Here is a 57,671-nt window from a genome sequence, read left to right on the forward strand (position 1 = left end):
CGCGACGATCTCGACGACCCCGAGTTCCAGGACAGCTACACCGAGGCCATAGCGAAGGTCATCGAGGCCAAGCGCGAGCACAAGCCCATGCCGCAGGCCCCCGAACCGGAGCAGCCCGGCCGCGTCCTCGACCTGATGGCGGCCCTCACGGAGTCGGTGGAGAAGGCGAAAGCCTCCCGCGGCGAACCGACCGCGAAGAAGCAGCCGGCCAAGAAGGCCGCGGCCAAGAAGACCTCAGGACGGCGCGCACGCAGCGCCTGACTCATGCCTCGCGGAAGCCGAGTGCCGTATCCGGCGTGCAGACCGGGCAGGCCTCGGTGCCGTCGGCCAGCGCGCGCAGCGCCTCCTCCCGGCTGATGCCTTCCGAACGCTTTCCCGCAGCCCAGCACTCGCCGGCGTGGACGTAGGTGGTCCGTCCGGACGGAAGCCGCTCGATCAGCCAGTCCGGCGCCGGTGGCCGGGCATCGACGGCGCGTTGGTTCTGTGCTGCCCGCCGTTGCTGCTGGGCGATCTCCGCCCGAACCCGCTTCAGCGCAAGGACGAGAAACGTCTCCACGGTGCGCAGGCGTCCCAGATCGGGTGGGAGATCGGGCAGTGAATCGTTCACACGTTCGATATTACGGGGAGGCCTCCCGTCCGTCATGACGAGGGGCCACTGTCGCTGCATCGGGAGGGTCGGCGCCCCGGTAGCCGGAGCATGGGGCCTGCTTGAGCAGGGAGCACGATATGCGTCCCTGGGCCGCGACGGCGTCACCGGCGGCCGAAGCGGCAGCGAGGACATCCATGTCTTCCGCGTCGGCCGGTGGGCGGACCACCTCCAGCGCCGGTGCGGTTGCCCCCAGGACAGCCCCGGCGCCAACTCGGCGGCGGCCGGGCGCAGATGGCCGGCGACCCGCACTGCACGCCATGCGCCGCTGTCGCTGTCCAGTCCATCACCCGGCCTCCGCACTCGCGGATCCGGGTCCGAGGCGTAGGGGACGAAGGCGTCGGCTCGCTCGTGCCTCAGGGCGGAGCTGTCCGCGTAGGCCGTCGACTCGAGTGCGGCCGACCCGGATGCGTGGCCCGTCGACGACCAGTCGATGCTGTCCAGATCGCCGATCAGGCGCGGCACTATGCCGAAGGGCGCTGACATCGCAGAGCGTCCCGTATTCCCGCCGTCGCGTGCCCGCGCCGCCCTGACGGCTCATCGGACCCGGAAGTCAGTGGCGCAAAGGGGAGTCGCTGAGCCGGTGGGCGCAGGGAGAGCTGCCGAGTCGGTGGGTGCAAAGGAGGACCCGCTGCCGTCCCGCTGCCGTTGGGGCGCTCTGGCTCCCGTAGCAGCCTGGGCCGCCCGGCCGCCCGGCCGCCCGGCCGCCCGGCTGCCCCTTGTGCAAGCGCTTCGACTTTGTCCCCGTCATGGAAGAAGTGTCGAGATCAAGTGCGAAAGGGGTTACGGACTTCAACAAAGCTCGCTAACTTCCTTGTAATGAACCGGTCATGAGCTGCGGCCGGTGATGACGGCGCGACGGCGCGCGCCTGTGCACCGCTTGGCAGTCCGGCGAGGACTGTTGTCATCCCACCCCACTTTGGGAGACCTCTGTGCGCAAGAAATCGCTCAGACACAGACGTATCCGTTGTCTGCTCACCGCCGTGGCCTTCGCCTTCGGCTGTGCGCTGCCCATGTCCCCGGCAGTGGCCCGCCCCGCGGATCCGGACGGCCGACCCGCGGCAGCCGCCGTCGAGTTCCAACAGGTCACGCTGGCCAAGGGCGTGGCCGAGACCGGCGAGCCCATGACCCTGGCGGTGCTGCCGGACCGATCGGTCCTGCACACCGCTCGTGACGGCACGCTCCGGCTGACGAACGCCGCCGGGACCACCACCGTCGCGGGCAAGCTCGACGTCTACAGCCACGACGAGGAAGGTCTGCAAGGCGTCGCCGTGGACCCCGGCTTCGCGTCCAACCGCCACATCTACCTCTACTACGCGCCCAAGCTCAGCACTCCGGCCGGTGACGCCCCGTCCGACGGCACGGCCGCCGACTTCGCCCCCTTCGACGGGGCCAACCGGCTGTCCCGGTTCGTCCTGAAGACCGACGGCACGCTGGACCTCGCCAGCGAGAAGAAGATCCTGGACGTGCCGGCCTCCCGCGGCACCTGCTGTCACGTGGGCGGCGACATCGACTTCGACGCGGCCGGAAACCTGTACCTGTCCACCGGCGACGACACCAACCCGTTCGCCTCGGACAGCTACACCCCGATCGACGAGCGCTCCACCCGCAACCCCGCCTTCGACGCCCAGCGTTCCTCGGCCAACACCAACGACCTGCGCGGCAAGATCCTGCGAATCAAGGTCAACGCCGACGGGTCGTACACGATCCCCAGCGGCAACCTCTTCGCGCCCGGCACCGCCAGGACCCGTCCCGAGATCTACGCGATGGGCTTCCGCAACCCCTTCCGCATGAGCGTCGACAAGGCCACGGGCATCGTCTACCTCGGCGACTACGGCCCCGACGCCGGCACCGCCAGCGCCACGCGAGGCCCCGGCGGACAGGTGGAGTTCAACCGGATCACCAAGCCCGGGAACTACGGCTGGCCCTACTGCACCGGCGACAACGACGCCTACATCGACTACAACTTCGCCACCGGAGCCTCGGGCTCGGCCTTCAACTGCGCCGCACCCACCAACACGTCACCCCGCAACACCGGCCTGACCAACCTGCCTGCCGCCCAGCCCGCGTGGATCCCCTACGACGGCGGATCCGTTCCGGAGTTCGGCAACGGCTCGGAGTCTCCGATGGGCGGCCCCGTCTACCGGTACAACGCGGCCTCCACCTCCGAGGTGAAGTTCCCGCAGGAGTTCGACGGCGACTTCTTCGCCGGCGAGTTCGGCCGCCGCTGGATCAAGCGCATCGAGTCCGGCGCCGACGGCACCGTGCAGTCCATCAACTCCTTCCCCTGGAGCGGTACCCAGGTGATGGACATGGCCTTCGGACCCGACGGCGCCCTGTACGTCCTCGACTACGGCACCGGCTACTTCAGCGGCGACGCCAACTCCGCGCTGTACCGCATCGAGCACGTCGTCGACGGGCTCGCCCCGACCGCGCAGGCGAAGGCCGACGTCACCTCGGGCAAGGCGCCCCTGACCGTCTCGTTCTCCTCGGCCGGCAGCAGCGACCCGGACGGCGACGCCCTCAGCCATGCCTGGACCTTCGGCGACGGCGCCACCTCCACGGCCGCCAACCCCTCCCACACCTACGCGGCCAACGGCCAGTACACCGCCACGCTGAAGGTCACGGACACCACCGGGAAGTCCGCGACGGCCTCCGTGCGGATCACGGTGGGCAACACCGCCCCCACGGTCCGGCTCGACCTGCCCGTGGACGGCAGCATCCACGACTTCGGGGACGCCATCCCCTTCAAGGTGACGGTGACCGACCCCGAGGACGGCACGATCGACTGCACCAAGGTGAAGGTCACCTTCATCGTCGGACACGACAGCCACGGCCATCCGCAGACCTCGACCACCGGATGCAGCGGCACCCTGCAGACGCTGGCGGACGGCGAGCACGACCCCAACGCCAACATCTTCGGCGTGATCGACGCCGAGTACACCGACCAGGGCGCCGCCGGTCAGCCGGCGTTGACCGCCCATGACCAGCATGTCGTCCAGCCCAGCCACCGCCAGGGCGAGCACTACGGCGCCTCGGCGGGCGTGGACGTCATCAGCCACGGCCCGGCCCACGGCGGGAAGACCGTCGGCAACATCGAGAACGGTGACTGGATCTCCTTCACGCCCTACGCCCTGTCCAACGCGACACGGTTCACCGCCCGGGTCTCCTCCGCCGGCGCGGGCGGCACCATCGAGGTCCGCGCCGGATCGACGACCGGCACCCTGCTGGGCACGGCGACCGTCCCGGTGACGGGCGGGTGGGAGACCTTCCAGGACGTGACGGCCGGCCTGAGCAACCAGCCCGCCGGCTCCACCTCCCTCCACCTCGTCTTCAAGGGCGGCAGCGGCGCCCTCTTCGACGTCGACGAGTTCTCCTTCACCACCACCGGTCCCACCACCCGCAGCGGCGAGGTGAAGGGCGTCAACGGCAAGTGCCTGGACGTGGACAACGCCCAGACCGCCGACGGCACCAAGGTGCAGATCTGGACGTGCAACGGGACGGCTGCGCAGAGGTGGACGGTCTCCGGCGACGGCACGCTGCGGGCGCTGGGCAAGTGCCTGGACGTGTCCGGCGGAGGCAGTGCGGACGGCACGAAGATCCAGTTGTGGACGTGCAACGGCACGGGTGCGCAGGTGTGGGCGGCCCAGTCCGACGGTACGGTCCGCAACCCGCAGTCAGGGAAGTGCCTGGACGCCTCCGGTGGCACCTGGAACGACGGGACCGCGGTCCACCTGTGGACCTGCCACGCCAACACCAACCAGAAATGGACCCTGCCGTAGGAAGGAGGAACCGACCATGCGCACCTGTCTGAAAGCGGCCCTCGGTCTGTTCGCCGCCGCCACGCTCTGCCTGACTCCGCAGGCCGCGGCGGCCCCCGGAGCGGTCAGCCAGTCCGCCACCCAGCCCCTCGGCGCCCCGACGCGCGCGGCGGCGGACCCGGCGTACAAGATCCTCGTCTTCTCCAGGACGGCGGGCTTCCGCCACTCCTCGATCGACGACGGAATCGCCGCCCTGCGCGGCCTGGGCGCCGCCAACAACTTCACCGTGGACGCCACCGAGGACGCGGGCGCCTTCACGGCCGGCAACCTCGCCCAGTACAAGACCGTCGTGTTCCTGTCCACGACGGGCGACGTGCTCAACGCCGCCCAGCAGACCGCCTTCGAGCAGTACATCCAAGGCGGCGGCGGATACGTCGGCATCCACGCGGCCGCCGACACCGAGTACGACTGGCCCTTCTACGAGGGCCTGGCGGGCGCGCTGTTCCACTCGCACCCCGCCATCCAACCCGCCACCGTCGAGGTGGAGGACCGGGCGCACGATGCCACCGCCCACCTGGGCAGCACCTGGCAGCGCACCGACGAGTGGTACAACTACCGCACCAACCCGCGCACCACCGCCCACGTCCTGGCCTCCCTGGACGAATCCAGCTACTCGGGCGGGAACATGTCCGGCGACCACCCGATCGCCTGGTGCAAGGACTACCAGGGCGGCCGCGCCTTCTACACGGGCGGCGGGCACACCGACGAGTCGTACACCGAGCCCGCCTTCCGCCGCCACCTGCTGGGCGGGATCCGCTGGGCGGCGGGGATGACCGAGGCCGACTGCCGCCCGGAGACCGGCTACACGCCCCTGTTCGACGGCTCTTCCACGAGTGGCTGGAAGCAGGCCGGCCCAGGTCGGTTCACCCTCGCGGACGGCACCCTCACCTCCGTGGGCGGCATGGGTCTGCTGTGGCACTCCGCGAAGGAGTTCACCGGGGACTACTCGCTCAAGCTCGACTGGAAGATGGCCGGCGACGACAACTCCGGTGTCTTCATCGGCTTCCCAGCCTCCGACGACCCGTGGACGGCGGTGAACAACGGCTACGAGATCCAGATCGACGCCACCGACGCCGCCGACCGCACCACGGGTTCCGTCTACGGCTTCAAGTCCGCCGACATCGCCGCGCGGGACGCCGCGCTGAACCCGCCGGGGGAGTGGAACACCTACGAGATCCGCGTCACCGGCGAACGGTTGGAGATCTTCCTCAACGGCCGCAAGATCAACGACTTCACCAACACCGACCCCGCGCGGAGCCTGCGACAGGGCCACATAGGCATCCAGAACCACGGGGACGGCGACGACGTGTCCTTCCGCAACATCCGCATCAAGCAGGACGGCGGACAGCAGCCCGGCCCGCGCAGCGGCGAGGTGAAGGGCGTCAACGGCAAGTGCCTGGACGTGGACAACGCCCAGACCGCTGACGGCACCAAGGTGCAGATCTGGACGTGCAACGGCACGGCTGCGCAGAGGTGGACGGTCTCCGGCGACGGCACGCTGCGGGCGCTGGGCAAGTGCCTGGACGTGTCCGGCGGAGGCAGTGCGGACGGCACGAAGATCCAGTTGTGGACGTGCAACGGCACGGGTGCGCAGGTGTGGGCGGCCCAGTCCGACGGTACGGTCCGCAACCCGCAGTCAGGGAAGTGCCTGGACGCCTCCGGTGGCACCTGGAACGACGGGACCGCGGTCCACCTGTGGACCTGCCACGCCAACACCAACCAGAGGTGGACCCTGCCCTGACCGGCCGAACCCCGGGCAGGCGGAAGTGAACCAGCCCCGCCGGTCCTGACGTCGCCCCGCTCACCGGCGTGAGCGGGGCGATGGCGTCGGCGCACGTACCCGCGGGTCACGGTCCGCCTGTACCGGCGGGTCACGGTCCGTCGGTGCGCCGCCGTGATCGCCGGCCGTCCGCTGCGGTCCAGCCCGCGCGCCGGGCTGTTCGGCCGCGTCCGCTTCTTCGGCGGGTCCGCCCATGTGCGCGTAGGACCCGGTTGTCGGCATGGCCGCGATTGAACGTTTCAACTCTCAACCTCAACTTTAGGAAGAGGTTGATGACTTCTGTCGACAAGTGGGCGCACACAACTTAACTCTCGAGTCCATGGACACGCTCCACTTCCACAGTTAGCTCCTGCTACCGAACTGCTTTGAATCGATGCCATGTGCTGGAGAACGCCGTCACCGAGGAAGTCTGCGCGCTCACCGTGGTGACCGGGGTGCACATCAACCGTGGCCCGGCAGTCGGTCGCGCTGCCGTCGGAGCAACTGGCGGTCGCCCGCGGCAGGACCACCGCCTTCGACCCCGGGCTGTGACGCCGTGACGAACCACCGTCACCGGCCGGAGGCCGGCCGTGCCCACGGGCACACGACGGTGCTCGCGGTGACGGAGCGCGGAGGGCGCACGGCACCCCGCCGGGCGGTGACACGGCGGTCCCGCGCCCGTCCTCGTCCACGGGAGCAGGGATCACTCATGAGGGCGTCCGGCCAGGTGCGCTGCAGTGGGTGAGCCGCCGGAGGCGGGAACCGCCCGTCAGGACAGCGTCGACCGGCGGTACCGCCGGAGCGGCACAGCACGCGCTCCCCGCGTCCGCCGTGAACCGGATCTGCCGGGACTTTCTGGCCCGGCACGACCCGACAACCATGGACCCCAGGTACGGCACCCGTGGCGCGGGGGCCCCGCATCAGGGACTCAGGTGGGCCGCTTCGTCGGCGTCGGCCTCGCGTACGGGTCTGAACTCCACGGCCACGACGCCGTCGACGTTGCGGCACAGTTGCTCCAGGACCGGGACCGCGAGTCGGGAGGAGAGCCGTCCGCTGAGGACGACGTGTCCGTGCGTCACGTCGACCTGGACGGACGAGGGGGCCTGACCCAGAGCCTTGACCAGGACCTCCTCGACGATCTCCGTACGGATCGCCTGGTCCTTGCGCAGGAAGACCCGGAGCAGATCGCTCCGGCTCACCACGCCGATCAGCCGCTGGTCGTCGTCGACGACCAGGAGCCGCTTGATGCCGTGCTGGGTCATCACCCGGGCGGCGTCGACGACGCTCCAGTCCGCGCGTGCGCAGATGGCGGGTGACGTCATCAGCCCCGCCGCGTCGGTGGCCAGGGCTTTGGCCGGCCGCAGGCGGACGTTGCGTGCCGCCGCGGCGTCGTCCTGCCCACCCCACATCTTGTGCAGCAGGTCCGCCTCCGAAACCACGCCCACCGGGCGGTCCTCGTCGTCCACCACGGGCACCGCGGTGATGTCGTACTCCTGCAGCAGATGGGCGATCTCCTTGAACGGCGTACCGCCCCGCACGCGCACGACGGCGTCGCTCATCAGGTCGCGGACCTTCAGGTGGTTCATTCGGGCTGTTCCTCTCTCTGACCACCGTTGTCGAAGTAAACGTCCAGCGGCGCCTTGGTGATGCCCCTGACTCCCACAGCCAACTGTGCCGGACCGTCGGTCGACGTGAGGGGAGCGACCGGCCCGCAGGACCACCCCTGGCACGACTGCTCAGCCCTCCGGCAATGAGTGAGCAGCACATACTCACCTCGGCGCCCCGGGCGATCGGACGACTGGCCACTCCGACGGCGAGACCACGGATACGGCCGAACGGCGAGGAAGCCGCCACCCCCCGAGCGTGTCCCCGCACCCCGCACCCCCCTACCCACGGTCTCGGGCGGGGGCGCGGTCACCTCGGCAACTCCGGCAACCCAACCACCCCGACCGCCTCCATCACCCCTAGCACCTCGAGCACCTCGAGCACCTGAGCACCGATTACTCATGTGCCGCCCGAGCCCCCGTGGAACGGTCGTGGACGAGGACGAGAAACCGACCGGAGAACTGAGGTTCTTCCACGGTGCCCTAGCGGGCCGTGCGGAGCGCGATGCGGGTGCTGGACTGGGCGACGCCCGCCTCGCGTTTGAGGCGGCGGAGAAGGGTGTCCAGCGCTGTGGGGTCGGCGGCGTGGGCGCGAACGAGGTAGTCATGGGCGCCGGTGACGTGGACGACCTCGGTGATGCCGGGGAAGCGGCGCACCACGTCCTCGAACTCCTCGTTCGTCGTGTCCAGGCGCAGCGTGACGTCGATGAAGACGACGAGGCCCTGACGGGCTCCTGAGGCCGCCGGGTCTATCAAGGTCGTGAAACCGCGGATGACGCCCTCACGGCGCATCCGCCGTACCCGGTCGGCCGCCGCGTTGGCGCTCAGCCCGACTCGCACACCGAGATCGCGGTACGAGATCCGCGCATCCTCCTGCAGCACGCCGAGGATTTCACTGTCGAGGTCGTCCATGCTGCGATTGTCGCAGTGCCGGCCGGATTCCGGCCGCACGAGTCGCGGGCGGGACCCGATCGTATGCGCCATGAACGAGATGTGGACGATTGCGGTCGCCGGTGCGGTTGCCGGACTGGGTGTGGCGATGCCGCTGGGCGCGATGGGGATCCTGCTGGTCCAGGAGGCCATGCGTGAGCGTCGTCGCGCCGTGGCCGCGGCCGCCGCGGTGGCGGTGGTCGACATGGCCTACGCGGCGGTGGCGACGGCCTTCGGTCCGCTGGTCGCATCCGTTCTGTCGGGGGTCGAGGCCTGGGTGCGGCTGGTGGCGGCGGCCGTGCTGGTGGTGATCGCGTTCCGGGGGTTGTGGGCTTCGACCCGGCCGGTCGGCACCGGCGCGACCACAGCGGTGGGGACGTCGCCTCAGCCCGGCGGCGGGGCCGTGCGGACCTTCACCCGGTTCGCGGCGCTGACCCTCGTGAACCCCACCACCGCGCTGTACTTCGCGGCGCTCACCACAGCCCAGGGCGCCGCCCTCAGCGGGGGCGCGGCAGGGGCGGTGTTCGTGGCGGGGGTGTTCGTCGCGTCGCTCGTATGGCAGCAGGGGCTCGTCGCGGTGAGCGGGCTCGCGGGTGCGCGCATCGGCGCGCGGGCACGGGCCTGGACCTTTCGCGTGGGGTACGGCCTGGTGGCGGTGTACGCCGTCAAGGTCGCCCTTCCGCTGCCGTGAGCCGCACGGCTCGACCCAGGCTCCGACGGCCCCGCACCGTGCCTTCACCTGCGTCGCCGGACGGCGTCCCAGGCAGTGCGGAGCCTGTCGGCGGGGCCGGGCCGCAGAAGGAGAACGGTGCCGCCTCCCGCACGTCTCCCGGTGGGTCGGGCCGGCCGGCCGTGCTGCTCGGACGCGCATCGGAAGGGCTCCGCCGGGTCCGGGCCTGCCGCGACCGGGACCTGGTTCCGTCGTAGCCGCCCGTCGTCTCGTCCTCGGGGCACGCCTCGACCCGCCCGCGAGGGGCCGCCCGATGCCGCCCAGGGTTCAGACCTGCTGCAACGCCGTCCGCAGGGCCAGCGGTGTCGCGGCCGCCCACGCCTGTGGTGAGCAGGCGTGCGGGTAGGGGACCGGGCCGGCCGTCGCAGTGCGGGGGTAGCCGGCGATCACCTCGGGGAGGCGGTAGTCGTGCAGGGCGGCCGCCGCGACGAGGCCCTCGGTGACGGTGTGGACCTCGTCGGCGAGCCCGTAGCGGGCCAGGCCGAGCGCGACGACCGCGTTGTCGTGCGGCCAGGCGCTGCCGCGGTGGTACGACAGCGGGTGGTACGGCTTCTGGCCGGCGGCCAGGGTGCGGATCGCCCAGCCGGAGAAGAAGTCCGGCTCGAGCAGGCGCCCGCCCACCCGGCGGGCCCGATCCTCGTCGAGGATGCCGGACCACAGCAGGTGTCCCGCGTCCGACGCGAGGGCGTCGACCTGGCGGCCGTCGCCGTCCAGGGCGAGGGCGGGGAAGTCGGCGTCCGGCATCCAGAAGTCCGTCAGGAACCGGCCGCGCAGCCGTGCCGCGGTCTCGCGCAGGCGGTGGGCGAGCTGCTCGTCCCGCCAGACGACTTGGGCGAGTTCAGCCGTGCGTACGAGTGCGTCGTATGCGTAGCCCTGCGCTTCCGACACCGCGATCGGGCCCTGCGCCTGGGTGCCGTCGGTGAAGCAGATGGCCCCCGCGGAGTCCTTCCAGTTCTGGTTGACCAGGCCGCCCGGGTCGGGGTGGTAGACGAGGTAGCCGTGCTTGTCCAGGCCGCCGTCGGTGAGCATCCAGTCCACGGCCTGCCGGGCGTGCCGCTCCAGGCGGAGTGCCAGGGTTCGGTCGCCGGTCGCCTCGTGGTGGGCGTGGAGCAGGATCAGGAACAGCGGGGTGGCGTCGACGGCGCCGTAGTACCGGCCGTAGGGGACCTGCCGGAAGTGGGCCAGTTCACCGTGCCGGGTCTCGTGGACGATCCGTCCGGGCTGTTCGCCGCTGAAGGCGTCGTAGCGCTGTCCCTGGGTCGCGGCGAGGGCGCTCAGCGTCGCGGCGGCGGTCCGCGGCCGGTAGGGCAGCAGGAAGTACGACGTCAGCAGCGAGTCACGGCCGAACAGGGTGAGGAACCACGGGATGCCGGCGGCCGGGGCGTACACCTCCTCGCCGTCCACGCCGGTGACCGGGATGGTCAGCAGGTCGACGTCGGCGAGGCCGCGTTCGCAGGTGCGGGTCAGGTCGTCCGTCGCCGTCGCCGCCGCCGTGGCTGTCGTCGGCTGCCGGTGGGGGTGCGGCACCGCCGGGGTCCGGGCGGCCGCGCCGTGCGGGTGGGCGTGGACGGTCAGGTGGAGGTCGGCCTGTCCGTGGCCGTCGAGGTCCAGGTCCCAGGTCAGAGTGTGCGCGGTGGACGGCGGTACGGCGGGTTCGGCGGTCTCGGGTGCCGGCCGGCAGGTGACCGTGGTCCGGGCGTGCCAGTCGTCGCGCCGGTAGTCGAAGCGCAGACCGTCGCCCGTCGGGTGCGCTTCGTACCGCGCGCCGGGTTTGTCGTAGTGCCGGTCGTCGGCGCGCAGTTCGAACAGGTCGGCGAAGTCGGCGTCGATGGTGAGCTCGACGTGGGCGGTCACCGGGTCGGGGCGGTTGCTGACCAGGCGCAGGTGCTCGGTGAACGTTCCGGCGGTGACCGTCTGCCCGCGGAAGACGGTGTAGGGGGGCGGGTTGTCGCGTGTGCCCTGGGGGGTGAGGACGCCGGCGGCGGTGTGGTCCGTCTCCGCCGTCGTCGGCGTCAGGGCCACGGGGCTGGTGCCGTCGACGGTGAGCTGCCAGCGGCTGAGATGACGGGCGTCGCGCAGGAACACTCCGTCGGGTGCGGTGCCGCGGGTGCCGGTGATGGCGCCGTCGGCGCCGAGGCGGGCGAAGGTGGCGTCGCGCACCAGTTGGACGCGGGTGTCGGCCGCGGTCATGGTGTGGGCTCCTCGGGGTCGGCGCTGAGCAGGTCGAGGGTGAGGGCGGCGGTCCAGGAGAAGTGCCGGGTGCCGCGGGCGGCGCCGGTGAGGGGGTCGACGTATTCGGCGAACTCGGAGCGTCCCGCCTCGGTGAGGAAACCCTCGCGCAGGCGTTCGGCGTCCCGCCGGTGCCCGTGGACGCGCAGTCCGCGGTGGATCAGCCAGGCCGTGTTGAACCAGGCCGGGCCGCGCCAGTAGCGCGTGGGGGCGAAGGCGCGGCCGGTCAGGTCGTAGCTGGGGACCAGCCGGGTGCCCGGTGCCGCGAAGTGCGGGCCGCCGAGTGTTTCGCGCAGCCGGCGGACGATGTCCGGCGGCAGGTGCGGGACGACGAGCGGGATCAGGCCGGTGACGCTGCGCTCGTCGACGAGGGTGTCGCTGCCCAGGTCGCGCACGCGGAACAGGCCGGCGTCGTCGTCCCACAGACGGGTCACCAGAGCCTCGGTCAGCTCCTTGGCGCGCGCCGTGTGGGGTGCGGGGTCCGCGCCCAGTTCCTGGGCCATCGCGGCCAGCGCCGATTCGCTGACGATCAGCAGCGCGTTGAAGCAGGGGTCCTCCAGGGCGAAGCCGTGGTGGGCCCTGCCGTCGTCGTAGCCGGCCTCGCGGTAGTCGGTGGCCAGTCGGACGTAGCGGCCGTAGTCGAGGTCGGTGGGACGGTCGGCGGGGTGGCCGTGGTCCAGGTCCGCGCGGTGGAAGGAGTCGGGCGGGATGGGTTCGACGCGTTGCAGGGGCCGGTCCCAGCACGGGCTGTTGTCCATGCCGGGCTCCCAGGGGTGGACGACGGCCGCCAGTCCTGCGCCGCCGAGATCGCGGCGGGTGAGGAGGTAGTCGTGCCAGGCGGCGAGCCGGCGGTGGACGCGGGCCAGGAAGCCGCGCCGCTGGGACTCCTCGGGGTCCGCTTGGTGCACCAGCCAGGCCGCCAGGGCGTGCACCGGTGGCTGGACGATGCCGGACGTCTGCGGGGCCGTGGGAGCGCCCACGGACCGGCCGGCGCGTGAGGACCGCCAGAAGTCGGGGCTCGGGAAGTAGGCGTCGTGCGGCAGGGCGGGGTTGAACAGGATGTGCGGTATGCGCCCGTCGCTCCACTGTCCCGCCAGCAGGGACTCCAGTTCCTGCTGCGCGCGGCGCACCGACAGATGGCGCAGTCCGATGGCGATGAAGGCGGAGTCCCAGCTCCACTGGTGGGGGTAGAGGGTGCGGGAGGGGACGGTGGAGGTGCCGGTCCAGTTGTCGATGAGGACCCGCGCCGCACCGCGCCGCAGTGTCAGGGATGCGGCGGCGGTGGGCGCGGGTCGGTCCAGGAGGGATGTCACGCGCCCGACCTCTTGAGGAAGGCGGGCACGGAACGGACGGCTTCCAGGGGGTCACCGGTGAGGCGGCACTCCAGGGCCAGGTGGCCGTCGTAGCCGATGGTGTGCAGGGCGCCGAGCCATGCGGGCCAGTCGAGGTGTCCGGCGCCGGGCTGGAAGCGGTTGGAGTCGGAGACCTGGGCGTGGCCGATGACGTCGGCGTGGGCGAGGATCGCGGCGGCGGGGTCGGACTCCTCGATGTTCATGTGGTAGCTGTCGATGCCGATCCTCACGGAGTCCAGGCCGACCGCGCGGATGAGGTCGGCGGCCTGTTCGAGCCGGTTGACCATGTGGTCCTCGTACCGGTTGAGCGGCTCCAGGAAGAGGGTGACGCCCTCCTTGCGGGCGTGCTCGCCCAGCTCGGTGAGGCCGCTCAGCAGGACCTCGCGGTCCTCTGCCTCGCTGCGCGGCGGCTCGAAGGGGGGCAGGCGGCGCGAGAACATGCCGTAGGAGGCGGGGGTCTGGGCGCCCAGGCCGCCGATCTCGGCGATCACGGTGAGCTGGGACTTCATCTGGGCGATCGCGTCGCGGCGCAGCTCGGCGTCGAAGGCGCCGAGGAAGTGCAGCATGTCCACGCACACCGTCGGCATCACCACGCCGTCCTTGCGGGCCTGGCGCAGTTCCTCCAGGCGCGAGGCGAAGTGGAGGTCGCCCTTCCCGCGCAGTTCTATGGCGTCGTAGCCGGCCTGCTGGGCGAACTCCCACTTGGCCTGCAGGGTGTCTCCGGGCAGGAGTTGTTCCTGGACCGCGGTCTTGAGCATGGGGGGCCTTTCCGAACTCTCAGAATTCCAGGACGACCTGCAGCGCCTCGGCGGGCCGCTCGTCCAGCAGTACATAGGCGTCGGCGGCGTCGGCGGCGGGGATCACGTGGCTCACCAGGGAGGCGACGTCCACCTGTCCCTCGGCGACGAGCCGCAGGAAGGTCTGCTGGAGGCGCTCGACGCTCCAGCGGTTCGACAGCTGCGGGGGAACCCCCCCGATCTGGGAGCAGATCAGCTGGACGCGGTTGTGGTGGAACTCGTCGCCCAGGCGCAGCCCGACGCCGTCGCCCTGGTAGAAGCCGGACGCCACCACGCGGCCGCCGACGGCGACCGAGCGCAGGGCCTCGTGCAGCGCGGGGTAGGCGCCGCTGATCTCGATGGCGAGGTCCGCGCCGAGTCCGGCGGTGGCCTCGCGGACGCGTTCCGCGACGGCGTCGGTGCGGGCGTTCAGGGTGTGATGTGCGCCATAGCGCTTGGCGGTCTCCAGGCGGCCGTCGAGCGCGTCGACGGCGGTGACGCGGGCGCCGTTGAGCTGGGCGAGGCGGGTGGTGAGCAGGCCGATGACGCCCTGCCCGAAGACGGCGACGTCCTCACCGAGGTGGATGTCGCCGGCCAGGACGGCGTTGTACGCGATGGCCCCGACCCGGGCGAAGGCGCCCGCAAGCGGCTCCAGTCCGGCGGGCAGGGTGTGACCGATCATGCGCTCGGCCGGGACGACGCCCTCACTGCGGTGGCCCCATATGCCCCAGACCAGGTCGCCGGGCCCGGGCAGGCCGGGGGCGTCGGCCAGTTCCGGGGAGACCTCGACGACCTCGCCCACCTCCGAGTAGCCCCAGCCGGCCACCGGGTACTCGATGCCGGCCGCGCCGTCGCGGAACAGCCGTGCCCCGGGATCCCAGGTGCGCGTCAGGTACGGGTTGGTTCCGCGGTAGGCGGTGAGTTCGGTGCCGGCCGAGATGCCCGAGTACCGGGTACGGACGCGGAGGTGTCCGGGCGGTAGATCGGCTCTGACCTGCTCGGCGACCTCCACCTGGCGGGGGCCGGTGAATTGGACGACGCGTTCCACGGAGGGCTCCGGAAGGGTTGCGGTTGGTCGGTTGCGTCGACAATAGCTTCAACTTATGTCTTGTCAACACGCAAAACTAATGCTGTGATGCGTGCCGAGTAGACGTAAGTCGGAACGAGGACATGCAATGCGCACCATGAGCCGGCGGTCGAGAACGATCGCGGTGGGCCTCGCGGCAGCCCTGGGATTCGGGCTGCTCACCAGCTGTTCCAACAGCGGCGCCGGGCCGGGGAAGCCTGACCGCGAGATCACGGTCTGGTCGCAGGAGAACCTGCCGGACCGCATCGCGGTACAGCAAAAAATAATCGATGGATTTAAGAAGAAAACGGGCATAAAGGTACATCTCGTCGGAGTCGACGAGGGACAGATGCCTCAGCTGATCATGTCAGCGGCGGCCTCCGGCACGCTCCCCGACGTCATCGGCGCGGCCCCCATGGGCCAGGTCTGGCAGATGTACACCAACGGCCTGCTCAACACGGGCATTCCGAAGCAGATCATCGGCGAGCTGGGGCGCGCCACCTTCAACGCCAACGCCCTGGACCTGACCTCCGACGGGAACACCAGCCTCGGGGTGCCCTCCGACGCCTGGCTCCAGCTGCTGGTCTACCGCAAGGACCAGTTCGACGAGAAGCGCCTGGCCGCCCCCGACACCTACGACCGGACCCTGGCCGCCGCCAAGGCGCTGACCACCAAGGGCCGCGACGGGATATCGGCCGCCACCGACCCCGGTGACGTCTTCACGTCGCAGAGCTTCGAGAGCCTGGCCCTGGCCAACGACTGCCAACTCGTCGACAGCCGGCAAGAGGTCGCCCTCGAATCCGCGCAGTGCGAGACCGCGTTCACGACCTACGACGAACTCGCGCGCACCTACGGCGCCCCGGGCACCCAGACCGTGGACTCCACCCGCGCCACCTACTTCGCGGGCCGCTCCTCGATGATCATCTGGTCCTCGTTCCTGCTCGACGAGCTCGCCGGTCTGCGCAAGGACGCCCTGCCCAGCTGCCCCGAGTGCCGCAAGGACCCGCAGTACCTGTCGTCCAACAGCGGCATCGTGACGGCGATGAAGGGCCCCGACGCCACCGAGGCGGCGCAGTTCGGCGAGATCACCTCGTGGGTGACGACCAAGACCGCCGAGACCGCCGCCTCCCGCGAGTTCATCGAGTACATGATGGGCTCCGGCTACGAGTCCTGGTTCCAGATGGCGCCCGAGGGCAAGATCCCGGTCCGGCACGGCACGGCCGAGGCGCCCGACCGCTACATCGACGCCTGGCGGCACAGCGAGATCGGCGTCGACACCAAGAAGCCCTTCGATCAGGTCTACCCCGCGAGCCTGCTCAACCAGCTCGCCGACGGCGTCAGCAACATGCGGCGCTGGGGCATCACCCAGGGCGAGGGAGCCCTCGTCGGCGCCACCAACGGTGAACTGCCCCTGCCCAAGGCCATCGGCGCCATGACCAGCGGCCAGATCTCACCCTCCGAGGCGGCACGCGAAGCCGACGACGAGGTCGCCGCCCTGAAGAAGTCCCTGCAGTAGCCGCCCGCATGCACGTCACGAAAGACGCCACATGACTACAGCTCCAGCCGGCGCGCCGCAGCGCCGGGACACCAGCCCCGAGCAGCCACAGCGGCCCACGCCGTCCCGGGGCAAGCGCCCGATGACCGCCAGCCGCCGCGCCAACCGCGCGGGCCTCGCGTTCGTCTCGCCCACCTTCATCGTGGTCCTCGTGGTGGTCCTCCTGCCCATCCTGTGGACCATCCTGCTGGCGTTCCAGGACGCCAAGCTCGTCGACATCCAGGGCATGGGCCTGTTCGGCAACTGGTCCCTGGACAACTTCACCCAGGTCCTCGACTCGGCCGGCTTCTGGTCCAGCCTCAGTACCACCCTGCTCTACACCGCGGGCTCCACCCTCGGCTCCATCGCCCTCGGGCTCATCGCCGCCCTCGCGCTGCGCAAGCCGTTCCGCGGCCGCGGTCTGCTGCGCGCCGCGATGCTGCTGCCCTACGTCGCCCCGGTCGTGGCCGTGGCCTTCGTCTGGGAGGTCGCGCTCAGCCCGCAGTACGGCGTCGTCAACGACTGGGGCCGCCGCCTGTTCGGCTGGGACGACCCCATCGCCTTCCTCTCCACCCGCGAGTACGAAGTGCACCTGCTGGGCCTGCACTTCGACATACCGCTGGCCCTGCTCACCGTCATCGCCTTCGAGTGCTGGCGCTACTTCCCCTTCGCCTTCCTGTTCATCCTCGCCCGCCTCCAGGCGGTCCCCGACGGCCTGGAGGAGGCCGCCCTCGTGGACGGCGCCACCATCAGCCAGCGCTTCCGCCACGTCCTGCTGCCCCAGCTGATGCCGGTCATCGCCCTGCTGTGCGTGCTCAGGTTCATCCTGACCTTCAACAAGTTCGACGACATCTACCTGCTGACCGGCGGCGGTTCGGGCACCGACGTGGCCGCCATCCGGGTCTACGACTTCCTCACCGCCCGCTACGACGTGGGCGCCGCCGCCGCACAGGCGCTGGTCCTGGCCGTGTCGCTGATGATCCTGCTGGGCCTCTACTTCAAGTTCTTCGGCAACAAGGTCCAGGAGGAATCGTGACCCGCAAGGCCGCTCTCAGCCGGGCCCAGTTCGAGGACAGACTCTTCGGCGTCCTGCGCTGGATCGTCATCGCGTTTCTCGCGGTGATCACCCTGCTGCCCTTCTACTACATGCTGCTGCTGTCGCTGAAGCCCATCGACGCGCTGCTGCTCGACCCGGGATCCCTGTGGCTCTCCGCCAAGGACCTCACCCTGGACACCTACCGGGAGGTGCTGCGCTCCACCGACGCCGGCGGCCAGGGCTTCCTGAAGTTCCTGCTCAACTCGGCGCTCGTCTCGCTCGGTACGGTCGTGCTGACCCTGCTGGCCGCCGTGCCCGGCGCGTACGCGGTGAGCCGGCTGAAGTTCTTCGGCCACCGCCAGGTCAACGCGCTCTTCCTGGCCGTCTACATGTTCCCCGCGACCCTGCTGGCCGTCCCGCTGTTCGTCATCTTCGCCAAGATGGGACTGTCGTCCAGCCTGGTCGGGCTCGCCATCGTCTACGTCGCCCAGACCGTGCCGGTGTCGATCTACATGCTGCGCAACTACCTGATCACCATCCCCTACTCCATCGAGGAGGCCGCGGCCCTGGACGGCGCCACCCGGCTCCAGACCGTCCGCAAGGTGATCCTGCCGCTCGCCCTGCCCTCCCTCATGGCGACCGGCCTGTACATCTTCATGATCGCCTGGAACGAGTTCCTGTTCGCACTGCTGTTCCTGGCCGCCGAACCGGGCAAGTGGACGGTCTCCCTCGGCCTTGCCCAGCTCTCCAACGGCATCGAGGTCTCCAAGACCGTCCTCATGGCCGGGTCCGTGGTCCTGACGATCCCCGTGGTACTCCTGTTCTTCGCCGCCGAACGCCTCCTCACCGAAGGCCTGACCAGCGGTGCCGACAAGAGCTGACGCCATGGGGGAGTACCGGATGACGCCGAACCAGGTCAGCGCGGGAGAACTGCTGCAACTGATCCGCAGTGGCCGCGCCAACACCCGCACCGACCTGCAACGCGCCACCGGTCTGTCACGCTCCACGATCGGACAGCGCCTCGACGTCCTCAACCGCGCGGGGTGGCTGCGGCACACCACCGGCACGTCCACCGGCGGCCGCCCCTCGCACCGCATCGTGTTCGACCCGGCCCACGCGTCGGTGATCGCGGTCGACCTGGAAACCCGACACGCCCGCATCGCCGTCCTGGACCTGGCCGGCACGATCCTGGCCGAGCACACCGCCCCCCTGGACATCGTCCTCGGCCCGGACCCGGTACTGGACCGACTCGCCTCCTGGTTCCCGGACCTGATCGCCGCCGCCGGCGTCGACCCCACCCGGATCGTCGGCATCGGGCTGTCCGTACCGGGACCCGTGGACTGGGAGACGGGCAGGGTGATCGACCCCCCGATCATGCCCGGATGGGACCGGTACCCCATCCGCGAACGCCTCCAGAAGGCCTACGCCGACCATGTCGGCCCCAGCATGGAGGACGGCCCCGTGCCGGTCTTCGTCGACAACGACGCCAACCTCATGGCCCTGGCCGAGCACCAGGCCAGCCACCAGGACTGCTCCGCCTTCGTCCTGGTCAAGGTCTCCACCGGCATCGGCGCGGGAGTCGTCGTCGGCAACAACCTCTACCGGGGCATCGACGGAGGCGCCGGCGACATCGGCCACATCCGCCTGCACGACCGGCCCGACGCCCTGTGCATGTGCGGCTCCTACGGCTGCCTGGCCGCCGTCGCCAGCGGCCGGGCCCTCGCCAAGGAACTGTCCGCCCTCGGCTACGACACCACCTCGGGTTCCGACGTCGGACGCCTCCTCGGCGAGGGCCATCCGGACGCCATCCGCCTCGCCCGCGAGGCCGGCCGACGGGTGGGCGAGGTCCTCGTCACCGTCGTCACCCTGCTCAACCCCGGGGTGCTGATGCTGGCCGGAGACCTGTCCGGCGTGCCGTTCATGACCGGCGTCCGCGAACTGCTCTACCAGCGCGCCATGCCCCGCACCACCGCGAATCTGCAGATCGTCACCTCACGCCTCGGCGACCACGCCGGTCTGATCGGAGCCGCGGCCATGGTCGTCACATGCCTCTACTCACCGGCCCGCGCCGACGCCCGCCTCAACCGCCTCATGCTCTCCGACCATGCGGGCCGACCCGCGCAGACAGGAACACCGTGACCAGCACACCCGCTCCCTGGACCCACCAGCCCGTCGAGGTCGGGCTCGTGGGCGCCGGCCCCTGGGCCCGCGCCATGCACGCCCGCATGCTGGCCGCCGGCCCGGAGACCCGGCTCGCCGCCGTCTGGGCCCGCCGCCCCGAAGCCGCCCAGCAGACCGCGGCACCCTACGGGGCGCACGTCGCCGCGAGCTTCGACGACCTGCTCGACCGCTGCGAGGCCGTCGCCTTCGCCGTGCCGCCCGCCGTCCAGGCCGAACTCGCGCCGCTCGCCGCCAAGCAGGGCAAGGCCGTCCTGCTGGAAAAACCCCTCGGGCCCGACCTGACCGCGGCACAACGCGTCGCGGACGCCGTGGCCGACGCCGGCGTGGTCTCCCAGCTCGTCCTCACCAAGCGCTACCACCCCACCACCCGGGCCTTCCTCGACACCGCCCGCACGGTCGACGTGACCGGCGCCCGCTCCTGCTACCTCCACGGCGCCTTCCTCGGCGGCGACTTCGCCACCGGCTGGCGCCTGGAGCACGGAGCGCTGCTCGACCTCGGCCCGCACCTCCTCGACCTCCTCGACGCGGCGGTCGGCCCGATCACCCACATCCGCGGCGCCGGAGACCCGCGCCGCTGGATCGAGCTGACCTGCGAGCACGCCAACGGTGCCGTCAGCCAGGCATCGCTGTCCGGAGCGGTCGACGTACCGCGCGTGCTGACCCGCGTCGAGCTGTTCGGCGCCCGGACACCGGTGGTCTACGACACGGCCGAACTCGACCACGAGGAGTGCTGGCCGATCCTCCGCCACGACTTCGCCACCGCGGTGCGCACCCGCACCCCGACCGAAGTCGACGCCCGCCGGGGCCTGTACCTGCAGACCCTCATCGAGCAGGCCCGACCGGAGTAACCACACAGGACAGGCTGCGGGATCCTCACAGAGGTGGGCCGGCCAGGTGCAGGCCGGGGCGGTCGCGGGTGCGGACGGCCAGGGCCGCGACATCGTCCTCGGCGTGCCGGGCGTCGAGGCCCTCCGTCGCCGCCCACCAGGACACCGCCTCCCGAGGGGAGGAAGCGCGTGGCCAGGTCCCGATTCGGGTGCGGTCGCCCCGGCTCGGCGAGCAGCGCCCGTTGGAGGTTCATCGCCGTGTCGCGCACCTCGGCGTACGTTCGGGCGTGCCCCACATGGACGGCGGCCAGCCGCGCCGCGAAGTGCACCGCGGCCGCGTCGTCGTGCGTGAAGGGGAGCCGAGCGCCTAGCACGAGAGCGATACCGTACAGGCGGCCTCGGTGGATGAGCGGCACCGTCACGACGTAAGGGGGTCCGCCCGGCCCCTGCCCCGGCCCGGAGCGCGGCCGTGCCCGTGGCCGTGTGGCAGGAGGGCCGGTCCGTGGCAGCGTCCGGCGCGGCCTCGCCATACTCTGGATGCATGCCTGCGGGCAGCCGCTTCCACCTGGATCATGACGGCCACTCCGTCACGGTCCAGCTTTCAGGTGTCGACGGCTCGATCGAGGTACTGGTCGACGGGAAGGTCGTCTCCCGAGGCAGCGCCTCACGGGCGGGCAAAACCGTCCTGGACGCCGAACTTCCAGGGGACCCGCCGCGTCCACTGGGCATCACCCTGGGTGACACGGGCGGCGTGTTCCTGTGCGTGGTGGAGATCGGCGGGGCGCGCTACGTCATGCCCCGCGTGCCGCTGTTCCCCGAGCGGCCGCACACGTGGCGGACACCGCCGCATCCCTCCCGGCGCATGCACAGGACGCTGCGGCGTGCGGTACGCCGAGTCATGGGCGCCGGCCGCACCCGCCGCCGTCGCTGACATGAGCCCCAGGCGTAGGAATCGAGCCTTCGGCCTCGACCCCGGCCCGTCGAACCAGGACCCCGGCCCCAGCACGGTGGTCGACCTTTCCAGTCTCGCTCACCCCGCCGCGTACGGCGTCCGGGCCGACCCGGCGCCGACCGGGTTCCGCCACGTAGCCTCGGTCGCGCTGTTCTCGCGCCCCAAGACCCCGAGACCGCGAGACCCCGAGGCAGGCCACGACGACCTGCACGAGCGATGCTGCTCGGTCCGGACCCCGCAACTCCTCGCAGTTAGTCAGCGATTCACCCCATGGTTCCCCATGTTTCTCTGCGTGTTTCCCATAGTTCCCGCGTCGGCATGTGCCGACCGAGCAGCGGTACTTCGGCCAGCGTGCGGGTGCCGTCCCGCTCGCCGTGGACCTTCATGGAGTCGCAGGGGGAGCCCGCCACCACCTTCCCGCCCAGCCGCCTGATCGGATCAGGTTGAGCCAGGTGGCGCCGCCCGTCGCCCGAAGCAGCACTTCGGGTCGGGCCGCGCGGACACCGACGGCACGGGGACGACGACCCACATGCCGTCCACGGAGGCGACCAGCAGCGCGGCGATCCCCACGTGCGGCCTACGGGCCCGCCGCGGACGGCTCGTTGGAGCCGCAGCCGGCGGCGGACCCGGCAGCGCGGTAAGGCGCTGCGGAGGCGGCACGCTCTGCCCGGCGAGCGCTACGGCAGCTTGACGAACGGCGCCAGGAAGGCGCGGGCGCCCGGGGCGTCCAGACGGTACGCCACGTTCGTCGCGTAGCACGGGCCGTCGCCGGTGATCGTGGTGGCCGCGAGCACATTGCGGCCGCCGATCACGGCGAAGTTGGGGCCGCCGGAGTCGCCGTAGCAGGCGCCGCCGTTGCCCTGGGGTTCGGTCATCGCCAGGCGCACCCACGCGTCGTTGAGGGCGTCGAAGGTGACAGGCGCCTTCATCCGGACCCCGCCACCGGGGTGGGTCTGGCCGCCGGGGCCGCGCTGGGCCTCCTGGGTGCCGTACCCGGCGACGACCCAGTCGGTGGAGTTCAGCGCCTGCGGGCCGAGCGCGCCGAGCTGGTCGGCGGTGGGCAGCGTGGCCGGGGTGAAGGTCCAGCGGGCCTTGACCTTGGTCGCGGGCAGCTCGATCACCGAGATGTCGTGCGAGTCGGACGCGGGCCCCGGGTAACCAGGATGGCTGTGGGCGGTGCCCTGAACGGCGACGGCGCCCGCCTGCGCGGCCGGATCGCCGGGGTACTTCTTCGCGGCGGCGTCGAGGCCGCCCTGCACGTCCTGGTCCAGGGACACGTAGAACTTCACGTTGCCGGGCCAGCCGGTGGTGCAGTGCGCGGCAGTCAGGAACGTGTCCGCGTCGATCATGGTTCCGGAGCAGACCCAGTCGACCCGGTCGGGTGTCGTGGGGTCGCCGTCGTCGTCCCAGGTCGCCACGAGCGCGCCGACCTCGGTGCGCTCGGGTGCGGGTGTCGCGTTGTACGAGTTGATGGCCGAGGACGGCAGTGCGGTGGCCAGCACGGCGGCACAGGCTGCGGCGGTGACGGCAAAGGCGCGTGGGGCGGTCAAGAGAAACCCTTCTACCGAGGGGACGGGGTGTTCTCCTGTGGGGGGAGCAGCGCCAGTGAAGCGCCTGGGGGCGGCCGCGACAAGAGCACACCCGCCCTTCCAGGGTTTTCCCTCGGTAAGGGGCGTGGGTGGCCGGCCCGGCGCGCGATGCGGTCGCCGTCACAGGGCTCGACGTCCCACAGCAAAGTCCCGAACGAAGTTGCAGTTCTGGCGGTAGACGACGTTGCCGGCGCGGAGTCGCTGCCGCGGCGACCGCGCAGTTCGACGTAGTCGCCGGGCTCGAGCTTGTTGCCGGCGGTGCAGTGAGAATGATGGTGGTCCGCAGGATGCCCCTGGCGAAAACCTCCACCGGAGCAGCTAAGAAGCGGCCCGGATCGCGGAGATGTCGAACTGCAACCGGACCTTCTCGCTCACCATGGCGCCGCCGGCCTCGAGGCGCTGGTTGTAGACCAGACCCCACTCGGTGCGGTCGATGGTGGTGGTGCCGTCGAAGCCGACTCGCTCGCACCCGAACGGATCCAAAACCGAGCCGAGGTAGTCGAGTTGCAGGTCGACGGACCGCGTAACGCCACGGATGGTCAGGTCCCCCGTCATACGGAAGCTTTCCCCGCCCTCGTGAACGGCGGCGGTGCTGCGGAACACCATCTCCGGGTAGCGCTGCACGTCGAAGAAGTCGCGGCCGACGAGGTGTGCGTCCCGTTGTTCCACGCCTGTGTCGATGCTGGCGACCCGGATGACGAGGCCAGCCCGCGACTCGGAGGGCCGCGCTCCATCGAAGTACAGCGTGCTGTCGTAGTCGGCGAAAGCCCCCCGAACCGTCGTCACCATCGCGTGCCGCACGGAGAATCCGATGCGGCTGTGCGGGCGGTCGATGGTCCATCGCCCGGTCAGCGTTCGCAGTGCCGGGTCCAGCACGACACCGGTCCTCGAGGCACCCGCGGTGGGCGTGCCGGTACCGACAGTCGGCGTCGGCTCGCTGATGGCTGTCTGGCGGCGGCTGAAGATACCCATGACGTCGTAAGCCCTTTCTCTCTGATCACCTCGTGCTATCACGGAGTTGACAGGTCCTACACAACGAGATGGGTGGCCTCGTCCGGGTTCCATGCTGTCGACTGCAAAGCTGCACAAGATCGACATGAGGTGGCCCCGGTCGACCGGCATGGCCGTTCGAGTTGGTCGACGGCTTCGATGCAACGGCTGTTGCGGTCGGGCGCGTGGCTGAGGGGGATGCCGGGGGTGTGCAGTGCGTTGCGGGCGCGTCGGTCGTAGATGGCCACGCGGGTGGGATGCGGCTGCTGTGAGGACGGCGGAAGCGCCGTCCGGGCTGCACATGGTCGAGCGGACCCATGTCCGAGGCCACCTGCGGCCCGGCGGAAAACGTCGCTGCCCACACAAAATCAATGATCAGACACCGCCTCAGCGTGCCAGGCGGTAGCGGAGGTAGACGACTCTCGAGTTGAAGGTGCGGGTCTCGACGAGTTCGAGATCCACCCGGCGCTCGCGCTGGGGGAAGAACGGAATGCCACCGCCGACCAGCACCGGGTAGACCCTGGCCCGGTACTCGTCGATCAAACCCAACGCGGCCGCATCGGCGGCGAGCGTGGCGCCGCCGATCGCGATGTTGCCTTGCCCCGGCTCGACTCGCAACCGCTCGATCTCCTCCGCCAGGCCGCCGGAGGCCAGGCGGGCATTGCCCTGCACCGCCGACAGCGTGGTGGAGAACACCACCTTCGGGAGCCGCTTCCAGGTCGCGGCAAAGTCGATCCAGTCGTGAATCCCGATCTTGAGTCGTTGGCGCATGGAGTCGTCGAGCGGTGGTTCCTGGTCGGCGGTCTCCCAGTACAGCATCGCCTCATACAGCCGTCGTCCCAACAGGTGGACGCCGACCTCTCGCACCTCGTCGGTGGCGAAGCGAAAAACCTCCTCGTCGGGCACCGTCCAGCCGAAGTCGCCGTCCGGCCCGACGATGTAGCCGTCAAGTGAGACGCTCATCGAATAGGTCACGCTGCGCATCAGAGTCCTCCTCGGCAACGGGTTCGACAGTACGACCGCCGGACGCCGCAGGACTCATCGCGGCTCGCCGGATTCTGCGCCGAGTCACCTCAAGAGATCATTACGTCGAGAAACATCACTCGGCCAAGACGGACGGCGGCGAAGAAGACGACTGAGCGGCGACGGCGTATCGCCTGACTCACCGTCCAGAAAGCCGAGTTCCGAGTCCGGCCGACAGCGGCCGCACGCGAGGACGCCTTCGACTGTCGCCTGGGCGCGTGCCGCCGGTCGATGCCGCGCGGCCGCTTGCCTGCCATGTGGCAGTAGCCCTCCAATGGGCGCCGCGATCGAGGGGGAATGATGAACGGGACCCGGTGGCTCATGCAGGGCGACACCCGGATCGGCGAACTACGCCAGTACGCAGTTGACCAACCCGTGTTTCTCTGCCACTTCGTCCCCGGCCCGCGCTGGGTAGCAGTCCGCAGCCGGTTCGAGAACTGGGCGGCTCTGAACGGCCCGATCCCGACGGGACTCGGCACATGCAAGTCATCGAGCCCATCATGGACCTCGGACTCACGCTGGTCGCCGATGACGACGGCCAGCCGATGGCCTTGTTCCCGAATGCATCGTCCGTATCGACGGAGACACCGCTAGGGGCTGTCTCCAGTTGTGTTCATTGGGTCTTCAGGAGGCTGCTGATCCAGATGGTCGCTGCGCGGAGATGGAGTCCGGCGAGGTAGCTGGCGGGCGTCTTGTCGTAGCGGGTCGCGATACCGCGCCAGTCCTTCATCCTGTTGATGGCACGCTCGACCGTGCCGCGGTCGCGGTAGAGATCGGCGTTGTGGGTGACGGGCCTGCCGCCCCGGCTGCCCTTCTTCCTGCGGTTGGCGGCTTGGTCCTTCTTCTCCGGGATGACCGCCTTGATGCGGCGCTTGCGCAGGTGGGCTCGGTTGGCTCGGGAGGAGTAGGCCTTATCGCCGGCCACGGCGGCGGGCCGGGTGCGGGGACGGCCGATGGGCACACGCACCCGCACCTTGCTCAGGACCGGGATGAAGTGGGGGCTGTCGGCGGCCTGTCCGGCGGTCAGAAGGAGTGCCATCGGCCGACAGCGCCGGTCGGCGGCCAGGTGGATCTTGCTGGTCAGCCCGCCGCGGGACCGCCCGAGGAGGGCGGCCTTCAGTCGGGCCCGCCGTCGTAAGCGGATGCGTCGGCGTTCGGCGCGGGCCGGGTCGCTTTCGCCGTCCTGCCCGTCTTGTCCCTTCGACGCTCCCCTTTTTGCGAGGCTGCCTCCTCGAGTGCGGCCAGGGTCTGTTCGCTGACCCGCATGCCGACGGCGTCGTGATGGGCTCGCGTGGTGGTGGAGTCCACGCTGACCAGGGACATGTCGATCTCGTCCCGTCGGGCGGCTTCGGTGATCGCCTCGTCCAGCAGGACCTGGAAGACTCCCGCGTCCCGCCATCGCATGAAGCGGTTGTAGACGGTCTGCCAGGCGCCGAACCGCTCGGGCATCTCCCTCCACTGGCTGCCGGTGCGGAACCGCCAGATCACCCCTTCGAACTGCTCACGCAGCCGCTCGGGGTACGGGCCGAACCTGCCGACTGGCAGGAACGGCCCGATGAACTCCCACTCTTCGTCCGTGAGTTGCGCACGCGTCACACCACAGTCCTACCGGACCGGCACCCACCCCCGAGCTTGATCACAACAAGAGACAGTCCCTAGCCTGCGCTACTGACCGGGCGAAGCCCACGGAGCATGAAGAACAAGTCAAGGGCTGTCCCGGAACGCGGTGCCGGGCTGTCACGCCACTACCCCCAGGGTGGGGGCGCCAGCAGTGGATCTTGACGCTTGCGTTCGACGCTCGCCGCGGGAAGAGTTTGATCCGACGGGCGCCCTTCGGGGCGATGTCCTGCGAGCCGGGGCAGGGGCAGAGGTATGTGCGTGATGTCAGGTTTCCCTGACATCGCGGTGCGCTCCGGCCTGGTCGACCTCCTGGTCGTTGCCGCGGAACTGTCTCAACCTGTTGATGTGGACAACGAAGGCCAGGTCCTGCTGCTCGGCAACGACTGCGATCACCCGGAACGCGAAGGGTGCAGGGCGGCCTTCGCCGCACATGCTTCTGCGCTGCGTGCGTTGTTGGAGGACGAGGCTCTTCCGGACGGACTGATCAGGGCGGACGACCGCGAGTGCCTGCTCAAGACTGTTGAACCGCAGAGGCACCCCTCCTCCTATGAGGTGGTCTCACGTGGTGAAGCTCCGCTGCGATGGTCACCCGCATGAAGAGCTGGACGATCCTCCGCGACAGCCGACTGAAAGGCGACGGCGTCCATCACGCCATGCTCGGCATCGCCCGCCTGCACAACCTCATCCCCCGCCCGGTGAGCGAGCACGTCACACATCAGGCCAGCGCCTCCAGGCCCACTCGAAGATCATTGCGGGACTGGGGCGGCCAGCCGCTCGTCAGAGCGGCAGGCCGTCGAAGGGGCGTCCGCGGTCGGTGGGACGTTGCGGAGGGGACCAGAAATCTACGAATCACTGCGTCCAGTGCGCTGCTGCAGGCGGAAGTAGTGGTTAAGGGTTCGGGCCACGTGCCCGTTCGAGCGCCTGCCGATACGAGGGATACGGGAGGCGGCGCGCTCCTGGGCCCTGCACGGCGGTGTCGGGGCCCAGTCCGAATAGCGCTCGGCCATCGAGTGAGCGGGCCGGCTATCACCGGCGCCGGGGGACGCGGAGAGCGTGGTGAGCAGGGACTCACACAGAAGCCTGCCCGGGCAGCGGAGCTACCGATCCGCGGGGGCGGGCACCGAGTCGTCTCGACGAACTCGGCGCTCGCGGTGAGGTGGACAGACGGCGGTGTGCCATCCACTCGGTCAGCGTGCGGGCGGCAAAAGTGTTCCGCGCGCCGAAGGAGACCGAGTACGCCGGCGGGACGCCCTTGAGGAGAGTCGACACTGAGCGTAGAGATGGTCAACCGGAGCGTTCAATGGCCACTGGTGTGCCCATGACCCCAGGCTGGCAGAGTGGAGCGGCCGCCCTGGAATCGACCATACGCCCGACAGCGTGACGTCACGTGGTGCCCCGTCGGCTTCGGAACCGAGTCAGTCACTGCCGAGGTCGACCAGGTGCAGTTGGCCGCGGGAGGTGACGCCGAGCTTCGGGAAGATGTGGCGGAGGTGCTGGCCGACCGTCCGGTGGGAGATGAACAGGCGTGTGCCGATCTCGCGGTTGGTCATCCCGGTGGCTGCCATTCTGGCGATCTGCAGCTCCTGCGGAGTGAGGGCGTCCGCAGTGGAGGGCGTGGGCCTGCCGACCGTTTCACCCGCCGCGCGAAGCTCGGCCCGCGCATCCTCGCCGTACGCGGTGACCCCCAGTGCTTCGAAGCTCTCCACGGCCGCCCGCAGCGGGCGGCGGGCCTCCAGGATGCGGCGCCTGCGACGCAGCCACCGGCCGTGGGCCAGCAGCAGCCGTGCTCGGTGGAACGGCCAGTTGGCCAGCAGTCGGGTGTCGAGAGCCTGTTGGTAGCAGGTTTCCGCCTCGTCCTCGGGGACGACGAGGGGGCGGGCGTAGGTGGCCATGGCCTTCAGAAAGGGTGCGGTCGTCCTTTCGGCCAGAGCCTCCAGTTCCGCGAAGTAGTGTTCTGCCTCGGCGTCGCGGCCGGTGCGGACCGCGGCCTCGATCAGGTCCGCAATACCCCAACAGCCCACGAACCGGTGGTAGGCGATGTCGGCCGGGTCCAGTATGCGTGCCAGCTGCTCGAAGGCGTCGTTGTACTGCTTGTTGACCATGGCGTGCCGGCCTCTGGCGTACTGGGCGAAGGCGAGGATGGACTGCGCGCCCGCCGAGAGCAGTTCCGCCTCGGTCGTCCGGATGAGTTCGTTCGCGACGTCGGATTCGCCGCGTTCACCGGCCAGGGTGGCCAGGGCGAGATCGGCGACGTACGCCCACCGGGACCGGCCGGTGTCGCGGGACAGACGCCGTGACTCGTCCGCCGCGGTCCGTGCCGACCGGTGCTTTCCCAGCTGGATCGCCGCCCACGCCTGGGATGCCAGGGCTTCGCCCAGCAGTCCGAGGCGGCCTTGGTGGCGCAGGCCGTCGACGGCCGCGCACAGATACGGCCAGGAGAGGTCGTACGCCCAGACGGCGGTCAACGAGGCGCCGAGCGCGTGCTGCTCGGCGGGGTCGTCCACGGCCCCCGGCGCCAGTCGGCTCGCCCTGTCGATGACCCAGGCCGCTTCCGCGACCGGGTCCGCGCAGGCGGCGATGGACAGGACCATCGGTTCGCTGTCGTCGCTCTGCAGGCGTCGTGCCGCCTTGACTACGAGGCCGCGCGTCTCCTCGGTCGGGTTGCCGTACCAACAGCCGATGGACAGCGGCCACAGCGCTCTGAGCGCCAGCGCGGCCCCGTCGCTCTCGGCGTCGGCCAGCCGGTCCGCCACGTCGGCGAAGGCCCGTACCCGTTCCGGAGTGAACCAGCTCTCCTCGTTGAGCGCCTCCGTCCACAAGGTGAGACGCAGCCATTCGCCTGTCTCCAGTTGCGTCGCTCTCGCCTCGGCCAGCTGCCGGCGTGCGACGGACGCCTCGCCGAGCTCGAAATGGATCTCGGCCGAGCGCAGCAGCAGGCGCCCGCGGTGGGTGTGCGGCCGGCTGAGAAGGGCGGCCTGCCGCAGTGCCTCGGCCGCGGCTCGCGGAGCTCCCCGGTGGAGCGCCCGGCAGGCGGCCTGCTCGAGGTCGAGCGCCACGTCGTCGTCCGGCCCCTGGGCGGCGGCCGCACGGTGCCATGCACGGCGTTCGGGGTGTCCTGCCAGCACCGTGGCCAGTGCCGTGTGCGCGGCCAGCCGTCTCGAGGCGGTGGCCGCGTGGTAGACCGCCGAACGGACCAGCGGGTGGCGGAAGCGCACCTCGTGCCCGCTCAGCTCGATCAACCCGGCGTCGACGGCGGGTTCCAGGGAGGCGACCGGGTGGGCGAAGCCGTCGAGGACCTGCGCGGCCCCGAGGATCTCGGTCAGGTCCCCTTCTTCGTCGACCGCCGCGACCAGCAGCGCGGTCCGGCTCGAGTCCGGCAGGGCCGACGCCCGCGAGAGGAACGAGCGTTCCAGGCGGCGGGTGGTGGGCAGCCAGGGGAGCAATGTGCGCGGGACGCTTCCGTCGCTCGCGAGCGTCGCCGGGAGCTCGACCAGTGCCAGCGGATTGCCGACGGCTTCGGCCAGCAGTCGGTCGCGTACGGACCGGTCGAGTTCCGGCGCGTGAGCCGTGAGGAGCGCGAGCGCGGCGTCGTCGTCGAGCGGCGCCATCTGCAGCTCGTCCAGGCCCGCGTCGCTCAGCACGGTGTCCTGCCCCTCCCGGGCTGCAATGAGCATGACGACCCGGTCCGCTTCCAGCCGCCGTGCCACGAAGGCCAGCACCTCGCTGCTCGGGCCGTCGATCCAGTGGGCATCGTCGATCAGAAGGACGACGGCGGCCTCGTCGGCGAGGCCGCTGATCAGTTCGAGCGCCGCCAGTCCGACGGAGAACATCTCGGGAGGGTGGCCCGTGGTCATTCCGAAGGCCGCGAACAGCGCCTGCCGTTGCCGAGCCGTCAGCGACGGGGTGTGATCCGTGAGCACCGGGGCGAGCAGTTGGTGCAGTCCTGCGAAGGGAACCGAGGCCTCGGACTGCACGCCGAGCGCCGACAGGACACGGCCGCCACGCGCCCGAGCGGTCTCCCGGACGGCGCCGAGCAGGGCAGTCTTGCCGATCCCGGCCTCTCCGCGCAGCAGCAGCGCACCGCCTGTCCCGTCGAAGGCACGGGTGACGAGGTCCGCCAGCAGTCGCAGCTCGGCGTCACGTCCGTACAGCATGAGCCTTTCCAATGCCATCCGTGCGAGACCTGCCGACCGCCAATCCCTTTCGACCGAAAAGGAACATCTCTCCGATTGCCAGAAGTTAGCACGTTCCCACAAGGCGGGTGGCAAATCGGCCACGCAGGTCTTGGTAGTCGAGACGGCCCTCCGCGGCGTTCCCCACGGCAGGGTGCTGTAGCCCTCGGAGTGCTTCCCCTGGAACTGCTCTCGAGGGGGACCCGGCTGAAAGCGCTCGGGTTCAGCGACAGCGACCGGCAGTGGTCGTCACCGCCTACGCCATCGCCTACGGCAGGCTGCTGCTGCTCGCCGGGCGACGGGCCGACGTGATCGGGCACAAGGCGTCGGCATCTACGGCCCGGCACTCGGACGTCCTCAGGTGTGTCGCGCCCGATGAGCCCCGTGATCGCGCTCAGGTGCCTGCGGGAGTCAGTGGTCGTCGTCCTCGGCGTCGGGTGCTTCCGACGGGATCGGGATCCGCACCTGGACGGAGGTGCCACCGCCGGGGGGCGAGTCGATGGTCAGCGTGCCGTCGAAGGCGGAGACCCGGTCCGCCAGCCCGGTAAGACCGGTGCCGGCCTTGGCCTCGCCCACGCCGCCGACACCGTCGTCCACGACGCGTAGCCGCAGGACATCCGTCAGTTCGAGGTGGACGTCGATCCGGGACGCCTGTGCGTGCTTGACCGCGTTGGTCACGGCCTCGGCGACGACGAAGTAGGCGTTCGACTCCACGGCCGAGGGCATCCGCCGGTCGACCCCGCTCTCGACGACGACGGGGACCGGGCACCGGGACGCCAGGTCCTGCACCGCCGCCACCATGCCCTTCACCGTCAGCACCAGCGGATAGATGCCCGAGGCGAGCGACCTCAACTCGTCGATCGCCGTCTGCGCGTTGTCGATCGACTGGTCCAGCAGTTCGATTGTGGTCGTCTCCCTGCCAGGGATCATCTCCCGGGCGAGCCGTAGCCCGATCATCAGGCTGACGAGCCGCTGCTGCGCCCCGTCGTGCAGGTCCCGGGCCGTGCGCCGGTGCACCGCCTGGACGCTCTCCATGATGCGTCTGCGGCTGTCCTGCAAGGAGACGGCCATGGTGTTGAAGGAGGTGCCCAGCGCACCCGTCTCGGCCACCTTGCTGGGCGAAATCCGTACGGAGAGGTCGCCGCCCGCGAGCCGTTGGGCCGCCTCGGCCACGCCGCGGACCGGGCGGACGACGGCTCGGTGCTGCAGCACCGTGAACGCGGTCACCAGCAGCATCGACGCGGCCAGCCCCACCCCGGCCGCGATGACCGCACGACGGGTGTTGGCCCCCGCGGCTGCCTCCCGCGCGTCCAGCTGCTCACGCTCGTTCGCCATGTACCGGTCGAACTGGTCCCGCAGGGCGTCGACGCGTCGCTTGCCCTCGGCCGTGGCCGCAAGGCCGGACGCCGTGGGGTCGCCCCGCCGGACCGCCTCCACCAGCGGAATCGAGTAGTCGTTCAGCAGGGATTTGACGCTGAGCGTGATCTGCTCGGCGGCGCGGTGCTGGGCGGGGGAGGTGGTGCTCCCGATGAACTCCCGTGACTCCGCGGGAAGGTCCTCGCGCGCCTCCTGCCAGGGCTGGAGGAATTCCACCCGCTTGGTGATCACGAAGCCGCGCTGACCCGTCTCGATGTCCAGGACCAGTTGCTCCAGGGTGCCGGCCTCGACGAGCGCGGTCCGGGAGGCGCGTCTGGCCGAGGTGGAGTAGTTCGCGTCGGAGATGGCCCACAGCAGGACGGCGAACGCGACGCCTATGAGCAGGCCGAGCAGACCGCCCGCGGCGATCGTGAGGCTCGTCAGCCCCAGTCGCATACCCCCATACCGCCGTCGAACCGTCATGCCCCGCCTAGCGCTGGTAAGGACTGAGATGCTTCATGGAGCTATGTAGTCGCACGTGAAGTGAAACTACGAAACAAGTAAGGAGTAGTCAATCACGCCCCCATGGCCCACTTAGTACCCCTTACTGAAGATACTTGAGGGTTCCGCCAGACGCACATGTTAGAACGGACTAAGTCTGAGGAGTCACGTGTTCCCAAGTGTGCTGTGCCAGCCTCTACACTACGGACATGAAAGTCCCCGGCGGCCCGCCGTGCCCACGGTCTTCCGGTCCGGGTCGGCCAGTGGGTCGCCGCGGTTGCGGGAGTCGGGTGGTGGTTTACGCCGGTACAGGAGTTCGCCGCTCGCCGTCCGCTGCTGCTGGCGCTGTGCACCGGTACTCCCGTCGGAGCGTCCTGACGATGGCGGCGTGGCCGCGCGTCCACGCGACGGCCGACACCGTCTTCGTCGTGTCCAACTGGGTGCTCGTCTACGCCGTGTTCGCTCCGGTCGCGTACGCGGAGGGCGCGCGGCAGCGGAATGCGCGGCGGGCCGGCGGACCCACCCCTTCGACGTCGCCGCACCCCATCGCGGACATCGGCCGCTGTTCTGCGTCGGCTCCGCCCCCTGGGGTTCGGGACCCGCACCTCACGGAGGCAACACTTATGGAACTCACTTCGACCGCCGCGGACTCGTTGCCCAGGGTGACCGCCGCCTTCCGGCAGTACCTCATGGGATGGGGCCTTCAGGACCGGACCAACGGGGACATGGAGGTCTTCCGCAGCGGTCTGGCCCAGCCCCAGTTCAACGGCGTGGTCCGGCTGCGGTCGCTGGACGTCGCCGAAGAGGCCATGGCGACCGCGCGGGAGCGGCTCGCGGGCGTGCCCTGGTGGTGGTGGGTCGGTCCGGACAGCCCGACCGGCACCGCCGACGCCCTCACGGGGCTGGGAGCCGTACCGCTCGGTCCCGTACCGCTGATGACCCGCCTCCTCCACCGGGTGGAACCGACCGAGGAACCGCCGGGGCTGACGGTCGAGGAGGTCGGGGACCGGGATCGGCTGACGGAGCTGGTGCGCACCTACGGCAACTCGATGGGGATGTCGCCCGACCTGGAGGCCGGGGCGGTCGGCGCCGAGGAGAAGCGCCCCGACAACGCCGACATCGTGCGCCTGGCCGCCGTACTGGACGGCCAGGTGGTCGGTACGACCGTTGTCATCACGGCGCACCAGGTGGCCGGCCTCTTCCTCGTCCACGTCGCCGCCAGCCATCGCCGACGCGGCATCGGCGGGGCCCTGACCCAGGCCGCGCTGCGGGTCGGGCAGGAGCGGGGGATGCGGCTGGCCGCGCTCGGGGCCAGCGCCATGGGCGAGCCGCTGTACCGGCGCTTCGGCTTCGAGACCGTCTCCCACTACCATCTCTTCTCCGGGCCAGCCTGACATCACCCTCAAACATGTGATCTCAGAGATGGACGATAGGTGATGTCATCGACGGGACACGAGCGCGTTGATCGACTCTCCCATCCCCAGTGAGGCCGGATTCCCATGACAGACATCCCCAGGAAAGACAACGAGCTTCCCCACGCCGTCCGCGTCTTCATCGACGCGACCAACCACGGCGACTCCGAAGCGTTCGTCGCCGCCTTCACGCCGGACGCCCACCTCAACGACTGGGGGCGCGAGTTCCACGGCCGCGACGGCGTGCGTTCGTGGAACCGCACCGACAACATCGGGGTGCAGGCGCACTTCGAGCTGGTCTCCGCTGAGCGGGGCCCGGGAGAGGACTCCTACCGGCTGCGGCTGAAGGTGTCGGGGAACGGCTACAACGGCAACGGCCCGATGGAGTTCGAACTGCGCGACGGACTCATCGCCGGTCTGCGGATCAGCTGACCGTACGGGGCAGGGGCAGGGGGTTTCCTGTCACGCGCCCCGGCACCATCGAGGTCGGATCACGTGGCGGAGCGCGCCGGCGTCGCGGGGCCTGGCACGCGAGAGTCCTGGGTCGTGTCCGGTTGAGCGTCGTGTGTTCGCGGGGACAGGCGGGACTCCGCGACACCAGGGCTCGTGTGTCCGCGGGGACAGGCGGGATTCCGCGGACACCTTAGGGCTCGTCGGTGCCGATGGCGTCGCGTAGGGCGGCCCGCTTGGTGATGCCCAGCTTCGGGAAGATCTGGTACAGGTGAGTGCTCACCGTGCGCGGCGAGACGAACAGTCGTTCGCCGATCTCCTTGTTCGTCATGCCCGATGCCGCAAGGCGGGCGATCTCCAGTTCCTGCGGTGTCAGCGTCGCCACCTTGCCGCCGTGCGCGGCGCTTTGGGTGGCCTGGCCCGCGGCCCGCAGTTCCCGCTCCGCGCGGGCCGCCCACGGGGCGGCGCCCAGTTTCTCGAAGGACGTGAGGGCCGGCCGGAGCTGGGTGCGGGCCTCGGACGGCGCCCGCAGGCGGCGCAGCCGTTCTCCGTACAGCAGGCGGATGCGGGCGGTGTCGAACGGCCACGCGTCGACCGTGGGCAGGCTCAGCGCCTGCTCGAACAGTTTCGGCGCCGCGTCGTCGGGCGCGACGACGGCCGCGCAGCCCGCTTCCAGGATCGCCAGCCGGGGAGAGAGGTCCGCGACGCCCGTTTCGCGCAGCGCGCGGACGTGTTCCTCCGCCTCGGCGCTCCGGTCGGTGCGCACAGCGGCCTCGACGAGGTCCAGGGCGACCCAGAGGCTGTGCGGTGCGTACGGGGCCAGTGTCCCGGCCGGACTGACCGCCGTGGCGTGCTGGTACGCGGACTCGAAGTCGCCCTCGCCCAGGTCGGCCAGGATCAGGGCGTGCCGGGCATAGGTCACGGCCGTGCCCACGCCGCGGGCGCCGGCCCAGCCGATCATCTGGTCGGCCAGGGCCCGGCTGGTCTCGAAACTGCCCTGGACGGCGGCGAGAAGCGCCTGGTGGTAGCGGAAGTACCAGCCGAAGAACCTGGCTCCGGGCTCCTCGCAGATGCCGAGGCCCTCGGCGGCCAGTTCCGCGGCCTCCGACCACTCGCCGCGGTGGAAGTCGTCGACGCAGACGTCCATGAGGGCGACCAGCCGCCTGCGACCGGGTCCGCCCGCCCGCCCGCTGCGGATGAGCCGCCACAGAGGCTCCCGTACGTCGGCGAGGCGGTCCGCGTACCAGGCGGCCGCCGCCAGGTTCTGCACGGTGGCCGGGTCGTTCGCGTCGTGCACCGTGGCCAGTGCGGCGTCCAGCCGCGGCAGCAGGGCCACCCCGTCCCGGGCGGGATCGCCGAACATGCCGGTGACCAGGGAGAGCATGGAGGGCGGCTTGGGTTTGAGTCTGGCCGTCGCGGCGCGGAAGGCCGACCACAGCTCGGCCCGCCCGCTCACGAAGCAGACCAGCGCGAGCGTCCACAGCGCGTTGACCACTGACGTGTCGGACGCGTCCCCGGGGCGCGGGTGCGCCTCGAGGGCCCCGACCAGCAGCCGGTGGGCCGTGTCGACGTGCCCGTCCGAATCGAGCAGCAGCAGGGCCGCGGCCGAGACGTAGTTGAGGGAGGCATGGACCTGCCGGCCCGCCTGCCGGACCCCGTCCAGCAGCTCGGCGGCACCCTTCGTCTCCGCCATGCCCTCCGCCCCGACGTAGGCGGCCTCGGCCAGGCGGCGGGCGCGCCCGTCCGCCGAGGGGCTGAGGTCTGCTGCCCGGCACAGCAGGGAGATCACCGCTTGGTAGTCACCCCGGGCCAACACGCGGCGTGCGGCGGCTTCGAGCTGCGCCGCCACCTCCTCGTCCGGTTCCAGGGTGGCCTCGCCCAGATGCCAGGCCCGGCGCTCGTCGTCGTCCACGAGTGCCGTGGCCAGGGCTCGGTGCACCCGCCGGCGGTCGGCGGACGTCGACTCGGCGACCACGGCGGACCTGATCAGCGGGTGCCGGAACGCGACTCGATGCCGGTCGGTCGTGATCCGCACGAGCTGGTCGCGCTCGGCGGGTCCGAGGTCGTCCAGCCGGTAGTCGTCACCGGCCGCCGCTTGCAGGACGCGCAGCTCACCGCTGCTCTCCAGGGCCGCGGTCAGCAGCAGGCGCCTGGTCGGGGTGGGGAGCGCCGCAACCCGGGCGGCGAACAGCCGCTGGAGGCGTTGGCCGAGCGGCAGCACCGGCGGCAGGGACCGTGTCGGGCCGTCCCGTGCCTCCTCCAGCGCCTGGGGCAGTTCGAGCAGTGCGAGCGGATTGCCCTGGGCGGTGTCCAGCACGCGGGCCCGCGTCTGCGGGTCGAGACCGGGAAAGCGTGTGGTCAGCAGGTGGACGGCCGCCTCGTCGTCCAAGGGCCGCACCGTCAGCTCAGGGAGACCGGAGACGTCGAAGTAGCCGGGCGAACCGGTTCGCAGCGCGGCGAGGAGCCCGGCTCTGCTGCCGACGAGCCGACGGGCGGCGAACCCGAGCACCACCGCGCTGGCCCTGTCCAGCCAGGGCACGTCGTCGATGAGCAGGAGCAGGGGCGTCTCGGCCGCCGCCCTGCGGAGCAGCATCGTGACGGCGCTGGACAGCAGGAGCCGGTCCGGCGCGGGGCCGGTCTCGAAGCCCAGCGCGACCCTTAGCGCTCCGGCCTGCTCGTCGCCGAGCGCGGACAGAACACATGACAGGGGGAGGAGGGCCTGATGCAGCGCGGCGTAGCCGACGTCCGCCTCGAACTCGGTGCCGGTCACGCGCAGTACGGTCGTCCCCGACGCCCGGGCGGCCTCGGCGGTCGCCTCCAGCAGTTCGGTCTTGCCGACACCGGGTTCGCCGGAGATGACCAGCGCACCGCCGTTCGCCCCGACCCGGTCCAGGAAGCGCCGCAGGAATTCCGTCTCCTCAAGGCGCCCCACCAAGGTCGCGGGCTGCGTGCCGGACTCTGTCACGGCTGAAGTCTGCCCGAGGGGTTCCGGAGCCTCAAGACGAACATCCTTCTTGTATTCCTTTCTGCTGCCATACATGGATTTCGCCGAGCATCACGACCTCACCACGGCGAGCGACGGAGATGTATCACGGCCCCACAGGCCTTTTTGACGCGGAAAGGAGCCTGCACGGCGAGGAGTTACGACCGGCTCGGCGTGCTCTTCGGGCGGTCGGAATGCGTCGCGCCCCCGTTGACCGGCAGACGGGCGAGGGCACGGCGGTCACCTCCTGACGTGGGCCTGTTGGGTGACGGCTCGCTCACAGGCTCTCAGCCCGTGCACTGTCATGACATCGAGCCCGCGCCAGCAGGAGTGTGGGGCAGCCCCCATGCTTCTGGGCTGGGTGGTGACATGCCCAGAAGTCAGCATCGGAAGTAAGTTGTTTTACACACCACTTCAGGAAGGCGACATCATGCCCGTACATTGCATCGGTCTCGTCGTCCACCAGGGGCGGGCCGCCGCCCGCGAGGCGGCGCGGACCGTACATGGTTGGAGCGAGGCCCGCGGCATTCCCTGCACCGACATCGACGTGTGGGCCGGGGACCACCACCGCCGAGGGGGCCGCGAGGAAGCCGAGGCCGCCGGCAATCCGGATCTCGTCGTCACCCTGGGCGGCGACGGAACCTTCCTGCGCGGCGCCCGGATCGCCTGCAAGAGCGGTGCCCGGGTACTCGGCGTCGACCTGGGGAAGGTCGGCTTCCTCACCGAGGTTCCGGTGTCGGAGGTGACGGCCGCCCTCGACGCCGTGCACCAGGGGCACGCCGCCGTTGAGGAACGCATGACGCTCACCATGCGCTGCTCGCGGCCCCTGGAGATCCCGCCGGATCTGGGGGCCCTGCTGCTGTACGGGCGCGGGCCGGCGCTGCCCGCCCCGCACATCCGGCCCGAGACGACCGAGGGGGAAGGCTGGGGCATCCCTCTCGACGTCAACGCCGTCAACGACGTCGTCCTGGAGAAGCTGGCGCGCGACCGCCAGGTGAGCGTCGGTGTCTACATCGCCGGCCGGCTCCTGGCCTCGTACTCCGCCGACGCGCTGGCCGTCGCCACGCCCACCGGATCCACCGCCTACAGCTTCGCCGCCGGTGGTCCGGTCCTCTCCCCGCACATGGAAGCGGTGGTCTTCACCCCGATCGCCCCGCACATGACCTTCAGCCGCAGCATCGTCGCCGCGCCGGACGAGCCCGTGGCCCTGCGGGTCCTGCCGCATTCCGGGCCTGCCGCCGTGAGTGTGGACGGCCAACTGCGCGGTGTCCTCGACCCCCGTGACTGGATCGGCGTCTTCCGTGCGCCCGACCGGGTGCGGCTCATCCGTCTGCACCCGACGGACTTCTACGGGCGGCTGCGAGACCGTTTCCGTCTGACCGACGCCCCCGCCACGGCCGCGGACGGGCCTTCGGAGCCGTTCTTCCGCCCCGACACGCCCATCCCGCCGGACCTGGCGAACCTGCGGCTGCCGCCGCCCACGGCCGCTCGCTGACCGGTGGAGAGGCTGCCGACGCCGTTCGCGGCCGGCCCGTCGGGTGCTGCCGCTCGAAGCGGCGCTCCGGCCCCGAGCCGGGGCGGCCGTGAACCGGAGCGCCTGTCGTGCGATCACGGGCGTGTGGCGGCTCCGTGCCCCTCCCGGGGACAGCGCCTCGACTCGTCGACCAGATCAGATCCGCCGGCTCCCGCCGGCCTCACAGGCGCATGGCCGAGCGCGGCCTGTGGCTGCCGAAGGCGCGAAGAGGACCGGCGGATGAGGTGAACGGAGAGCCGCACCGCTGTCCGCATCAGCCGGCGGGAGGTGGCGGATCCCGGGGATCAGTCCACCGGTTCCAGTACCAGCACCGGAATCACCCGCGTGGTCTTGGAGCGGTAACCGTAGTAGGAGGGCCCGGCGCGGACCGCGCGGTCCCTGGCGCTCGGCTCCGTGGACATCCCGCGCCCGGTACGGCCTCGCGTCCGGGTGGGCCACAAGGTTGTGGTACCAGGCGGGATGGGTCAGGGCGCCCCCTTGGAGGCGACGGCCGCGTACCGGCCCCCGTGCTGCACCCGGATCACCGGGGTCTGCCGGGTCCGGCCCATCCTGGCCCCGGTCGTCGTGAGGATGACCAACTGGGCGTGCGTGGCGCCGTACTCCACCGCGATGGTGTCCGTCGTGCCCGTTTCGAGCGCGGTGCCCACCAGGCGCGCTTGGTCAAGGACCCAGACCTCTCCGGAATGACACTGAGGTCCCTGTCCGCGGTGGGCTGTTCGGGGGTGCGTTCCGCCATGGGTCACTGCCTTGAGGTTGCTTGGACAGGTCGTGGCAGACCGCACTGGTCAGTGAGGGTAAGTCACGTTACCGCAGTCAACACGCATTCCCTGACACGATGTGACGCCCTGTCGAGCACTGCTGAGTGCAACATGACATTCCAGTAGACTCATGTTCGTGTCAGGTAGTTGTCCGACAGCTCGTACTGACATGATGCCCGCTCTTCGCTGAGCCCCCTGTTTGACATCCTCGAGAAGGTACTGACATGCCCCACGCAACCACCGACCGCGCCGACGTCCGAGACATGCTCGTGGTCCACGAGGCCTTCCGGCAGAGCTACTCCCGGCTTCCCGCATTGATCAAGAGCGTGGAGGCCGGTGATGTCGAGCGGGCCGCGGTGGTCGCGGATCACGCGCAGCTCGTCGAGGAGTTCCTCCACCTGCACCACAAGGGCGAGGACGAGCTGCTGTGGCCCAAGCTGCTGGAGCGGGCGGGTGACCGGCTCGGTGACACCGTGGCCCTCTTGGAGAGCCAGCACGAGGAGATCGCGGCCCTGCTCGCCGAGTCGGCGCAGCGGCTGGCGATCTGGCGCGAGCGGCCTTCGAAGGAGTCGGGGGAGCGGCTCGCCGATTCCCTTGAGCGGCTGGGCAGCCTGCTGACCGACCACCTCGGCATCGAGGAGAAGGACGTCCTGCCGATCGTCCCCGAGTACGTGACGGCCAAGGAGTGGCACGAGCTCGGGGACCACGCGATCAACGCGCTGCCCAAGACCAAGCTGCCCGTCGTCTTCGGCATGCTCGCCTCGCTCGCCGACCCCGAGGTCGTCAAGCTCATGCTCTCGACCGCGCCCCTGGTGCCCCGGCTGATCATGCCCGTGGTGGGCCCGAAGGCCTACGCCCGGCACGCCCGCAAGGTGTACGGGTCGGCTGCCTGAACCGGCGGCGCCGGGCCGCCGCGCCCGGGCCGCGCCGGTCCCCCGAGCGGCTCCGCGCCGGTCGTCCGGCGGCGGCCGGCGCGGCGCGTTGCCCTTCTTCCGGCGGCGGGAGACGGCCGCAGCCCATCTCATCACCCCGTGCAGGAGAGCACTGTGACCGATCAGGACCGTGCACGGGCGGCCCTCCTCCAGAGGGCGTCGACGCGATCCACTCGGACGGACGCCGCCCGCAACCACGACGCGATCGTCGCCGCCGCGCGCGAGGAGTTCGCCGAGAACGGTGACGACGTGTCGTTGAAGGCGATCGCACGACGCGCGGGGACCGGCATAGCGACCCTCTACCGCAGGTTCCCCTCGCGGGCGGTCTCCTGCAGGCCGTCCTACGCCGACGACGTCGCCGACACGGTCGACGCGCTGTGCCGCACGGCCGGCGGCGGACCGGCCGGGGAGACGGCCCGACCCGCAGCCGTGGCCGGCGCCGGGGCCGTCACCCGGGACGGGGCGCTGCGCGAGGTGTTCACCACCGGATCGCCCACCCTGGAGCCGTCCCGCGAGGTGCTGGGCGAGGCCGTCGCCCAGCTGCTGGCCGGCGCCGGGGTACGGCTGTCCTCCTGCCGGGGGATGGAGGCCGACCCACTGCTGCGGAACGTGGTGACCGTCGCGGGGTCCCCGTTCCTGAGCTATGCGGAGCCGGGCGCGCCCCAGCCGTCCTGCTGGACGGTGTACGGGCGGGCGGCCCGTCGGGCGGTGGACCGGCGAACGGCCGGGCGGTCATGCCTCCCGAGGCCCGGGAGACGGTCCGACCCGGCCGTGGTCTGGAAGACGACCAGGTGCGTACGGACCCACCGCGTCCCGTCTGAGCGCAGCGGGCCGGGCAGCCTGTGCGTCGGTGTCACCGCGCGGGTGGGCGTCGGGGCCGGGGCCAGGAACAGCGTGCCTCGGAAGCTGCCGCGCAGGGTGCGGACGGCGACGGTCGCCCAGGCGGTCAGCAGCAGGGTGTAGAGGACGACGGAGGCCCCGCCGAAGGCGTCCGAGTGCAGGGGCAGTGCCAGCCAGGGCGCAGGTTTGACCATGGGCGGAGACCGGCACCAGCCACCCGCCGAAGGCGGAATCCTCGCCGACCTTTGTGCTCGGTCATCGCCAGGTAGGGGATCCACACCGCGGTGATCAGGCCGAGCAGAGTGCCTCCGGTTCACAGAACGGCGTCGACGCGTGCGGCCGCCGTCGACCCGACCCCGTTCTTGCCCAGGGAGAGGGTGCCCGCGCCCACGGTCACCAGGAGGCGACGGGCGGTGCCGACCGTGTGCACGAGGGGGTCGTGCGACGGAAGTAGTCATCTACCTACCGTCTCTCCTGCCATATGACTCAGGTAGTCACTCTTCGTGTCATGTCATAAGGCCGATCCATGAGCCCTGGAGTCTGTTTGTCTCCTGTATCGCGCACATGTGTGATGTCTAACTGTCCGCCTGCCCTGCAGTATGAGTCAGTACCGACCGCCCGACGTGTGACGGACAGCAGTGAGGAGTCATCGTGTGTCCGGCTTTCTCCCCACAGCGGTGACGACATGGCAAGCCGCCGCACGTCTTCGAACTGCGGGAGTGCTACGCCCGGGTCCTCAGCGCGCACGAGGGCGCTGCACTTCACCGAGCGCCGCGGCGACCTGGCCCTGCACGAGCCGGTCGTGGGTGGTGCCGTCTGCCTGCCGGCGCTGGGGTTCACGGTGGCTCCGAAGCGGTGGATCGCCGTCGTCGCGCGCGTGGTCTCCGGCGGGCCGGCAGCCGTCGGGCGGGGTGACGCCGTCGCCCGCCTGATGTCCGCAGGGCCGGCATCCGCCCGGCTTGGGGGTGTCCGCACGGTCTCGCCTGGCCTGCGGCGCCTGGCACGCACTCTCGCCGCACCCGGCGCACACCCGTGTACGACCAGTACGGGGGCGTCCGCCCGGCATGCCGGGAGCACGGACCAGGCGCCGCACACCCCGCCCTCCAGGCGGACGGCGCGACTGCGCGGACCTTCTCTAGTGGCCGCCGGGTCCCGCCTTTCCGGCGAGTCGGGTCAGCAGTTCGCCCAGCAGCAGGTGCTCGCCCGGGGTGAACGGCTGCTCTCCCTCCTCCTCGAGCAGGGCCTTGAGTGCCACGGCGTGCCGGGCGCCGCGCTCGGCACGCGACTGTTCGGCGCCGGTCTCCTCCTCATCCGTGATCAGGGCGGCCAGGAGGGCGTCCCGGGTGTTCTCCGCCAGGCCCTCGTGCTCGGCGAGCCGTCCGGCGGCACGGGCGCTGATCAGGGTGACCGTCACGCCGATGCCGGCGGCGTGGATCATCGCCGCGGCTGCCTGGACGTCCATCCGCAGGCGGCCCGTCTCCGCGACTCGGGTGACCAGCCGCACGAGGATGTCGTTCGCCTCGCCCATGACCGTGGCGCCCTCGCCCGGCCGGGGGTCGGTGTAGAGGAGCCGGTACAGGGCCGGGTTGGCCAGTCCGAAGGAGACATGCAGGTCCCAGCCGCGGCGCAGTTGCTCGACCGGGTCGCCGGAGGCGAGGTTGGCGTGCTTGTCGGCGAGATAGGAGGCGAAGCCGCGCTGGGCGACCTCGTCGAGGAGTCCCTGCATGTCGCCGAACTGCCGGTAGATCGTCTGGGCCTGTACGCCTGCGGCCGCGCTGACGGAGCGGGTGGAGACCGCCTCCCGTCCGCCCTCGGCCAGCAGGTCCGCTGCCGCCCGCAGAATCCGCTCGCGCGGCTGCGGGGTCGTCTCGGTCACTGTCATGCAATCGATGATAACGCTTGACGGTGATCGATGCTGTGTTATCGTCGATGCATTGGAAGCGTGATCGCTGATGTTCCCTTGATGGGGTCCGGCGTCACAGTGAGGAGAGAGATCATGTCCACTGCCACCCAGACCACTCCGACCACTCAGCCGCAGACGGTCCTCGTCACGGGTGCCGGCACGGGCATGGGCGCTCTGTCGTCCATCTCCCTCGTCCGGGCCGGGCACCGCGTCTTCGCCTCGATGCGTGATCCGGAGGGCCGCAACGCGGAAAAGGCCCAGGCGCTGCGCGCCCAGACCAAGGACGCGCCCGGCGAGCTCTCCGTCGTGGAACTCGACGTGCTCTCCGAGGAGTCCGCCGCGGCCGCCGTCGAGCGGGTCGTACGGCAGGCCGGCGGACTGGACGTCGTCGTCCACAACGCCGCTCACCTGCTGGTCGGCGTGACCGAGGCGTTCAGCCCGGAGGAGGTGCTGCGCGCCTTCGACGTCAACGCCGTGGGCGCCCTGCGCGTCAACCGGGCCGTCCTGCCGGTGATGCGCCGTCAGGAGTCGGGCCTGCTGCTGTGGATCGGCTCGGGCACGACCCGCGCCATCCCGCCCTTCCTCGCCCCGTACACCGCGGCCAAGGCCGCCTTCGACGCCTTCGCCGAGTCGACCGCCTGGGACGTCTCCGCCTACGGCGTCGAGACCACGATCCTGATGCCCGGCGTCTTCACCCACGGCACCGCGCACTTCGCCAACGCCGCCTTCCCCGCAGATACCGCGCGCACGGCCGCCTACGACAAGATCGCCCCGTTTCTCGCCTCCATGGGCGAGGACACCGAGCGGTTGATGGTCGACGGCGTGAGCGCCGACCCGCAGATAGTCGCCGACGAGGTCGTCCGGGTCGTCGACCTGCCCGTCGGCCGGCGCCCGCGCCGTACCGTCGCCGACGGTTCCGACTACGGCGCCGAAATCATCAACGGCGCCGCCGAGGAACTGCGGCTGCGTCTGGCCCGGCGCATGGGCGTCACCGGCCTGCTGGACCGCCTCTGAGCCGGACCGCTCCGCGCTCGGCGCGCTACGGATCGGCCCCGTCCCGCAGACATCACCGCACCCCTCCCTCACAGCACCAGCACCAGCACCAGCACCAGCACCAGCACCAGCACAAGGAGAAAAGTCATGACCGTGACGCGGCGCAAGCTCGGCAAGAACGGCCCGGAAGTCTCCACCATCGGCCTGGGCGCCATGGGCATGTCGGACCTGTACGGTCCGGCCGACGACGCCGAGAGCATCGCCACCCTGCACGCCGCGATCGACGCGGGCCTGAACCTCGTCGACACCGGTGACTTCTACGGCTCGGGCGCGAACGAGATGCTCATCGCGCGCGCCCTGCGCAACCGTCGGCGCGAGGACGTCGTGCTGAGCGTCAAGTTCGGCTCCCGCCGCACGCCCGACGGCGGCTTCCAGCCCGTTCCCTACGACGTGTCGCCGGAGGCCGTGAAGGACCGTCTGGCCTACTCGCTGCGGCGCCTGGAGACCGACTACATCGACATCTACCGCCCGGCCCGCCTCAACCCGGACATCCCGGTGGAGGAGACCGTCGGCGCCCTGGAGGAGATGCGCCGGGCCGGTTACATCCGCCACATCGGGCTGTCGGAGGTGGGCGCCGACACCATCCGGCGCGCCGCCGCGGTGGCCCCGATCAGCGACCTCCAGATCGAGTACTCGCTGATCTCCCGCGGCCCGGAGCAGTCGATCATCCCGACGCTGCGGGAGCTGGGCATCGGCCTGACGGCGTACGGCGTCCTCTCCCGCGGTCTGCTCAGCGGTCACTGGTCGCCCTCGCGCGAGCTGAGCGGCAACGATTTCCGTGCTCACTCGCCGCGCTTCCAGGGCGAGAACCTGGAGGCGAACCTGCGCCTGGTCGAGGCGCTGGGCAAGGTGGCCGAGCGGCTCGGCGCCACCACCAGCCAGGTGGCGATCGCCTGGGTGGCCGCCCAGGGCAAGGACATCGTGCCGCTGGTCGGCGCCCGCCGCCGGGAGCGGCTGGCGGAGTCGCTGGGCGCCGCCGACCTGACCCTCGACGCGGAGACGCTGGCCGAGATCGAGAAGGCGGTTCCCGCCGGCGCGGTGGCCGGCGAGCGGTACGCCGCCCCGCTGATGGCGACGCTCGACAGCGAGCGCTGAGCGTCCCCGCTCCCACCGCCGCGTTTTGATAGGGGCGGTGGTCGCCCCTGGCCCGTCGGATCGGAGGCCGATCACCGCCCTTTGCGGCTCGGCTCCTGAGCCAGGCTGGGTCCAGCGCTCGAATTCGTCGCGCTCCTGGAGTGCCGGGTCGAGCAGTTCGAGCAGGCCTGGGACCGCGATCACGCGTGGCGCGGCGGCCCTGCCCCCCGGAGGGGCGGCCGACCGCCATCCTCCCCGCGGTACGGACCCGGTGCCTGCGGCATCGGGTCCGTACCGCTTCGGCCGCGCCCACCACCAGCCGGCGACCGGGTGGGGCCTCGTCGGAGGCCACACCCGGTCCTCGCTGCTCAGGCCCGCTTCAATCGCAGCGTCACCAGCTCGAACGGCCGCAGCCGTACGGCGATCCGGTCGCCGTCCACGACCGGCGCGGCTGTGTCCGCCAGCGGGCGTTCCAGCAGGTCCGTGACGGCGACCGCGGCGACCGGGAAGCCGGCTGTCAGGGTGGCCCGCGCCCGGCCGCCGTGGGCCTCGTGGAAGCGGACCACCACGTCCCCGCTGCCGTCGTCGGCCAGCTTCAGGGCCGTGACGACGACCGCATCCTGATCCACCGTCACCAGGGGCGCCGTCTCGCCTGCGCCCGTCAGCCGCCGCTCGGGCAGGTTGATCCGCCAGCCCTCGCGAACCGCGTCGCCGATCCCGGCGCCGGGCACCAGTGCGTGCCGGAACCGGTGGATGCCCTGGTCGGTCTCCGGGTCGGGGAAGCGCGGGGCCCGCAGCAGCGACACCCGGACCGTGGTCGTCGTACCGCCGTCACCGTCGGTGCGGACCGTGCGGGTCACGTCGTGGCCGTACGTCGAGTCGTTGACGAGAGCCACGCCCCAGCCGGGTTCCTCCAGGTGGACGAAGCGGTGGTTGCACGCCTCGAACTTGGCCGCCTCCCACGAGGTGTTGGTGTGGGTGGGACGGTGGAAGTGCCCGAACTGGGTCTCCGACGCATACCGCTCCGCGTGCACGTCGAGCGGGAAGGACAGCTTGAGGAACTTCTCCGTCTCGTGCCAGTCGACCTCGGTGTCGATGACCAGCCGCCGCTCCCCGGGAGGCAGCGTCAGCACCTGGGTGACCCGGGAGGAGCCGAAGGCGCGGACGACCCGCACCGACAGCCCGTCCTTCCCGGCCGTGACCGACTCGACGCCGGTCAGGTCGGTGACGGTGTTGCGGTAGAACTCGTCCACGTCCCACGCGTCCCACATGTTCGGGAAGTCCGGGTGCAGTTGAAGCAGGTTGGCGGCCCGGCCCGGCGCGACCGTCTCACGGTCGGCCTCCACGTCGTACGCCGACACCACCAGGCCCCGGGCGTCCACCTCGACCTTCAGCAGGCCGTTGTCCAGGACGAACCCACCCTCGCCGCGGGTGGCGAGCCGGGTCTCGCCCTCAGTCACCGGGGCCGCCGCGGCACCGGCCGGGACGCCGTGGCGGCCGTGCGGCGCGGAGTTGAAGAGCAGTTCGGTGCCGCCCTCGCCGGCCAGGGCGCTCTGGGCGGCGTCGATGATCGCGTTCAGCTCGGCGGCGATGCGCTCGTACGTCGCCCGCGCCTCGCGGTGCACCCAGGCGATGGAGGAGCCGGGCAGGATGTCGTGGAACTGGTGGAGCAGCACGGTCTTCCAGATGCGGTCCAACTCCTCGTAGGGATAGACGAATCCGGTGCGGACGGCGGCGGTCGCGGCCCAGAGTTCGGCCTCGTGCAGCAGGTGTTCGCTGCGCCGGTTGCCCTGCTTGGTCCTGGCCTGGCTGGTGAGGGTGGCGCGGTGCAGTTCGAGGTACAGTTCGCCGACCCAGACCGGCGGCTCGGGGTACTCGGCCTCCGCCTTGGCGAAGAAGGCCTGCGGGGTCTCCCACACCACCGTCGGCGAGCCCTCCAGGTCTTTGATCCGGGCGGCCTTGGCGACCATCTCGCGGGTGGTGCCGCCGCCGCCGTCGCCCCAGCCGGTCGGGGCGAGGGAGTGCCGGGCTCGGCCCTTGTCCTTGAAGTTCTTCTCGGCGTGGGCGATCTCGCTGCCCTTCATGGAACAGTTGTAGGTGTCGACCGGCGGGAAGTGCGTGAAGATTCGGGTGCCGTCGATGCCCTCCCATCGGAACGTGTGGTGGGGGAACTTGTTCGTCTGCGACCAGGAGATCTTCTGCGTCAGCAGGTACCGGGAGCCCGCCGCCTTGATGATCTGCGGCAGACCCGCTGCGAAGCCGAAGGTGTCGGGCAGCCAGGCCTCGTCGTTCTCGATGCCGAACTCGTCGAGGAAGAACCGCTTTCCGTGCACGAACTGCCTGGCCATCGCCTCCGAGCCCGGCATGTTGGTGTCCGACTCCACCCACATCCCGCCGGCCGGCACGAACCGCCCGTCCGCCACCGCTTTCTTCACCCGCGCCCACACCTCGGGCCGGTGCTCCTTCACCCACGTCCACTGCTGCGCCTGTGACATGGCGAAGACGAACTCCGGCTCGTCCTCCAGCAGCGCGGTCATGTTGGACGTGGTCCGGGCCACCTTGCGCACCGTCTCCCGCAGCGGCCACAGCCACGCGGAGTCGATGTGCGCGTGGCCGACCGCGCTGATGCGGTGCGCGGAGGGGACGGCGGGCGAGGCGAGGACCTGCTCCAGTTCGGCGCGGGCACGGGCCGCCGTGCCGTTCACGTCCTGCAGGTCGACCGCGTCCAGCGCCCGCTCGACCGCGCGCAGGATGTCGTAGCGGCGGGCGGAGTCCACCGGCAGCTCGGCCATCAGCTCGCCGAGCACCTCGAGGTCGATGACCAGCTGCCACACCGTCTCGTCGAAGACGGCGAGGTCCATGCGCGCGAGGGTGTACTGCGGCTCGCTGCCGGCGGTCTCCTTGTCGCCGAGCCGGGTCGGCAGGAAGGGGTGGTAGTCGAGGATGACGGGGTTGGAAGCGGCCTCGATGTGCAGCCGCACCTCCTCCCCGCCCCTGACGGGCGCGCCGATGCGCACCCACTGGTTGCGCGGGTTGAGACCCTTCACCGGGGTGCCGTCGCCCCGGTAGACCAGGCCCTCGCACTGGAAGCCGGGCATGTTCTCGTCGAAGCCGAGGTCGAGGAGCGCCTCGACGGTCTTCCCGGCCCAGGCCTCGGGGACGGTACCGGTCACCCGGAACCAGCTGGTGCCCCAGGGGGCGCCCCAGCGGGCGCCCACCGCGATCGGCTCGGGCTCGGCGGCCAGTCCTTCGGCGACCGGCACCGGCTCGCCGGGCGCGTGCCACACCGCCACCTCCAGCGGGACCGACTCGGGGTGGACGGCGGGGCGGATGCGCTCGTCGAGGACGCGCTTGAGACGGGCCTCGACCAGGGTGCGGTCGTCATGCATCGGGGTGCTCCGTAGGTCGTACGTCAGCGGGTGTTTATCAGAGTGGGGCGGGCGGGGGCGTTCAGGCGAGACCGCCCGGCCGCGGCGCGGGGAGCACCTGGTCGGCCCTGACGACCTCGGCGATGCCCCGAGCCCGGAGATGGTCCGCGTCGTGGGCGCGGACGTCGAGGACGGTGGTGGGCCGGGCCCGGTCGGCGGTCAGCCGGAAGAAGGCCTCGTACACGTACCCGCCGGGAGCGAACGCGGCGCGCAGCGCCGGATCGGCGGGCACCACCAGGGCGGTGGTGCGCGGCGCGGCCTGCCGCTTCGGGGCCCGGGCGGCGGCGGCCAGCACCTCGGCCGTGTCCTTGGGCCGCCGGTCGTTGGTGAGCAGCCCCAGCGAGTATTCGAGCTCGGGGAAGTCGGCGAGGTCCCGGGACACGTCGTGGGAGCACCACCAGGTGACGCCCCACAGGTCGGGGCAGTCGAGCGCATGGGCGATCGTCGCCTCGGTGAAGGCGGCGGCGTGCTCGGCCGGGATCAGCGGGGCGGGGGCGCCGACCTCCTGGAGCCAGACCGGCCGGTGCGTCTCCTCGGCCCAGGCCTTGCTCAGCTCGACCAGGTAGGCCGCGTGGTGCTCGGTCGGCACGGAGGTGCGGCCGTACCGCTGGGCGGTGCCGTTGAACACCCAGGAGTGCACGGTGGTGACCGCCCCGCGCCGGGCGGCCTGCGCCGGGGTGAAGGGCTGGTCGGGCTGGTACCAGGTGGCGTCGTACTCGGCGTGCAGGTGAAGCCGGCCCGGGGCGCCTTCCTCGCACGCGGCGAGCATGCGTTCCAGCCAGGCGTCGATCTGCTGGGGCGTGGCCCGGTCGGGGTCGGGGTGCGGACCGGCGGAGAACTGGTTGATCTCGTTGCCCAGCGTCATGCCGAGGAAGTTGGGCCGGTCGGCGAGGGCGGCGGCGAGGGTGCGCAGGTAGGCTGCCTGGCCGTCGAGGACGTCCGGGTCGGTGAAGAGGTTGCGCCGGTGCCAGGTCCGCGTCCAGGCCGGGAGGAAGTCGAAGCTCGACAGGTGCCCCTGGAGGCCGTCCACGTTGACGTCCAGACCGCGCTCCGCCGCCGCGTCGGCGAGAGCGACGAGCTGCTCCACCGCGCGCGGGCGGATCAAGGCGCGGTTGGGCTGGAAGTACGGCCACAGCGGGAAGACGCGGATGTGGTCCAGGCCGAGCGCGGCGATGGAGTCGAGGTCGGCGCGGACGGAGTCGAGGTCGAAGTCGAGCCAGTGGTGGAACCACCCTTCACTCGGTGTGTAGTTGACGCCGAAGCGCGCGGCAGGGGGCATGGGGGTGTCCTTGGACTGGGGGGTGGCGTGGCGCGGTGGACCGGGGAGCGGCTCAGCCCTTGACGGCGCCCTCGCCCACGCCGCGGAAGAAGTAACGCTGGAGGCAGGCGAAGAGGACGATGAGCGGAGCCACGGCGATGATCGTTCCCGCGGCGACCAGGCGCTGGTCGTTGGCGAAGGTGCCATGCAGGTAGTTCAGGCCGATGGTCAGGGTGAACTTGGACGGGTCGTTGAGGACGATGAGCGGCCACAGGAAGTCGTCCCAGGCGAACATGAAGGCGAAGATCGCGACGACCGCGAGGGTGCCCTTCACCGACGGCAGCGCGATGTGCCAGAAGCGCTGCCAGACGTTGGCGCCGTCGACGTAGGCCGCCTCCTCCACCTCGTGGGGCAGGTTGAGGAAGGCGTTGCGCATCAGCAGCACGTTCAGCGCGCTGACGCAGCTGGGCAGGACGACGCCGACGAGCGTGTTGTTCAGGCCCAGCTCCCGCATGGTCGTGAACTGGGCGATGATGATGCTCTCCACGGGGACGAGCAGCGCCAGCAGGAACACCAGGGTCAGCGCGCGGCGGCCCGCGAAGCGCAGCCGGGCCAGGGCGTAGCCGGCCAGGGCCGAGCCGACGCAGTTGGTGACCACGCCGGCGACGGCGACCTTCACCGAGTTCAGCACGTAGTCCCAGACGGGGATGGTCTCGGCGACGCGGGCGTAGTTGTGCAGCGTGGGGTGCTCGGGCAGGAACGACGGCGTGGAGCTGTAGATGTCCTCCGTCGGTCCCTTCAGCGACGTGGACACCTGCCACAGGAACGGGCCGATGGTCAGGGCCAGCACGACGAGCAGCAGCACGTAGCGCAGTACCAGCTCCCACACCCGTACGGGTCGCCCGTCGCGGTCGGTCGGCCCGGACCGGCGCCCCCGGACGGCGGCCGGCCGCTCGGGACGCGTCTTCTCCGTCACGCTCATGACTCGTCCTTCCGGTCGGCGCGCAGGACCAGGAGCATCAGTGCCACGGTGATCACGAAAACCACCAGGGAGATGGCGGAGGCATAACCGACCCGGCCGCTCAGGCCGGTGCCGGTGCGTTGGACCAGCATGATCAGGGTGGTGTCCTCACCGGCCGGGCCGCCGCTGGGCCCGGCCATCAGGTACACCTCGGAGAACACCTTGAACGCGGCGACCGAGGCCAGCGCCGCGACCAGGACCATGGTCGAGCGCAGGGCGGGCACGGTGACGGTGAGGAACCGGCGCACCGGGCCCGCGCCGTCGACGGCGGCGGCCTCGTGCAGCTCGCGCGGCACGTTGGCCAGCGCCGCCAGATAGATGATCATGTAGTAGCCCAGGCCCTTCCACACCGTGACCGTCATGGCGCTGACCAGCAGCAGCCACTGGTCGCTGAGGAAGCCGAACGGACCGGCGCCGAGCATCCCCAGCAGCGAGTTGACCAGGCCACGCTGGTCCAGCAGCCACACCCAGATCAGTCCGACCACGACGATCGAGGCGACGACCGGTGTGTAGAAGGCGGACCGGAAAAAGGCGATGCCGGGGAGGTTCTTCTCGACCAGCAGCGCGAGCAGCAGCGGCAGGACGACGAGTGCGGGGACGACCCCGACGACGTACAGCGCGCTGTTGCGCAGGGCGATCCAGAACATGTCGTCGTGCAGCAGCTCGCGGAAGTTGGCGAGGCCCACGAAGTGACCGGGGATCAGCGTGCGGCGGTCGGTGAAGGAGTTCACCACCGTCGAGACGAACGGCCACAGGACGAACGCGGCGATCACGACCAACCCGGGCGCGGCGAACAGCCACGGACTGGCGGGCAGTTGGCGCCGCACCCGGGAGCCGGAGGGAACAGCGGAACGGGCCATGGCGGGTCAGCCCTGCTGAAGCAGTCGGTCGCAGGCCTTGACAGCGTTGTCGAGCGCCTCCTTGGGGCTCTGCTTGCCCTGGAGCGCCTTGGCGACCTCGTTGCGCAGCGCGGTCTTCATCTGGTCGCTGAAGAGCACCGGCGTGTAGTTGACCGCGGTCTGAAGCGACTTGGCGGCGGCCACCCGCACCCGGGTCTCGTCGGTGCCGTCCTCCTTGGTGAAGTACGGGTCGTCCAGCGAGCCCTTGGTGCTCGGGAAGATGGCGACCTGCTTGGCGAACGCCATCTGGTTCTTGGCGGCGGTGACGAAGTGGGCGAAGGCGACCGCGGCCGGCTTCTGCTTGGACTGCGCGTTCACCATGATGTTCTGCACGTACATGTTGACGTGGCCGGTGCTGGTGATCTGGTCCGTGATGCCGATGTTCTCGTACAGGCTCGGCGCCTGGGTCTTGAAGTTCTCCAGGTCGAGCGCGCTGCCGGGGTTCATGGCCACGGCGCCGGTGAGGAACTTCTGGCCTGACGACTCCGGGGTGGCGGTCAGGGCCTGCGGGTCGAGCGCCTTGGCGTCGTACAACTCCTTGTACCTGGTGAGAAGTTCCACGCCTTTCGCGTCGTTGAAGGCGAAGGCGGTGCCCTCCTTGTTCATCAACTGGACGCCGTAGCGGCCGAAGTCCTCGATGGTGGGCACGTTGGCGAGGGTGGCAACCTCACCGTCCGTCCTCTTGGCTATCTCCAGACCGTCCTCGAACAGCTCGGCGTACGTCTTCGGCGGCTGGTCGGGGTCGAGCCCGGCCTCCTTGAACAGGGCTTTGTTGTAGAATAGCGGCCCGGTGTTGAGGTACCAGGGGAAGGCGTACGTGCCGCTCAGCCCCGGCATCTGGCTGCTCGCCCAGGCGCCGGGCAGGTACTCGTTCCGGTACTTCGCCGCCGCCTTGTCCTTGTCCAGGTCCAGGGCGAGGCCTGCCTTGGCGAGCGGGGCGGCCAGGTCGGGGGAGACGTTGACGACGTCGGGCAGCGTGCCGCCGGCCGCCTGCGCGCCGAGCTTGTCGGCGTAGCCCTCGGCGGGCTGGTCGATCCACTTCACGTGGGTGCCGGGGTACTGCTTCGTGAAGTCGGCGATCACGCCCTCGAAGTAGGACTTGAAGTTCGCCCTCAGGTTCCACGTCTGGAACGTGATGTCGCCCTGGACCTTGCCCGAGGCGTCGCCCGACGAGCTGTCGTCACCGGAACCACAGGCACTCAGGGGAAGCAGGACCGCGGCGGTGGCAGCGGTGGCGAGGATTCTGCGGGGAATGCGCACGGCTGAAGGCTCCTTTACACGGCGGGCCACGGCGACGATGCCGGCCACGGGTACAGGGGCAGACCTTGCATCCTCCTTCGGGGAAAAGTCAATGGATTCGAACGTCGGGGACGGTACACGTCTATGAAAGTCCAGGTCAGAGTGGGTACGAGGAAACTGTTGCGGCTGACCACTAATGCGCTTTAGTATGAGATCGCTCAAGCGCTTTAGTGCCGGAGGGTCTAGGTACGTGTTGGAAGCTGTCGCGGAATGGGGGAAGCGATGACAGGCAAGCGCTCGCCCGTGCGCCGGCCGACGATGAAGGACATCGCCCAGCGCGCCGGGGTGTCCGAGAGCGCGGTCTCCTTCGCGCTCAACGACCGCCCGGGCGTCTCGGAGGTCACCCGCGCGCGGGTGCGCCGGGTGGCCGAGCAACTGGGCTGGCGGCCCAGCACCGCGGCACGCCAGCTCTCCGGGGAGGGCGCCGCCACGGTCGGCTTCGTCCTGGCCCGTCCGGCGCACACCCTCGGCATCGACTCCTTCTTCCTGCAACTCGTCTCCGGGATCCAGGAGGTGCTGGCCGAACGGCACCTCGGGCTGCTGTTCCAGGTGGTCGACGACATCGAGGACGAGTGCGCGGCCTACCGCCGGTGGTGGGCCGAGCACCGGGTGGACGGAGTCCTCATGGTCGACCCGCGCACCGACGACCCCCGGCCCGGCCTCCTCGAGGAACTCGGCCTTCCTGCCGTGGTGATCGGCGGCGCCCCGGACGCCTCCCACTCCGCGCTGTCGACGGTGTGGGCGGACGACGCGGGTGCGATGGCGGCCATCGTCGACGAGCTGTACGCCCTCGGCCACCGCCGGATCCTGCACATCGCGGGTTTGCCCAGCCTCGCCCACACCCAGCGCCGGGTGCGGAGTCTGCAAGCGGAGGCCGAGCGGCGTGGCCTGGGTGAGGTCCGCTCGGTGACCACCGACTACTCCGACGCGCAGGGCGCGGCCGTCACCCGCGAGGTGCTCGGCGGGCCGGCCGCGCCGACCGCGCTGATCTACGACAACGACGTGATGGCGGTGGCCGGCATCGCCGCGGCGGCCGAGCTGGGCTTCGCGGTGCCGGACGACCTCTCGGTGGTGGCCTGGGAGGACTCGGCCCTGTGCCGCATGGTCAAGCCGTGGCTGTCCGCGCTCTCCCGCGACAGTGTGGCCTTCGGCCGCACCGCGGCCAAGGAACTGCTCGCCCTGCTGGACGGGGCGCCGGCCCGGACGGTGGGGGTGCCGCTGCCGCGGCTCATCGTGCGGGAGTCGACGGGGGCGGTCCGGGGCTGACGGCGGGGGAGCACCGCCTGGGCCCGGGGCGCTTCTCGCACTGCCCGAGCGGTGGCGTCCCGGCCTCGGCACCCACCGCCCGGGTGCCGAGGCACGCTCCGGTCGGCATCGAGCCGACGAGCTGGCGGAGCGGGTAACGCGGACTGCGGACCTGGTCCACGGCCGCCGTCCCTGGTCGGCCAGAGCCCGGGACACGGGAAGGGGCATGATGTCACCTCACGAGGGCAGAACACCGATCCAGAACCACCTCTACATAGGAGTCGGTCGATCCTGGCGTTCTGCATCGCATATGACATCACTAGGATGAGTGATTGATGACATCACCGTGAGTCCTACGGTGGTCCCATGGTCACAGCAGAGCACCTGGTCGACGTCCACGCCCACTTCGTCACCCCGCACTACGTGGAGGCGGCCGAGGCGGCCGGACTCCTGCGCCCCGACGGCATGCGCGGCTACCCGGACTGGTCCCCGGCCCAGCACCTGGAACTCATGGACTCCACCGGCATCCGCACCAGCGTGCTGTCCCTCTCCTCGCCGGGCACCCACTTCGGCGACGACCGTGCCGCCCGCGCCCTGACGCGCGAGGTCAACGAGTTCGCGGCGGACGTCGTGCGCGACCGCCCCGGACGCTTCGGGCACTTCGCCTCCGTGCCGCTGCCCGACGTGGACGGCGCGCTCACCGAGTCCGCGTACGCCCTGGACGTCCTCGGCGCCCACGGGCTTGCCGTGGAGACCAACGCCGCCGGCGCCTACCTGGGCGACGCGCGCTTCGAACCCCTCTGGCAGGAGCTCGGCCGCCGGGGCGCCGTCGTGTTCGTCCACCCCACTTCACCGCCCTGCCACGAGCAGGTCGCACTGGGCCGGCCCCGACCGATGCTGGAGTTCCTCTTCGACTCCACGCGCGCCGCTTCCGACCTCGTTCTCTCCGGAGTCCTCCTGCGCCACCCGCGCATCCAGTGGATCTTCACCCACGGGGGCGGCACGCTGCCGCTGCTCGCCGACCGCATGGAGCTGTTCCGCACGGTGTTCGGCTTCGGCTCGGCCGACGGGCCCACCGTGCAGGAGCAACTGCGCAGCCTCTGGTTCGACATGGCCGGAAGCCCCTTCCCACACCAGATCCCTGCCCTGATCCGCAGCTTCGGCGACGACCGCCTGCTCTACGGCAGCGACTACTGCTGGACCCCGGCCGCCGGCACCCTCGCCCAGGTCGCCTCCGTCGACGCCGCGCCCCAGCCGGAGGTCGGCACCTGGCGCGCGCTGACCACCCGGAACGCGGCCCGGCTGCTGCCGTGGACGGCCGAGGAGTAACCGCCCTGGGCAGCAGCCGGCGCAGGGACCAGGGCCCCGGACGTCAGGGGGCGGGCGCCGGGTAGGCGAACCCTCCTCCTCGTTGCTCCCGGCTTCCGCTGCCGGCGCCCGCTCACGGGGTGGGTGTCCTCCCGCTACGCCTCATCCCTGGTACCGGCGTATGTCGTCCTGTCGCCTGGGAGTGCGTCGTCGCAACCACAACCACCGACTCCGGGCCGGACGTTGCGCCGGAGCCTCGGTTTCGCGCGCCCGCCGGAGAGGGCGCTCCCAGGGCTGGAGACCTGAGGGTCTGCTTCCGCGAACGACCCCAAGGGATCTTCCAGTGGCCACAAGCCATTCGGGACGGGGGTACTTAACGGGTACACCTTCACAGTGGAACGGCCCAGCCTGTGCCGAGTGAGGGTCTGGAGGCGGCACCGAGGGATTCCTGTCCGTCCCTATGGGCACACAGCGCGCGGCCTCCGGCAGCTCGACGCTGACGCGCGGCCGCCGGACAGATGGATGGTGCCCGGTGCTGGTCTGCATGCCACCCAACATGCGACCAGCGTGTATGAACTGAGTCTTCAGCAACTCAGGTGAGGAAGACATGACCGATCGACGGTATTGATGCGGTCCTGACCGAAGCGCGGGGTACCGCGCCGGCATCTGCGATGTGCTCCGGTGTCGACGGGCGCGGTTCCCAACGAATCGGCGACGCGCGGACTTCAGTTCCTGGAGCCGGAACGGCCCGCGGGGGAGTCCTTTTCCCGGTCCTCACCGCTCTCGAGGCTGGTGTAGAACACGGAGTGGCCCTGCTTGAGGCGCTGCGCTGTGCTCCGCGCGACCAGACCCTCCAGGGTGGTGCGCACGACCGTCGTCTTGATGATCCGGTCGGGATGGGCCTCGCTCAGTGCCGCGGCGATCTCGGCCGCGGAGGACGGCTCCGACTGCTGGGCGAGGTAGGCGCGGATCAACGAGACCAGGGTCGGCTGGTTCTGCTTTCTGCGCTGGGCGCCCGCGGAGCCTCCGGGGAAGCCGTAGTCGCCACCGGCACCGCGGCCGCCCGAGGAGCCGGACGCCTGCTGGGTGGGAATGCCGCTTTCCAACGCCTGCTGCATCGTCGCGAGTACCGCGTGATCATGCTGCAGCGCGAGCAGGCGACCCTGAAGCTCTTCGATCTCGCTCCGGACGCGGTCCTGTTCCTGCACGTTCCGTTCGAGATCACTTGCCAACTGGGAACTGTATTGCGTCACTAGCTCGGTCGTACTCAACTTGGCATCAGGCATGCCGTGGACCCTCCTTGGTTCGGCTCTGAGTGAAGGCTCATGCTTAGCGGCTACTGAGGGGGCGCGTACTCAGGTGCTGCTTCCGATCCTACGCCTTGACTCTTTGCCTGGCCGTTGCCTGGTGTCACTACTGGCGCACGATCAGGTGTTTACCACCATGTGTAGCCCTCGACGATGGGCCACCCGACAAGAGGGTTGTGTCATGCATGAGGAGGAGTGCTGAATGCCGACACCTCATTCAGTCAGCTGGGTCAACTCCTCCCAGTCCACTCCCACCATCTCCTGCCCCCGCGG

At 70.6% G+C, this 57,671-nt stretch carries 42 protein-coding genes and 2 pseudogenes (2 of these 44 running past the window's edge); 21 read left to right on the top strand and 23 right to left on the bottom strand.

Annotated elements, in window-relative coordinates:
* On the top strand, positions 1-261 hold the 3' end of the coding sequence (locus ACIHAR_RS07370) for a Ku protein (protein WP_365453256.1). 600 nt of this gene lie to the left of the window's left edge; the window shows 261 of its 861 coding nt (coding positions 601-861); the start codon falls outside the window, past its left edge; the stop codon is at positions 259-261.
* A gap of 1 nt (position 262) precedes the next feature.
* Here the strand turns inward: ACIHAR_RS07370 and ACIHAR_RS07375 are convergent, their stop codons facing one another.
* The gene (locus ACIHAR_RS07375) at positions 263-607 is read right to left on the bottom strand and encodes a DUF6233 domain-containing protein (RefSeq protein WP_400017666.1); all 345 of its coding nucleotides are present in this window, start codon (positions 605-607) and stop codon (positions 263-265) included.
* A gap of 1,052 nt (positions 608-1,659) precedes the next feature.
* Between ACIHAR_RS07375 and ACIHAR_RS07380 the strand changes: the two genes are divergently transcribed.
* Together ACIHAR_RS07380 and ACIHAR_RS07385 are read left to right on the top strand one after the other, a co-directional pair.
* On the top strand, positions 1,660-4,428 hold the full coding sequence (locus ACIHAR_RS07380) for a PQQ-dependent sugar dehydrogenase (protein WP_400017882.1): 2,769 nt from the start codon (positions 1,660-1,662) through the stop codon (positions 4,426-4,428).
* Positions 4,429-4,444: 16 nt separating this feature from the next.
* On the top strand, positions 4,445-6,208 hold the full coding sequence (locus ACIHAR_RS07385) for a lectin (RefSeq protein WP_400017668.1): 1,764 nt from the start codon (positions 4,445-4,447) through the stop codon (positions 6,206-6,208).
* A gap of 938 nt (positions 6,209-7,146) precedes the next feature.
* Here the strand turns inward: ACIHAR_RS07385 and ACIHAR_RS07390 are convergent.
* The gene (locus tag ACIHAR_RS07390) at positions 7,147-7,812 is read right to left on the bottom strand and encodes a CBS domain-containing protein (RefSeq protein WP_400017670.1); all 666 of its coding nucleotides are present in this window, start codon (positions 7,810-7,812) and stop codon (positions 7,147-7,149) included.
* A 501-nt stretch (positions 7,813-8,313) separates the two neighbouring features.
* Positions 8,314-8,742: an Lrp/AsnC family transcriptional regulator gene (locus ACIHAR_RS07395; RefSeq protein WP_365453241.1), complete on the bottom strand. Its 429-nt coding sequence runs from the start codon at positions 8,740-8,742 to the stop codon at positions 8,314-8,316.
* A gap of 70 nt (positions 8,743-8,812) precedes the next feature.
* Between ACIHAR_RS07395 and ACIHAR_RS07400 the strand changes: the two genes are divergently transcribed.
* Positions 8,813-9,451 carry a LysE family transporter gene (locus ACIHAR_RS07400; protein ID WP_400017672.1) on the top strand — a complete coding sequence of 213 codons (639 nt, stop codon included), beginning with the start codon at positions 8,813-8,815 and terminating at the stop codon, positions 9,449-9,451.
* Between the two features lie 306 nt (positions 9,452-9,757).
* On the opposite strand, the gene ACIHAR_RS07405 is transcribed toward ACIHAR_RS07400, so the two are convergent.
* The 4 genes from ACIHAR_RS07405 to ACIHAR_RS07420 are packed head-to-tail and all read right to left on the bottom strand — an operon-like array spanning position 9,758 to position 14,895.
* Complete coding sequence (locus ACIHAR_RS07405; RefSeq protein WP_400017674.1) at positions 9,758-11,680, bottom strand: glycogen debranching N-terminal domain-containing protein; 1,923 nt, start codon at positions 11,678-11,680, stop codon at positions 9,758-9,760.
* Positions 11,677-13,032 carry an MGH1-like glycoside hydrolase domain-containing protein gene (locus tag ACIHAR_RS07410; RefSeq protein ID WP_400017677.1) on the bottom strand — a complete coding sequence of 452 codons (1,356 nt, stop codon included), beginning with the start codon at positions 13,030-13,032 and terminating at the stop codon, positions 11,677-11,679. Before ACIHAR_RS07410 ends, ACIHAR_RS07405 begins: the two co-directional genes overlap by 4 nt.
* On the bottom strand, positions 13,029-13,829 hold the full coding sequence (locus ACIHAR_RS07415) for a sugar phosphate isomerase/epimerase family protein (protein ID WP_400017678.1): 801 nt from the start codon (positions 13,827-13,829) through the stop codon (positions 13,029-13,031). The genes ACIHAR_RS07410 and ACIHAR_RS07415 overlap by 4 nt, the downstream gene beginning before the upstream one ends.
* 19 nt (positions 13,830-13,848) lie before the next feature.
* Positions 13,849-14,895 carry a zinc-binding alcohol dehydrogenase gene (locus tag ACIHAR_RS07420; protein ID WP_400017680.1) on the bottom strand — a complete coding sequence of 349 codons (1,047 nt, stop codon included), beginning with the start codon at positions 14,893-14,895 and terminating at the stop codon, positions 13,849-13,851.
* Between the two features lie 127 nt (positions 14,896-15,022).
* On the opposite strand from ACIHAR_RS07420, the gene ACIHAR_RS07425 reads away from it, so the two are divergent.
* The 6 genes from ACIHAR_RS07425 to ACIHAR_RS07450 all read left to right on the top strand — a co-directional run bounded on the left by ACIHAR_RS07425 (position 15,023) and on the right by ACIHAR_RS07450 (position 21,422).
* A complete protein-coding gene (locus ACIHAR_RS07425) occupies positions 15,023-16,429 on the top strand; it encodes an ABC transporter substrate-binding protein (RefSeq protein ID WP_400017683.1) in 1,407 nt (468 codons plus the stop codon).
* Positions 16,430-16,460: 31 nt separating this feature from the next.
* On the top strand, positions 16,461-17,483 hold the full coding sequence (locus tag ACIHAR_RS07430; RefSeq protein ID WP_400017685.1) for a carbohydrate ABC transporter permease: 1,023 nt from the start codon (positions 16,461-16,463) through the stop codon (positions 17,481-17,483).
* Positions 17,480-18,364, top strand: a complete 885-nt coding sequence (locus ACIHAR_RS07435) for a carbohydrate ABC transporter permease (RefSeq protein ID WP_365453217.1) — start codon at positions 17,480-17,482, stop codon at positions 18,362-18,364. Before ACIHAR_RS07430 ends, ACIHAR_RS07435 begins: the two co-directional genes overlap by 4 nt.
* 4 nt (positions 18,365-18,368) lie before the next feature.
* On the top strand, positions 18,369-19,622 hold the full coding sequence (locus ACIHAR_RS07440; RefSeq protein WP_400017688.1) for an ROK family protein: 1,254 nt from the start codon (positions 18,369-18,371) through the stop codon (positions 19,620-19,622).
* Positions 19,619-20,512, top strand: coding sequence for a Gfo/Idh/MocA family protein (locus tag ACIHAR_RS07445; protein WP_400017690.1), 894 nt, complete (start codon positions 19,619-19,621; stop codon positions 20,510-20,512). The genes ACIHAR_RS07440 and ACIHAR_RS07445 overlap by 4 nt, the downstream gene beginning before the upstream one ends.
* Positions 20,513-21,032: 520 nt before the next feature.
* Positions 21,033-21,422, top strand: coding sequence for a hypothetical protein (locus tag ACIHAR_RS07450; RefSeq protein ID WP_365453205.1), 390 nt, complete (start codon positions 21,033-21,035; stop codon positions 21,420-21,422).
* A 698-nt stretch (positions 21,423-22,120) separates the two neighbouring features.
* On the opposite strand, the gene ACIHAR_RS07455 is transcribed toward ACIHAR_RS07450, so the two are convergent.
* The 4 genes and pseudogenes from ACIHAR_RS07455 to ACIHAR_RS07470 form a co-directional block, all read right to left on the bottom strand.
* Positions 22,121-22,993 carry a trypsin-like serine protease gene (locus tag ACIHAR_RS07455; RefSeq protein WP_400017692.1) on the bottom strand — a complete coding sequence of 291 codons (873 nt, stop codon included), beginning with the start codon at positions 22,991-22,993 and terminating at the stop codon, positions 22,121-22,123.
* A 357-nt stretch (positions 22,994-23,350) separates the two neighbouring features.
* Positions 23,351-24,004 carry a YceI family protein gene (locus ACIHAR_RS07460; RefSeq protein WP_400017694.1) on the bottom strand — a complete coding sequence of 218 codons (654 nt, stop codon included), beginning with the start codon at positions 24,002-24,004 and terminating at the stop codon, positions 23,351-23,353.
* A gap of 405 nt (positions 24,005-24,409) precedes the next feature.
* Positions 24,410-25,006 carry a dihydrofolate reductase family protein gene (locus ACIHAR_RS07465; protein WP_400017697.1) on the bottom strand — a complete coding sequence of 199 codons (597 nt, stop codon included), beginning with the start codon at positions 25,004-25,006 and terminating at the stop codon, positions 24,410-24,412.
* Between the two features lie 652 nt (positions 25,007-25,658).
* Positions 25,659-26,641: pseudogene (locus ACIHAR_RS07470) on the bottom strand (IS5 family transposase).
* A gap of 285 nt (positions 26,642-26,926) precedes the next feature.
* Here ACIHAR_RS07470 and ACIHAR_RS07475 point away from each other — a divergent pair.
* Positions 26,927-27,262 (top strand): hypothetical protein, encoded by a 336-nt coding sequence (locus ACIHAR_RS07475; protein WP_400017699.1) that lies wholly within the window; start codon positions 26,927-26,929, stop codon positions 27,260-27,262.
* Positions 27,256-27,348, top strand: a pseudogene (locus tag ACIHAR_RS07480) (IS5/IS1182 family transposase); the annotation flags it as partial. The gene ACIHAR_RS07475 and the pseudogene ACIHAR_RS07480, both read left to right, overlap by 7 nt.
* A gap of 732 nt (positions 27,349-28,080) precedes the next feature.
* On the opposite strand, the gene ACIHAR_RS07485 reads toward ACIHAR_RS07480, so the two are convergent.
* Together ACIHAR_RS07485 and ACIHAR_RS07490 are read right to left on the bottom strand one after the other, a co-directional pair.
* Positions 28,081-30,819, bottom strand: coding sequence for an ATP-binding protein (locus ACIHAR_RS07485; protein ID WP_400017701.1), 2,739 nt, complete (start codon positions 30,817-30,819; stop codon positions 28,081-28,083).
* A 429-nt stretch (positions 30,820-31,248) separates the two neighbouring features.
* Entirely contained in the window at positions 31,249-32,649 is a 1,401-nt protein-coding gene (locus tag ACIHAR_RS07490; RefSeq protein WP_400017703.1) for a CHASE3 domain-containing protein, read from the bottom strand.
* Positions 32,650-33,317: 668 nt separating this feature from the next.
* Between ACIHAR_RS07490 and ACIHAR_RS07495 the strand changes: the two genes are divergently transcribed.
* Positions 33,318-34,088 (top strand): GNAT family N-acetyltransferase, encoded by a 771-nt coding sequence (locus ACIHAR_RS07495; protein WP_365453181.1) that lies wholly within the window; start codon positions 33,318-33,320, stop codon positions 34,086-34,088.
* Positions 34,089-34,193: 105 nt separating this feature from the next.
* Positions 34,194-34,538, top strand: a complete 345-nt coding sequence (locus ACIHAR_RS07500) for a nuclear transport factor 2 family protein (protein ID WP_400017706.1) — start codon at positions 34,194-34,196, stop codon at positions 34,536-34,538.
* 211 nt (positions 34,539-34,749) lie between these two features.
* Here the strand turns inward: ACIHAR_RS07500 and ACIHAR_RS07505 are convergent, their stop codons facing one another.
* Positions 34,750-37,521, bottom strand: a complete 2,772-nt coding sequence (locus ACIHAR_RS07505) for an AAA family ATPase (RefSeq protein WP_400017708.1) — start codon at positions 37,519-37,521, stop codon at positions 34,750-34,752.
* Between the two features lie 448 nt (positions 37,522-37,969).
* Between ACIHAR_RS07505 and ACIHAR_RS07510 the strand changes: the two genes are divergently transcribed.
* The gene (locus tag ACIHAR_RS07510; protein ID WP_365453172.1) at positions 37,970-39,034 is read left to right on the top strand and encodes an NAD(+)/NADH kinase; all 1,065 of its coding nucleotides are present in this window, start codon (positions 37,970-37,972) and stop codon (positions 39,032-39,034) included.
* Between the two features lie 503 nt (positions 39,035-39,537).
* Here ACIHAR_RS07510 and ACIHAR_RS07515 read toward each other — a convergent pair.
* On the bottom strand, positions 39,538-39,720 hold the full coding sequence (locus tag ACIHAR_RS07515; RefSeq protein ID WP_365453169.1) for a nitroreductase/quinone reductase family protein: 183 nt from the start codon (positions 39,718-39,720) through the stop codon (positions 39,538-39,540).
* A gap of 335 nt (positions 39,721-40,055) precedes the next feature.
* Between ACIHAR_RS07515 and ACIHAR_RS07520 the strand changes: the two genes are divergently transcribed.
* Together ACIHAR_RS07520 and ACIHAR_RS07525 are read left to right on the top strand one after the other, a co-directional pair.
* A complete protein-coding gene (locus tag ACIHAR_RS07520; RefSeq protein WP_365453166.1) occupies positions 40,056-40,724 on the top strand; it encodes a hemerythrin domain-containing protein in 669 nt (222 codons plus the stop codon).
* A gap of 153 nt (positions 40,725-40,877) precedes the next feature.
* Positions 40,878-41,726, top strand: coding sequence for a helix-turn-helix domain-containing protein (locus ACIHAR_RS07525; protein ID WP_400017712.1), 849 nt, complete (start codon positions 40,878-40,880; stop codon positions 41,724-41,726).
* 1,012 nt (positions 41,727-42,738) lie between these two features.
* Here ACIHAR_RS07525 and ACIHAR_RS07530 read toward each other — a convergent pair.
* Positions 42,739-43,485, bottom strand: a complete 747-nt coding sequence (locus ACIHAR_RS07530) for a TetR/AcrR family transcriptional regulator (RefSeq protein ID WP_400017714.1) — start codon at positions 43,483-43,485, stop codon at positions 42,739-42,741.
* A gap of 114 nt (positions 43,486-43,599) precedes the next feature.
* On the opposite strand from ACIHAR_RS07530, the gene ACIHAR_RS07535 reads away from it, so the two are divergent.
* Together ACIHAR_RS07535 and ACIHAR_RS07540 are read left to right on the top strand one after the other, a co-directional pair.
* Complete coding sequence (locus tag ACIHAR_RS07535; protein WP_400017716.1) at positions 43,600-44,520, top strand: SDR family NAD(P)-dependent oxidoreductase; 921 nt, start codon at positions 43,600-43,602, stop codon at positions 44,518-44,520.
* Between the two features lie 126 nt (positions 44,521-44,646).
* Positions 44,647-45,654, top strand: coding sequence for an aldo/keto reductase (locus ACIHAR_RS07540; protein ID WP_400017719.1), 1,008 nt, complete (start codon positions 44,647-44,649; stop codon positions 45,652-45,654).
* Positions 45,655-46,001: 347 nt separating this feature from the next.
* On the opposite strand, the gene ACIHAR_RS07545 is transcribed toward ACIHAR_RS07540, so the two are convergent.
* From ACIHAR_RS07545 to ACIHAR_RS07565, 5 genes are all read right to left on the bottom strand, one after another.
* Positions 46,002-49,022: an alpha-mannosidase gene (locus ACIHAR_RS07545; protein WP_400017721.1), complete on the bottom strand. Its 3,021-nt coding sequence runs from the start codon at positions 49,020-49,022 to the stop codon at positions 46,002-46,004.
* Positions 49,023-49,083: 61 nt separating this feature from the next.
* Positions 49,084-50,340, bottom strand: coding sequence for a glycosyl hydrolase (locus ACIHAR_RS07550; protein WP_365453148.1), 1,257 nt, complete (start codon positions 50,338-50,340; stop codon positions 49,084-49,086).
* A 52-nt stretch (positions 50,341-50,392) separates the two neighbouring features.
* Positions 50,393-51,301, bottom strand: a complete 909-nt coding sequence (locus ACIHAR_RS07555; RefSeq protein WP_400017724.1) for a carbohydrate ABC transporter permease — start codon at positions 51,299-51,301, stop codon at positions 50,393-50,395.
* On the bottom strand, positions 51,298-52,200 hold the full coding sequence (locus ACIHAR_RS07560; RefSeq protein WP_400017727.1) for a carbohydrate ABC transporter permease: 903 nt from the start codon (positions 52,198-52,200) through the stop codon (positions 51,298-51,300). The genes ACIHAR_RS07555 and ACIHAR_RS07560 overlap by 4 nt, the downstream gene beginning before the upstream one ends.
* Positions 52,201-52,206: 6 nt before the next feature.
* The gene (locus tag ACIHAR_RS07565) at positions 52,207-53,499 is read right to left on the bottom strand and encodes an ABC transporter substrate-binding protein (RefSeq protein ID WP_400017730.1); all 1,293 of its coding nucleotides are present in this window, start codon (positions 53,497-53,499) and stop codon (positions 52,207-52,209) included.
* A 261-nt stretch (positions 53,500-53,760) separates the two neighbouring features.
* On the opposite strand from ACIHAR_RS07565, the gene ACIHAR_RS07570 reads away from it, so the two are divergent.
* Together ACIHAR_RS07570 and ACIHAR_RS07575 are read left to right on the top strand one after the other, a co-directional pair.
* Positions 53,761-54,804 carry a LacI family DNA-binding transcriptional regulator gene (locus ACIHAR_RS07570; protein ID WP_400017732.1) on the top strand — a complete coding sequence of 348 codons (1,044 nt, stop codon included), beginning with the start codon at positions 53,761-53,763 and terminating at the stop codon, positions 54,802-54,804.
* A 345-nt stretch (positions 54,805-55,149) separates the two neighbouring features.
* A complete protein-coding gene (locus tag ACIHAR_RS07575; RefSeq protein WP_400017734.1) occupies positions 55,150-56,112 on the top strand; it encodes an amidohydrolase family protein in 963 nt (320 codons plus the stop codon).
* A 704-nt stretch (positions 56,113-56,816) separates the two neighbouring features.
* Here ACIHAR_RS07575 and ACIHAR_RS07580 read toward each other — a convergent pair.
* Together ACIHAR_RS07580 and ACIHAR_RS07585 are read right to left on the bottom strand one after the other, a co-directional pair.
* Positions 56,817-57,377, bottom strand: coding sequence for a hypothetical protein (locus ACIHAR_RS07580; protein WP_365453130.1), 561 nt, complete (start codon positions 57,375-57,377; stop codon positions 56,817-56,819).
* Positions 57,378-57,611: 234 nt separating this feature from the next.
* A protein-coding gene (locus tag ACIHAR_RS07585; protein ID WP_400017736.1) for an SsgA family sporulation/cell division regulator crosses the window boundary here: on the bottom strand, positions 57,612-57,671 show its final stretch. It continues 345 nt past the right edge of the window; the window shows 60 of its 405 coding nt (coding positions 346-405); its start codon lies beyond the right edge, outside the window — the gene reads right to left on this strand; the stop codon is at positions 57,612-57,614.

The organism is Streptomyces sp. NPDC052016 (assembly GCF_044548445.1).
Classification (GTDB): Bacteria; Actinomycetota; Actinomycetes; order Streptomycetales; family Streptomycetaceae; genus Streptomyces.

What these genes read in the sequence shown, in the direction of transcription:
- ACIHAR_RS07380 (WP_400017882.1), top strand. Translation starts at nt 1,660, where the DNA reads ATGTCCCCGGCAGTGGCCCGCCCCGCGGATCCGGACGGCCGACCCGCG.
- ACIHAR_RS07385 (WP_400017668.1), top strand. Translation starts at nt 4,445, where the DNA reads ATGCGCACCTGTCTGAAAGCGGCCCTCGGTCTGTTCGCCGCCGCCACG.
- ACIHAR_RS07390 (WP_400017670.1), bottom strand. Translation starts at nt 7,812, where the DNA reads ATGAACCACCTGAAGGTCCGCGACCTGATGAGCGACGCCGTCGTGCGC.
- ACIHAR_RS07395 (WP_365453241.1), bottom strand. Translation starts at nt 8,742, where the DNA reads ATGGACGACCTCGACAGTGAAATCCTCGGCGTGCTGCAGGAGGATGCG.
- ACIHAR_RS07400 (WP_400017672.1), top strand. Translation starts at nt 8,813, where the DNA reads ATGAACGAGATGTGGACGATTGCGGTCGCCGGTGCGGTTGCCGGACTG.
- ACIHAR_RS07405 (WP_400017674.1), bottom strand. Translation starts at nt 11,680, where the DNA reads ATGACCGCGGCCGACACCCGCGTCCAACTGGTGCGCGACGCCACCTTC.
- ACIHAR_RS07415 (WP_400017678.1), bottom strand. Translation starts at nt 13,829, where the DNA reads ATGCTCAAGACCGCGGTCCAGGAACAACTCCTGCCCGGAGACACCCTG.
- ACIHAR_RS07425 (WP_400017683.1), top strand. Translation starts at nt 15,023, where the DNA reads ATGCGCACCATGAGCCGGCGGTCGAGAACGATCGCGGTGGGCCTCGCG.
- ACIHAR_RS07430 (WP_400017685.1), top strand. Translation starts at nt 16,461, where the DNA reads ATGACTACAGCTCCAGCCGGCGCGCCGCAGCGCCGGGACACCAGCCCC.
- ACIHAR_RS07440 (WP_400017688.1), top strand. Translation starts at nt 18,369, where the DNA reads ATGGGGGAGTACCGGATGACGCCGAACCAGGTCAGCGCGGGAGAACTG.
- ACIHAR_RS07450 (WP_365453205.1), top strand. Translation starts at nt 21,033, where the DNA reads ATGCCTGCGGGCAGCCGCTTCCACCTGGATCATGACGGCCACTCCGTC.
- ACIHAR_RS07460 (WP_400017694.1), bottom strand. Translation starts at nt 24,004, where the DNA reads ATGGGTATCTTCAGCCGCCGCCAGACAGCCATCAGCGAGCCGACGCCG.
- ACIHAR_RS07465 (WP_400017697.1), bottom strand. Translation starts at nt 25,006, where the DNA reads ATGCGCAGCGTGACCTATTCGATGAGCGTCTCACTTGACGGCTACATC.
- ACIHAR_RS07475 (WP_400017699.1), top strand. Translation starts at nt 26,927, where the DNA reads ATGTCAGGTTTCCCTGACATCGCGGTGCGCTCCGGCCTGGTCGACCTC.
- ACIHAR_RS07485 (WP_400017701.1), bottom strand. Translation starts at nt 30,819, where the DNA reads ATGCTGTACGGACGTGACGCCGAGCTGCGACTGCTGGCGGACCTCGTC.
- ACIHAR_RS07490 (WP_400017703.1), bottom strand. Translation starts at nt 32,649, where the DNA reads ATGCGACTGGGGCTGACGAGCCTCACGATCGCCGCGGGCGGTCTGCTC.
- ACIHAR_RS07495 (WP_365453181.1), top strand. Translation starts at nt 33,318, where the DNA reads ATGGAACTCACTTCGACCGCCGCGGACTCGTTGCCCAGGGTGACCGCC.
- ACIHAR_RS07500 (WP_400017706.1), top strand. Translation starts at nt 34,194, where the DNA reads ATGACAGACATCCCCAGGAAAGACAACGAGCTTCCCCACGCCGTCCGC.
- ACIHAR_RS07510 (WP_365453172.1), top strand. Translation starts at nt 37,970, where the DNA reads ATGCCCGTACATTGCATCGGTCTCGTCGTCCACCAGGGGCGGGCCGCC.
- ACIHAR_RS07520 (WP_365453166.1), top strand. Translation starts at nt 40,056, where the DNA reads ATGCCCCACGCAACCACCGACCGCGCCGACGTCCGAGACATGCTCGTG.
- ACIHAR_RS07530 (WP_400017714.1), bottom strand. Translation starts at nt 43,485, where the DNA reads ATGACAGTGACCGAGACGACCCCGCAGCCGCGCGAGCGGATTCTGCGG.
- ACIHAR_RS07535 (WP_400017716.1), top strand. Translation starts at nt 43,600, where the DNA reads ATGTCCACTGCCACCCAGACCACTCCGACCACTCAGCCGCAGACGGTC.
- ACIHAR_RS07540 (WP_400017719.1), top strand. Translation starts at nt 44,647, where the DNA reads ATGACCGTGACGCGGCGCAAGCTCGGCAAGAACGGCCCGGAAGTCTCC.
- ACIHAR_RS07545 (WP_400017721.1), bottom strand. Translation starts at nt 49,022, where the DNA reads ATGCATGACGACCGCACCCTGGTCGAGGCCCGTCTCAAGCGCGTCCTC.
- ACIHAR_RS07550 (WP_365453148.1), bottom strand. Translation starts at nt 50,340, where the DNA reads ATGCCCCCTGCCGCGCGCTTCGGCGTCAACTACACACCGAGTGAAGGG.
- ACIHAR_RS07555 (WP_400017724.1), bottom strand. Translation starts at nt 51,301, where the DNA reads ATGAGCGTGACGGAGAAGACGCGTCCCGAGCGGCCGGCCGCCGTCCGG.
- ACIHAR_RS07560 (WP_400017727.1), bottom strand. Translation starts at nt 52,200, where the DNA reads ATGGCCCGTTCCGCTGTTCCCTCCGGCTCCCGGGTGCGGCGCCAACTG.
- ACIHAR_RS07570 (WP_400017732.1), top strand. Translation starts at nt 53,761, where the DNA reads ATGACAGGCAAGCGCTCGCCCGTGCGCCGGCCGACGATGAAGGACATC.
- ACIHAR_RS07575 (WP_400017734.1), top strand. Translation starts at nt 55,150, where the DNA reads ATGGTCACAGCAGAGCACCTGGTCGACGTCCACGCCCACTTCGTCACC.
- ACIHAR_RS07580 (WP_365453130.1), bottom strand. Translation starts at nt 57,377, where the DNA reads ATGCCTGATGCCAAGTTGAGTACGACCGAGCTAGTGACGCAATACAGT.